Source organism: Polaromonas sp. P1_F1 (assembly GCF_056405795.1).
In genome coordinates, this window is the sequence record NZ_JBFUBJ010000001.1 from 1,125,731 (window position 1) to 1,181,829 (window position 56,099).

General features: G+C 63.7%; 53 protein-coding genes (1 of these 53 cut by a window edge). 23 read left to right on the forward strand and 30 right to left on the reverse strand.

All coding sequences use genetic code 11. The features are described 5' to 3' along the window. Positions 1-42: 42 nt before the first annotated feature. The 6 genes from AC1DZE_RS05400 to AC1DZE_RS05425 form a co-directional block, all read right to left on the reverse strand. The gene (locus tag AC1DZE_RS05400; RefSeq protein ID WP_477668781.1) at positions 43-801 is read right to left on the reverse strand and encodes a 5'-methylthioadenosine/adenosylhomocysteine nucleosidase; all 759 of its coding nucleotides are present in this window, start codon (positions 799-801) and stop codon (positions 43-45) included. Positions 802-911: 110 nt separating this feature from the next. Next, the gene (locus AC1DZE_RS05405; RefSeq protein WP_477668782.1) at positions 912-2,600 is read right to left on the reverse strand and encodes a long-chain-fatty-acid--CoA ligase; all 1,689 of its coding nucleotides are present in this window, start codon (positions 2,598-2,600) and stop codon (positions 912-914) included. Positions 2,601-2,766: 166 nt separating this feature from the next. After that, complete coding sequence (locus AC1DZE_RS05410; RefSeq protein ID WP_477671784.1) at positions 2,767-4,191, reverse strand: NAD(P)(+) transhydrogenase (Re/Si-specific) subunit beta; 1,425 nt, start codon at positions 4,189-4,191, stop codon at positions 2,767-2,769. Further along, positions 4,188-4,514 carry an NAD(P) transhydrogenase subunit alpha part 2 gene (locus AC1DZE_RS05415; protein WP_011485418.1) on the reverse strand — a complete coding sequence of 109 codons (327 nt, stop codon included), beginning with the start codon at positions 4,512-4,514 and terminating at the stop codon, positions 4,188-4,190. The genes AC1DZE_RS05410 and AC1DZE_RS05415 overlap by 4 nt, the downstream gene beginning before the upstream one ends. 81 nt (positions 4,515-4,595) lie before the next feature. Next, entirely contained in the window at positions 4,596-5,711 is a 1,116-nt protein-coding gene (locus tag AC1DZE_RS05420; RefSeq protein ID WP_477671785.1) for a Re/Si-specific NAD(P)(+) transhydrogenase subunit alpha, read from the reverse strand. Positions 5,712-5,965: 254 nt separating this feature from the next. Continuing rightward, positions 5,966-7,501 carry a CoA-acylating methylmalonate-semialdehyde dehydrogenase gene (locus tag AC1DZE_RS05425; RefSeq protein WP_477668785.1) on the reverse strand — a complete coding sequence of 512 codons (1,536 nt, stop codon included), beginning with the start codon at positions 7,499-7,501 and terminating at the stop codon, positions 5,966-5,968. A 139-nt stretch (positions 7,502-7,640) separates the two neighbouring features. Between AC1DZE_RS05425 and AC1DZE_RS05430 the strand changes: the two genes are divergently transcribed. Both AC1DZE_RS05430 and AC1DZE_RS05435 read left to right on the forward strand, forming a co-directional pair. Then, on the forward strand, positions 7,641-8,642 hold the full coding sequence (locus AC1DZE_RS05430; RefSeq protein WP_457281504.1) for a LysR family transcriptional regulator: 1,002 nt from the start codon (positions 7,641-7,643) through the stop codon (positions 8,640-8,642). A gap of 8 nt (positions 8,643-8,650) precedes the next feature. Beyond that, positions 8,651-9,166, forward strand: a complete 516-nt coding sequence (locus AC1DZE_RS05435) for an NUDIX hydrolase (protein ID WP_477668786.1) — start codon at positions 8,651-8,653, stop codon at positions 9,164-9,166. A gap of 73 nt (positions 9,167-9,239) precedes the next feature. Here AC1DZE_RS05435 and AC1DZE_RS05440 read toward each other — a convergent pair whose 3' ends face one another. Further along, the gene (locus AC1DZE_RS05440; RefSeq protein ID WP_477668787.1) at positions 9,240-10,841 is read right to left on the reverse strand and encodes an OpgD/OpgG family glucan biosynthesis protein; all 1,602 of its coding nucleotides are present in this window, start codon (positions 10,839-10,841) and stop codon (positions 9,240-9,242) included. Between the two features lie 110 nt (positions 10,842-10,951). Here AC1DZE_RS05440 and mnmA point away from each other — a divergent pair, with 110 nt between their 5' ends. Then, positions 10,952-12,166 (forward strand): tRNA 2-thiouridine(34) synthase MnmA, encoded by a 1,215-nt coding sequence (gene mnmA / locus AC1DZE_RS05445; protein WP_477671786.1) that lies wholly within the window; start codon positions 10,952-10,954, stop codon positions 12,164-12,166. Positions 12,167-12,237: 71 nt separating this feature from the next. Here the strand turns inward: mnmA and AC1DZE_RS05450 are convergent, their stop codons facing one another. Further along, a complete protein-coding gene (locus tag AC1DZE_RS05450; RefSeq protein ID WP_477699856.1) occupies positions 12,238-13,656 on the reverse strand; it encodes a MipA/OmpV family protein in 1,419 nt (472 codons plus the stop codon). A 230-nt stretch (positions 13,657-13,886) separates the two neighbouring features. Here AC1DZE_RS05450 and AC1DZE_RS05455 point away from each other — a divergent pair, with 230 nt between their 5' ends. Genes AC1DZE_RS05455 through AC1DZE_RS05465 form a run of 3 tightly spaced genes read left to right on the forward strand, consistent with a single transcriptional unit; the run spans position 13,887 to position 16,483 of the window. Next, positions 13,887-14,162, forward strand: a complete 276-nt coding sequence (locus AC1DZE_RS05455; protein ID WP_477671788.1) for a DUF4242 domain-containing protein — start codon at positions 13,887-13,889, stop codon at positions 14,160-14,162. A gap of 8 nt (positions 14,163-14,170) precedes the next feature. After that, a complete protein-coding gene (locus tag AC1DZE_RS05460) occupies positions 14,171-15,997 on the forward strand; it encodes an AfsR/SARP family transcriptional regulator (RefSeq protein WP_477668791.1) in 1,827 nt (608 codons plus the stop codon). A gap of 30 nt (positions 15,998-16,027) precedes the next feature. Next, positions 16,028-16,483, forward strand: a complete 456-nt coding sequence (locus tag AC1DZE_RS05465; RefSeq protein WP_477668792.1) for a DUF2917 domain-containing protein — start codon at positions 16,028-16,030, stop codon at positions 16,481-16,483. Positions 16,484-16,629: 146 nt separating this feature from the next. Here AC1DZE_RS05465 and AC1DZE_RS05470 read toward each other — a convergent pair whose 3' ends face one another. Together AC1DZE_RS05470 and hemN are read right to left on the reverse strand one after the other, a co-directional pair. Continuing rightward, positions 16,630-17,310, reverse strand: a complete 681-nt coding sequence (locus AC1DZE_RS05470) for a sulfite exporter TauE/SafE family protein (protein ID WP_477671789.1) — start codon at positions 17,308-17,310, stop codon at positions 16,630-16,632. Positions 17,311-17,324: 14 nt separating this feature from the next. Further along, a complete protein-coding gene (hemN, locus tag AC1DZE_RS05475) occupies positions 17,325-18,707 on the reverse strand; it encodes an oxygen-independent coproporphyrinogen III oxidase (protein WP_477671790.1) in 1,383 nt (460 codons plus the stop codon). Between the two features lie 206 nt (positions 18,708-18,913). Here hemN and AC1DZE_RS05480 point away from each other — a divergent pair, with 206 nt between their 5' ends. Continuing rightward, positions 18,914-20,002: a fatty acid desaturase gene (locus AC1DZE_RS05480; RefSeq protein ID WP_477699857.1), complete on the forward strand. Its 1,089-nt coding sequence runs from the start codon at positions 18,914-18,916 to the stop codon at positions 20,000-20,002. A gap of 15 nt (positions 20,003-20,017) precedes the next feature. Here AC1DZE_RS05480 and AC1DZE_RS05485 read toward each other — a convergent pair whose 3' ends face one another. The 14 genes from AC1DZE_RS05485 to AC1DZE_RS05550 all read right to left on the reverse strand — a co-directional run bounded on the left by AC1DZE_RS05485 (position 20,018) and on the right by AC1DZE_RS05550 (position 31,952). Beyond that, a complete protein-coding gene (locus tag AC1DZE_RS05485) occupies positions 20,018-20,791 on the reverse strand; it encodes a helix-turn-helix domain-containing protein (protein WP_477668796.1) in 774 nt (257 codons plus the stop codon). Continuing rightward, the gene (locus AC1DZE_RS05490) at positions 20,782-21,216 is read right to left on the reverse strand and encodes a response regulator (protein WP_477668797.1); all 435 of its coding nucleotides are present in this window, start codon (positions 21,214-21,216) and stop codon (positions 20,782-20,784) included. The genes AC1DZE_RS05485 and AC1DZE_RS05490 overlap by 10 nt, the downstream gene beginning before the upstream one ends. A 139-nt stretch (positions 21,217-21,355) precedes the next feature. Then, positions 21,356-22,201: a universal stress protein gene (locus AC1DZE_RS05495; protein ID WP_477671793.1), complete on the reverse strand. Its 846-nt coding sequence runs from the start codon at positions 22,199-22,201 to the stop codon at positions 21,356-21,358. A 108-nt stretch (positions 22,202-22,309) separates the two neighbouring features. Next, positions 22,310-22,954, reverse strand: a complete 645-nt coding sequence (locus AC1DZE_RS05500) for a response regulator (protein WP_477668799.1) — start codon at positions 22,952-22,954, stop codon at positions 22,310-22,312. Next, a complete protein-coding gene (locus AC1DZE_RS05505) occupies positions 22,951-24,225 on the reverse strand; it encodes a PAS domain-containing sensor histidine kinase (RefSeq protein WP_477671794.1) in 1,275 nt (424 codons plus the stop codon). Before AC1DZE_RS05505 ends, AC1DZE_RS05500 begins: the two co-directional genes overlap by 4 nt. Positions 24,226-24,252: 27 nt before the next feature. After that, on the reverse strand, positions 24,253-24,504 hold the full coding sequence (locus AC1DZE_RS05510) for a hypothetical protein (RefSeq protein ID WP_457281521.1): 252 nt from the start codon (positions 24,502-24,504) through the stop codon (positions 24,253-24,255). A gap of 27 nt (positions 24,505-24,531) precedes the next feature. After that, a complete protein-coding gene (locus tag AC1DZE_RS05515) occupies positions 24,532-24,789 on the reverse strand; it encodes a nitrogen fixation protein FixH (protein ID WP_477671795.1) in 258 nt (85 codons plus the stop codon). 10 nt (positions 24,790-24,799) lie between these two features. After that, the gene (gene ccoG, locus AC1DZE_RS05520; RefSeq protein ID WP_477668802.1) at positions 24,800-26,227 is read right to left on the reverse strand and encodes a cytochrome c oxidase accessory protein CcoG; all 1,428 of its coding nucleotides are present in this window, start codon (positions 26,225-26,227) and stop codon (positions 24,800-24,802) included. 7 nt (positions 26,228-26,234) lie between these two features. Continuing rightward, on the reverse strand, positions 26,235-27,152 hold the full coding sequence (ccoP, locus tag AC1DZE_RS05525; RefSeq protein ID WP_477668803.1) for a cytochrome-c oxidase, cbb3-type subunit III: 918 nt from the start codon (positions 27,150-27,152) through the stop codon (positions 26,235-26,237). A gap of 68 nt (positions 27,153-27,220) precedes the next feature. After that, a complete protein-coding gene (locus AC1DZE_RS05530) occupies positions 27,221-27,358 on the reverse strand; it encodes a cbb3-type cytochrome oxidase subunit 3 (RefSeq protein WP_477668804.1) in 138 nt (45 codons plus the stop codon). A gap of 11 nt (positions 27,359-27,369) precedes the next feature. Continuing rightward, positions 27,370-27,999 (reverse strand): cytochrome-c oxidase, cbb3-type subunit II, encoded by a 630-nt coding sequence (ccoO, locus tag AC1DZE_RS05535; RefSeq protein WP_457281526.1) that lies wholly within the window; start codon positions 27,997-27,999, stop codon positions 27,370-27,372. A 21-nt stretch (positions 28,000-28,020) separates the two neighbouring features. Further along, positions 28,021-29,454, reverse strand: coding sequence for a cytochrome-c oxidase, cbb3-type subunit I (gene ccoN, locus AC1DZE_RS05540; protein WP_477668805.1), 1,434 nt, complete (start codon positions 29,452-29,454; stop codon positions 28,021-28,023). A gap of 65 nt (positions 29,455-29,519) precedes the next feature. Beyond that, complete coding sequence (ccoS, locus tag AC1DZE_RS05545) at positions 29,520-29,657, reverse strand: cbb3-type cytochrome oxidase assembly protein CcoS (protein WP_431095040.1); 138 nt, start codon at positions 29,655-29,657, stop codon at positions 29,520-29,522. Next, positions 29,658-31,952 (reverse strand): heavy metal translocating P-type ATPase, encoded by a 2,295-nt coding sequence (locus tag AC1DZE_RS05550; protein WP_477668806.1) that lies wholly within the window; start codon positions 31,950-31,952, stop codon positions 29,658-29,660. 103 nt (positions 31,953-32,055) lie between these two features. Here AC1DZE_RS05550 and AC1DZE_RS05555 point away from each other — a divergent pair, with 103 nt between their 5' ends. The 7 genes from AC1DZE_RS05555 (at position 32,056) to AC1DZE_RS05585 (ending at position 38,269) form a co-directional block, all read left to right on the forward strand. Further along, positions 32,056-32,499, forward strand: coding sequence for a universal stress protein (locus tag AC1DZE_RS05555; RefSeq protein ID WP_477668807.1), 444 nt, complete (start codon positions 32,056-32,058; stop codon positions 32,497-32,499). A gap of 42 nt (positions 32,500-32,541) precedes the next feature. Beyond that, positions 32,542-32,964, forward strand: coding sequence for a universal stress protein (locus AC1DZE_RS05560; protein WP_477668808.1), 423 nt, complete (start codon positions 32,542-32,544; stop codon positions 32,962-32,964). Between the two features lie 27 nt (positions 32,965-32,991). Beyond that, positions 32,992-34,473 carry an arginine-ornithine antiporter gene (arcD, locus tag AC1DZE_RS05565; protein WP_477668809.1) on the forward strand — a complete coding sequence of 494 codons (1,482 nt, stop codon included), beginning with the start codon at positions 32,992-32,994 and terminating at the stop codon, positions 34,471-34,473. Then, positions 34,473-35,681, forward strand: coding sequence for an arginine deiminase (locus AC1DZE_RS05570; protein WP_477668810.1), 1,209 nt, complete (start codon positions 34,473-34,475; stop codon positions 35,679-35,681). Before arcD ends, AC1DZE_RS05570 begins: the two co-directional genes overlap by 1 nt. Positions 35,682-35,722: 41 nt before the next feature. Further along, complete coding sequence (argF, locus tag AC1DZE_RS05575; protein ID WP_477668811.1) at positions 35,723-36,721, forward strand: ornithine carbamoyltransferase; 999 nt, start codon at positions 35,723-35,725, stop codon at positions 36,719-36,721. Beyond that, the gene (gene arcC, locus AC1DZE_RS05580; protein ID WP_477668812.1) at positions 36,718-37,644 is read left to right on the forward strand and encodes a carbamate kinase; all 927 of its coding nucleotides are present in this window, start codon (positions 36,718-36,720) and stop codon (positions 37,642-37,644) included. Before argF ends, arcC begins: the two co-directional genes overlap by 4 nt. A gap of 163 nt (positions 37,645-37,807) precedes the next feature. Beyond that, complete coding sequence (locus AC1DZE_RS05585) at positions 37,808-38,269, forward strand: universal stress protein (RefSeq protein ID WP_477668813.1); 462 nt, start codon at positions 37,808-37,810, stop codon at positions 38,267-38,269. Between the two features lie 109 nt (positions 38,270-38,378). On the opposite strand, the gene AC1DZE_RS05590 is transcribed toward AC1DZE_RS05585, so the two are convergent. Continuing rightward, on the reverse strand, positions 38,379-39,338 hold the full coding sequence (locus tag AC1DZE_RS05590) for a LysR family transcriptional regulator (protein WP_477668814.1): 960 nt from the start codon (positions 39,336-39,338) through the stop codon (positions 38,379-38,381). Between the two features lie 75 nt (positions 39,339-39,413). On the opposite strand from AC1DZE_RS05590, the gene AC1DZE_RS05595 reads away from it, so the two are divergent. The 3 genes from AC1DZE_RS05595 (at position 39,414) to AC1DZE_RS05605 (ending at position 41,409) form a co-directional block, all read left to right on the forward strand. After that, entirely contained in the window at positions 39,414-40,052 is a 639-nt protein-coding gene (locus AC1DZE_RS05595) for a DsbA family protein (protein WP_477668815.1), read from the forward strand. A gap of 63 nt (positions 40,053-40,115) precedes the next feature. Then, a complete protein-coding gene (locus AC1DZE_RS05600) occupies positions 40,116-41,015 on the forward strand; it encodes an MBL fold metallo-hydrolase (protein ID WP_477668816.1) in 900 nt (299 codons plus the stop codon). Positions 41,016-41,019: 4 nt separating this feature from the next. After that, positions 41,020-41,409, forward strand: coding sequence for a nuclear transport factor 2 family protein (locus tag AC1DZE_RS05605; protein WP_477668817.1), 390 nt, complete (start codon positions 41,020-41,022; stop codon positions 41,407-41,409). Positions 41,410-41,485: 76 nt separating this feature from the next. On the opposite strand, the gene ssb is transcribed toward AC1DZE_RS05605, so the two are convergent. Both ssb and AC1DZE_RS05615 read right to left on the reverse strand, forming a co-directional pair. After that, positions 41,486-41,977, reverse strand: coding sequence for a single-stranded DNA-binding protein (gene ssb, locus AC1DZE_RS05610; RefSeq protein WP_477668818.1), 492 nt, complete (start codon positions 41,975-41,977; stop codon positions 41,486-41,488). A 21-nt stretch (positions 41,978-41,998) separates the two neighbouring features. Continuing rightward, positions 41,999-43,234, reverse strand: a complete 1,236-nt coding sequence (locus AC1DZE_RS05615; RefSeq protein ID WP_477674496.1) for an MFS transporter — start codon at positions 43,232-43,234, stop codon at positions 41,999-42,001. A gap of 212 nt (positions 43,235-43,446) precedes the next feature. Between AC1DZE_RS05615 and uvrA the strand changes: the two genes are divergently transcribed. After that, positions 43,447-46,485, forward strand: coding sequence for an excinuclease ABC subunit UvrA (uvrA, locus tag AC1DZE_RS05620; protein ID WP_477668820.1), 3,039 nt, complete (start codon positions 43,447-43,449; stop codon positions 46,483-46,485). A 65-nt stretch (positions 46,486-46,550) separates the two neighbouring features. Continuing rightward, entirely contained in the window at positions 46,551-47,480 is a 930-nt protein-coding gene (locus tag AC1DZE_RS05625) for a DMT family transporter (protein ID WP_477668821.1), read from the forward strand. Here the strand turns inward: AC1DZE_RS05625 and AC1DZE_RS05630 are convergent. Further along, entirely contained in the window at positions 47,470-48,912 is a 1,443-nt protein-coding gene (locus AC1DZE_RS05630; RefSeq protein ID WP_477699858.1) for an MFS transporter, read from the reverse strand. The genes AC1DZE_RS05625 and AC1DZE_RS05630 overlap by 11 nt on opposite strands. A gap of 176 nt (positions 48,913-49,088) precedes the next feature. Here AC1DZE_RS05630 and AC1DZE_RS05635 point away from each other — a divergent pair, with 176 nt between their 5' ends. After that, positions 49,089-49,991 (forward strand): LysR family transcriptional regulator, encoded by a 903-nt coding sequence (locus tag AC1DZE_RS05635; RefSeq protein ID WP_477672379.1) that lies wholly within the window; start codon positions 49,089-49,091, stop codon positions 49,989-49,991. A 193-nt stretch (positions 49,992-50,184) separates the two neighbouring features. Here the strand turns inward: AC1DZE_RS05635 and AC1DZE_RS05640 are convergent, their stop codons facing one another. Continuing rightward, positions 50,185-53,184 carry an L-glutamate gamma-semialdehyde dehydrogenase gene (locus tag AC1DZE_RS05640; protein WP_477672376.1) on the reverse strand — a complete coding sequence of 1,000 codons (3,000 nt, stop codon included), beginning with the start codon at positions 53,182-53,184 and terminating at the stop codon, positions 50,185-50,187. Between the two features lie 109 nt (positions 53,185-53,293). On the opposite strand from AC1DZE_RS05640, the gene AC1DZE_RS05645 reads away from it, so the two are divergent. The 3 genes from AC1DZE_RS05645 to AC1DZE_RS05655 all read left to right on the forward strand — a co-directional run bounded on the left by AC1DZE_RS05645 (position 53,294) and on the right by AC1DZE_RS05655 (position 55,759). After that, positions 53,294-53,773, forward strand: a complete 480-nt coding sequence (locus AC1DZE_RS05645) for an Lrp/AsnC ligand binding domain-containing protein (RefSeq protein WP_457281549.1) — start codon at positions 53,294-53,296, stop codon at positions 53,771-53,773. A 197-nt stretch (positions 53,774-53,970) separates the two neighbouring features. Further along, positions 53,971-55,113, forward strand: coding sequence for an ABC transporter substrate-binding protein (locus AC1DZE_RS05650; protein WP_477668824.1), 1,143 nt, complete (start codon positions 53,971-53,973; stop codon positions 55,111-55,113). 79 nt (positions 55,114-55,192) lie between these two features. Beyond that, positions 55,193-55,759 (forward strand): DUF3617 domain-containing protein, encoded by a 567-nt coding sequence (locus AC1DZE_RS05655; RefSeq protein ID WP_477668825.1) that lies wholly within the window; start codon positions 55,193-55,195, stop codon positions 55,757-55,759. Positions 55,760-55,882: 123 nt separating this feature from the next. Here the strand turns inward: AC1DZE_RS05655 and AC1DZE_RS05660 are convergent, their stop codons facing one another. Continuing rightward, positions 55,883-56,099, reverse strand: the 3' end of a protein-coding gene (locus AC1DZE_RS05660; RefSeq protein WP_477668826.1) for a YggS family pyridoxal phosphate-dependent enzyme. 503 nt of this gene lie beyond the right edge of the window; only the last 217 of its 720 coding nucleotides appear in the window; its start codon lies off the right edge, out of view — the gene reads right to left on this strand; the stop codon is at positions 55,883-55,885.

Genomic DNA, 56,099 nt, shown 5'->3' on the forward strand with positions numbered 1-56,099 from the left:
TACAGACAAGCGCGAGCAGCTATCAAATAGATAGCAAACACTTTAAACGGGAATCGCCGGCAGCAACTTCTCAACAATGGCACGCGCGTAGACGCTGGCCACTTCCGCCACAAATGCCGGAAAGTCCACGTGCGCGGTGTCGTCGGCGCGGTCGGAAATCGTTCTCACCGACGCAAACGCCACGCCGTAGTCATGGCAGACCTGCGCCACGGCCGCACCCTCCATCTCGACCGCCAGCGGCGTGTGGCCTGCTGCAATCAGTGCCGCACGGATACCGGCGGCTTCCTGCGCACCGCAGACAAAGCGGTCGCCGCTGATCATCAGCCCGCGGTGGACACGCGCAGACGGATACGCCGGCACAGTACCGGCAGCCAGCGCCGCCGCGTGCAATAACGCCGTCAAAGCCGCGTTGCTTTCAAAAACCGTCTTGCCATACAGCGGAACCTCATAGCGGGGAAACAGCGGTGAGGCGTCCATGTCATGCTGCACAAAACTGTCGGCCACCACCACATCGCCCACATTCACACTTTCGCCCAGCCCACCGGCCACACCGGTGAATACAATGCGGCCGACCTTGAAGTGCTCGATCAGCGCCACCGCCGTGGTGGTTGCCGCCACTTTTCCGATACGCGCGAGCACCAGCACGACCGGGTGCCCGTGCAGGGCACCAAGCCAGAACTCGCGGCCAGCGTGCTTCACCTGCCGCGCGTTTTCCAGCAGGTCAATCAGGCCGGACTGCTCTTCAGCAAGGGCGCTGAGGATGGCGGTGGGTGCACGGGGGAAGATGTCAACGGAAGTCATGCCCTGATTTTGCCCGCGCTTTCAACACCGGGGGCGCAGAAAAAAGGGCAGCTTGCGCTGCCCTCTAGAAAACCTGCCGCGCATGCGCGGCGAGCTCTGAAACTTGCCGTTTATTTCTTGTCGCGCAGTTCGCGGCGCAGGATCTTGCCAACCGGCGTCTTGGGCAGATCGGTACGGAACTCCACCACTTTCGGTTGTTTGTAGCCTGTGAGATTGGTTTTGCAGTATTCCCGCACCTGTGCTTCCGTGAGCTCGGGATTCTTTTTCACGATCACCAGCTTCACGGCTTCGCCGGACTTTTCATCGGCAACGCCTACGCAGGCACATTCCATCACGCCGTCGAGCTTGGCCACTACATCCTCAATTTCGTTCGGATAGACATTGAAGCCGCTCACAAGGATCATGTCTTTCTTGCGGTCGACGATCTTGAAGAAGCCGTTTTCATCGACCACGCCGATGTCGCCTGATTTGAAGTATCCGTCGGGCGTCATGACCTTGGCGGTCTCGTCGGGGCGCTGCCAGTAGCCGGCCATGACCTGCGGACCCTTGATGGCGATTTCGCCGGGCTGGCCTTGCGGGACTTCATTGCCGTCGTCATCGAGCAGCTTGAAGTAAGTGCCGGGAATCGGCACACCGATGGTGCCGGTGAAGGCCTTGCTGTTGGTCGGGTTGCAGCTGGCCGAGGGTGATGTCTCGGAAAGGCCGTAACCTTCGCAGACCGGGCAGCCGGTTTTCTCGAGCCACAGCTTGGCCACCGCGCCTTGCACAGCCATGCCGCCACCCAGTGAAATCTTCAGGTGCGACCAGTCCACGGTGTTGAAGTCCGGGTGATTCGCCAGGCCATTGAACAGGGTATTGACCGCGGGGAAGCTGTTGATCTTGTGCCTGGAGAGCTCTTTAAGCACGGCCGTCAGGTCACGCGGATTGGGGATCAGGATGTTTTTGCTGCCGGTGCGCATGCCCAGCATCATGTTCACGGTGAACGCGAAGATGTGGTACAGCGGTAGCGCGCAGACATACGTGAGCTGCTCGCCGGCCGGCAGGGCCGCCATGGCCGGGCTGTTCCAGGCTTCGGACTGCAGCACATTGGCGATCACGTTGCGGTGCAGCAGAACGGCGCCCTTGGAGACACCTGTGGTGCCGCCGGTGTATTGCAGCACGGCCACGTCGTCTGGTTTGATGTCGGGCCGCTTGAGCGTCAGGCGCGTGCCCTGCGCCACAGCGTCGTTAAAACGCACGGCGCCGGGCAGGTTGAAGGCCGGCACCATCTTCTTGACGTTGCGCACCACGTAGTTGACGAGCGCACCCTTGAGCATGCCCAGCTGGTCACCCATGGCGCACAACACCACGTGCTTGACGGGCGTGGCGGCAATGCATTGCTCGAGCGTGTTGGCGAAGTTTTCGATGATGACGATCGCCTTGGCGCCCGAATCCTTGAGCTGATGCTCCAGTTCGCGCGGCGTGTACAGCGGGTTCACATTGACCACCACATAGCCGGCGCGCAGGATGGCGGCCACCGCCACCGGGTACTGCGGTACGTTGGGCATCATGATGGCAACGCGGTCGCCCTTAGCCAGGCCCAAGCTCTGCAGGTAGGCGCCGAAGGCGAGCGACAGGCTGTCGGTCTGGCCGAAGGTCACGTCCTTGCCCATGAAGCTGTAGGCGACGCGGCTGCCGTGTTTCTTGAAGCTTTCCTCCATCAATGCGACCAGCGACGGGTACTGGGACGCGTCGATATCGGTAGGAACGCCCGGCGGATAGGCTTTGAGCCATGGGCGGTCAAGGGTCGCTGCATTCATGTTTGTCTTCTCCATTACGTATTGCTTACTGCCATGGATTCTCATGGCGTGCCCTCTTCGTGGCTATTGCGTTTTCCCTAGGAAACCCGGGAAATCAGGAGGGAAGCCTCTCTAAATCGGGGTGCGCCCGCGGCTCGCCGCCGCGGGAAAACCCGGCGGCCAGCGATTACTCGATGGCCTTGCCCATGTCTTCGATCACCTTTTTGGCGTCCCCGAACACCATCATGGTCTTGTCCATGTAGAAGAGTTCGTTGTCCAGGCCTGCGTAGCCGGCCGCCATGGAACGCTTGTTGACGATGACCGTCTTGGCCTTGTAGGCCTCCAGGATGGGCATGCCGTAGATGGCACTGCCCTTGACGTGCGCGGCGGGGTTCACCACGTCGTTGGCACCCAGGATGATGGCGACGTCGGCCTGGCCGAACTCGGCGTTGATGTCTTCCATTTCATGCACCTGGTCGTAAGGCACTTCGGCCTCGGCCAGCAACACGTTCATGTGGCCGGGCATGCGGCCGGCCACCGGGTGGATCGCGTATTTGACGTTGACGCCCTTGTCGATGAGCTTTTGCGCCAGCTCTTTGACCGAGTGCTGGGCGCGCGCCACGGCCAGGCCGTAGCCCGGCACGATGATCACGGTCTCCGCATTGCCCAGGATGAAGGCAGCGTCGTCGGCAGAGCCCGACTTGACGGGGCGCTGCTCTTTGGCGCCTACGGCGGCGGTGCCGGCCTCACCGCCGAAGCCGCCCAGGATCACGTTGAAGAAGGAGCGGTTCATCGCCTTGCACATGATGTACGAGAGGATGGCGCCCGACGAGCCGACCAGCGAGCCGGCAATGATCAGCATGGAGTTGTTGAGCGAAAAACCGATACCGGCCGCGGCCCAGCCCGAGTAGCTGTTGAGCATGGACACCACCACCGGCATGTCGGCGCCGCCGATCGGAATGATGATCAGCACGCCCATGACGAAGCTCATTGCCAGCATCGCGAAGAAGGCGGGCCAGCTGCCCGTGAACATGAACACCAGCCCCAGGCCGATGGTCACCAGGCCCAGCACCAGGTTCAGCTTGTGCTGGCCGGCAAACTGCACAGGTGCGCCCTGGAACAGGCGGAACTTGTAAGTGCCCGACAGTTTGCCGAAGGCGATCACCGAGCCGCTGAAGGTGATGGCGCCAATGGCGGCGCCGAGAAACAGCTCCAGCCGGTTGCCGGTGGGGATGGGGTTGCCTTTGGCGGCGATGCCAAAAGCGTATGGCTCGGCAACGGCGGCCACAGCGATAAAGACCGCAGCCAAACCGATCATGCTGTGAAAGAACGCCACCAGCTCGGGCATCTTGGTCATTTCGACCGTCTTGGCGCGCCAAGCGCCATAGCCTCCGCCGACCACCAGGCCCAACAGAACGTAACCCATGCCGAGGGCCTTGCCCCCCGAGATTTCGACGATCAGTGCTGCGGTGGTCAGCGCGGCAATGGCCATGCCGGCCATGCCGAACAGGTTGCCGCGGATTGAGCTGGTAGGGTGTGACAGGCCCTTGAGCGCCTGAATGAAGCAAACGGAGGCTACCAGGTACAGCAGCGTGACGAGATTCATGCTCATTTGGCGGCTCCTTCAGCGGGCGCGGCGACTTTTTTTTCTTTCTTGCGGAACATCTCCAGCATCCGGCGCGTCACCAGAAAGCCGCCGAAGATGTTGACGGCCGCCAGCGCCACGGCCAGCACGCCCATGGTTTTGCCCAGTGGTGTTTCGGTCAGTGCAGCCGCGAGCATGGCGCCTACGATCACGATGGCCGAAATCGCATTGGTCACCGCCATCAGCGGTGTGTGCAACGCCGGCGTGACGGTCCACACCACGTGGTAACCCACGTAGATGGCCAGCACAAAAATAATCAGGTTGATGATGGTGGGTGACACTGCATCCATGGTCTTCTCCGTGAGGGACTACGCGGGCGTGAGCCCGGCTTGTCCGATTAAATCCAATTGATCCGATGGGTCCCGAAAGGGTTACTTCTTCTTGACCTCGCCGCCCTGCGTCATCAGGCAGGCTGCGACGATGTCGTCTTCCAGGTCGACATTGAGCGTGCCTTCCTTGGTGATGATGAGCTTGAGGAAGTCGAGCAGGTTGCGGGCATAGAGCGCGCTGGCATCCGCCGCGACAAGGGCCGGTACGTTGGTCTGGCCGATCAGCGTCACGCCGTGCTTGACCACGGTCTTGCCGGGTTCGGTCAGCGGGCAGTTGCCGCCTTGCGGTGCGGCCAGGTCGACGATCACGCTGCCGGGCTTCATGGCCTTGACCATGTCTTCGGTGACCAGCACCGGCGCCGGGCGGCCCGGGATCAAGGCTGTGGTGATGACCACGTCGGCTTGCGCCACGCGCTTGGCGACTTCGGCCTTTTGCCGCTCGAGCCAGCTCGGCGGCATGGGCTTGGCATAGCCGCCCACACCGACCGCGGCTTCGCGTTCTTCGTCAGTCTCGTAGGGCACATCGATGAATTTACCGCCCAACGATTCGACCTGCTCTTTGACGCTCGGGCGCACGTCGCTGGCTTCAATGACGGCGCCAAGGCGCTTGGCGGTGGCGATGGCCTGCAGGCCGGCTACGCCGACGCCCAGGATCACCACGCGGGCGGCCTTGACCGTGCCGGCCGCCGTCATGAGCATGGGGAAGAAGCGCTGGTATTCGGCAGCGGCCATCATCACGGCCTTGTAGCCGGCGATGTTGGCTTGCGAAGACAGCACGTCCATGCTTTGCGCGCGGCTGGTGCGCGGCGCGGCCTCCAGCGCGAAGGACGTCAGCTTGGCCGCAGCCAGGCGCTGCAGCCCGGTGGCATCAAAAGGATTGAGCATGCCGACCAGCACACCTCCGGCTTTGGCCAGGCCCATTTCACTGTCCAGCGGGCAGCGGACCTTGAGCACGATATCAGCGCCATAAGCGCCCGCCGCGTCGGTGATCTCTGCGCCGACCGCCGTGTAGGCCTCATCGGGAACGCTGGCAGCCACCCCGGCGCCGGACTGCACACGGACGGTATGCCCTTGTGCCTTGAGCTTTTTGGTCGTTTCGGGCGTGATGGCGACGCGTGTTTCTCCGGCCGTGATTTCGGCGGGTACCCCAATGAGCATGGGTCTCTCCTCAGTACGTTGGTGTTGGTTTGATTGACGTCAGCCCGCAGGCGGGCTTGCGCGCGATCTGTCTCGGTGTCTTTGTCTGCGTATCCGCTTTTGTACCTGTCATGAAGCTTACATGAGATTTCTGCAATTTTTTGTCAGGGCAGTCTACAGTTTTTGACCCGAGTCAAGCCACGCAATAAAAAAAGCCCCGCCTGCCAATACATGGCGGTTGGGGCCGGTTTGCCTTGATGGCTGGCGTGCTATTTCTATTTGGCTGTCGGCATCACGAATTCGGCGCCCTTGCCGATGCTCTCTGGCCAGCGCTGCATGATGGACTTTTGTTTGGTATAGAAACGTACGCCCTCTTCGCCATAGGCGTGCATGTCGCCGAAGAGGCTTTTTTTCCAGCCACCAAAGCCATGCCAGGCCATGGGCACCGGGATCGGCACGTTGATGCCGACCATGCCGACCTGGATGCGGCGGCTGAATTCGCGGGCCACGTGGCCGTCCCGGGTGAAGCAGCTCACGCCGTTGCCGAATTCATGGGCATTGATCAGGTTCACCGCTTCGGCGAAGTCCTTCACGTGCACGCAGCCCAGCACCGGGCCAAAAATCTCTTCTTTATAGATGCGCATGTCGGGCGTGACATGGTCAAACAGCGTGCCACCCATCCAGAAGCCCTTGCCGCAGCCCGGGCCGGCCTTGGCGCCCGTGAAGGTGCGGCCGTCCACCAGCAGCTTGGCGCCTTCTTTCACGCCCGTCTCGATGTAGCCGGTAATGCGCTGGTGCGCGGCCGATGTGACGATGGGGCCCATTTCAGCGTCAAGCTCCACACCGTTTTTGATCACCAGTGTTTTGGCGCGCGCTTCCAGCATGGGAATGAGTTTTTCGGCCACATTGCCCACCAGCACAGCCACAGAGATCGCCATGCAGCGTTCGCCGGCCGAGCCGTAGCCCGCGCCGATCAATGCGTCCACCGCCTGCTCCAGGTCGGCGTCGGGCATGACCACCATGTGGTTCTTCGCGCCGCCCAGTGCCTGCACGCGCTTGCCGTGGCGTGCGCCGGTTTCGTAGATGTAGTTCGCGATCGGTGTGGAGCCAACAAAGGACACGGCCTTCACGTCCGGGTGCACCAGCAGGGCGTCGACCGCCTCTTTATCGCCCTGCACCACGTTGAAGACGCCGTCGGGCAAGCCGGCTTGCTTGAGCAGGTCGGCCATGAAAAGGCTGGGGCTGGGGTCGATGGGACTGGGCTTGAGCACAAAGCAGTTGCCGGCGGCAATCGCCACCGGGAACATCCACATCGGCACCATCACCGGGAAATTGAAGGGCGTGATGCCGGCCACCACACCCAGCGGCTGGCGCAGCGTCCAGTTGTCGATGCCGGTGGAAACCTGGTCGGTGAAGTCGCCCTTGAGCAGCTGCGGAATGCCGCAGGCGAATTCAACAATGTCGATGCCGCGCGAGACCTCGCCTTGGGCGTCGGTGAACACCTTGCCGTGCTCGGCGGTGATCATGTGGGCCAGCTTGTCCTTGTTCAGGTTGAGCAGTTCCAGGAACTTGAACAGCACGCGCGCGCGGCGCAGTGGCGGCGTGTCGGCCCAGGCGGGAAAGGCGGCCTGGGCTGACGCCACGGCCGCATCGACCTCCGTTCCGCTGGCAAGCGCGACATAACCCGACACCGCGCCCGTTGCAGGGTTGAAGACTTCCTGGCTACGCCCGGAAGACGGCGCGGCCACACGGCCATTCAGGTAGTGGCCGATGGTGGCTTGTGAAGCGGAGGCAGCAGGGGATAAAGACATTTTGCAATCCTTGAAAGGTGGCGGCACCGGACTGGCCGTTGGGGGTTCACCGCAGTCTAGGGCTGCGCAGCCGAATTGATAATGCCCCGTTTTGTGATTACATTGTTCATATTTTTGAACAATAGACCTCTCGACCTCCATGTCTTCCGACCAGCTATCGCCCCTTGTCGCCGATCTTCACCTGCTGACCATCCTGGCGGCTACACGCAGCTTTACCGAAGCGGCGCGCCGCCTCGGGATGTCCAAGGCCTCGGCCAGCATGCGCATCAGTGAGCTGGAGCGCGCCGCCGGCGTGACGCTGGTGCGACGCACCACGCGCTCCGTAGGCCTGACGGAGGCTGGCCAGCAATTGGTGAACGACATGCAGCCGGCGTTTAACCGCATCAGCGAGAGCTATTCCGCCGTGAAGGACCTGGTGGAAACCCCGCGCGGGCTGATCCGCGTGACAGCACCTGTCGCGCTCGGGCGTCAGCACCTGGCGCCCTGCGTTGCGGCCTTCCTCAAGCGCTATCCCGAGATCCATATCGAACTGGAACTCACCGACCGCTTTGTCAACCTTGCCAATGAAGGCTTCGACCTGGCGATACGACACACGAATGCGCCGCCCGACACCCATGTGGCCTGGGTGTTGTGCGAAACGCGCTCCATCCTGCTGGCCAGCCCCGACTACCTGGCGCGCCGCGGCGTGCCTGCGCAGCCGTCAGACCTGGCCGCGCACGATTGCCTGCTTTACCTGGGCAACCACAACACCGCCAGCTGGACCTTCGTGCGCAGCGGCAAGCGCAAATCCCGCGAGCAAGTTGGCGTGAACATCACGGGCACACTGAAGGCCAACAACAGCGAAGTGCTGCGCGAAGCGCTGGTGGCGGGCCTGGGCATCGGCCTGCTGCCGGATTTCAGCGCACCTGCGGGTGGCAGCGCGGTGCCATCGCCGTCGCCGCTTGTGCAGGTGCTGCCCGAGTGGCAGGTGCAGGGATTTTTCGGCGAGCGCATTTACGCCCTCAGGCCCTGGTCGCAGCAAGTGCCCAAGGCGGTGCAATGCCTTGTGGCACATTTGCGCGAGAGTTTCGCTGCCGGATTTTCGGCTAGCAAACACACCTGGCCGGCCGGTCAGGACCCCGGTCATCAAGGCCACGGATAATCCGGCGCATGATTAAACGATGGAAACCCAGCGTCACGGTCGCTGCGGTGATTGAAAAAAAGACGGGCGGTGTCTCCAGGTTCCTGCTGGTCGAAGAGGAAACGCGGGACGGCCTGAAGCTCAACAACCCCGCCGGCCACCTGGATCCCGGTGAAAGTCCCTTTGAGGGTTGCGTGCGCGAAACACTGGAAGAAACCGCCTTCCATTTCACGCCCACCGCCATTGTGGGTGTCTATCTCTCCCGCTTTGAGCGGGCCCTCATCGGGCAGGAAGAATCCGAAGACATCACCTACCTGCGCTTTGCGTTCTGCGGCGAACTGGGCGAGCACGTGGCAGGCCAGGCGCTGGATGAGGGCATTGTGCGCACGGTCTGGCTGACGGCCGACGAAATAAGAGCAAGCGCTCACATGCACCGAAGCCCTCTCTTGTTGACCTGCATGGAAGATTACCTGGCAGGCAGGCGCTTCCCGCTTGATCTGGTGACCACGGATGCCAGCGTGCATGCACCGCTGAACCAGAAGTAGGAAGCACCGCTGCCGTGGATGATTTGGCAGCGCCAACGGGACCCCGCTTTCCCGCTGACAGCCAGCGCAATCCTCAATAAAGAATTCGTTGCGCCACCGGCGGCGGCGTCCACTGGTACAACCAGGTCTCCGTCAATGACTGGCCGTCGACCTGCAAATGCATGCGCAGGTTGATGGGTGCCGTGCTGTCGCCATCGGGGCGCAGGTCGAACATGGCACGCCACCCCTTGATGGCGTCCAGCGGCCGGGCCGACGTCAATTCAATCGTGCCGCGCGAAGCGGTGATCACGGCTTTGACCTGGGCCCCGCGGTTCAGCAAGGCAAAGTCGCCGCCCGCAAAATCGACGGCAAAACGCCGCGTGTAGGCGGTGCGCTTTTGCCCGACCACGCCGCCGAGGCCGGTACGTGTGGCCACACAGCGCGCCAGCGGCCCTTGCGCGGCGGGCGGTTCGCCCCCCCAGTGCAGCCGGTAGGAAAACAGCAACTCCTGCCCTGCCTGCGGCTTGTCCCTGGGGTTCCAGAAGGCCACGATGTTGTCAAAGGTTTCGTCCGCGGTCGGAATTTCCACCAGCTGTATCGCGCCCGCACCCCAGCCCGCCTTGGGCTCAACCCACAGGCTCGGGCGTTTTTCATAGAACACGCCGTCGTCCTGGTAGTGGTCAAAGTTGCGATCGCGCTGCATCAGGCCAAAACCGCGCGGGTTCTCGTCCTGGAAGGCGTTGAACTGCAATTGCGCCGGATTGGTCAGTGGACGCCACAGCCATTCGCCCGTGCCGCTGTGCATGGCCAGGCCGTCGGTGTCGTGGATTTCGCCGCGCCAGTCCCAGCCCATGCGTTTGTCGTTTTCGCCGGTCTGGAACATGCTGGTGCACGGCGCGATGCCCATGCGGTCAATGGTTTTGCGCGGATACAGCGCCACGTCCAGGTCCATGACCTGCGTGTCGCCCGGCGTGATCACAAAGCGGTAGGCGCCGCTGACACTCGGCGAGTCCAGCAGGGCGTAGACGGTCAGTGAAGCCGCTTTCGGGTCCGGCTTTTCGAGCCAGTAGCCGATGAAATCCGGAAACTCTTCCGGGAAAGTTTGCGCCGTGTCGATGGCCAGGCCCCGTGCCGACTGGCCATACTGCCATTCGCCTCCCACCGCGCGAAAGTAGCTTGCGCCAAGGAAGGCCGCCACGTCACGCACCGGATCGGTGTGGAAGTTCAGCCGGAAGCCGGCAAAACCGAGATCGACGGGCAATTTGTCGCCCCGCACGCCGCTTTTTCCGTAATCAAACATGGCCGGGTCATAGGCCAGTTCCTGTGCCTGGCCATTGCTCACTTCATGCATGCGCACCGGCGTCTTGAAGAATAGGCCGAGGTGAAAAAATTTGGCCACGAAGCGCAGCTTGTCATCGCCCCACAAGGCATGGTCGTCCCTAAAGCGGATGGCCTGGTGCTGGTCCCAGTTCAAGTCCGAAATACCGGCCGGCAAGGCCGCAGGCCGGGGCCGGTAGGGTTTGGCGGCCAGGTCGCGCGCCTGGCCCTTGAGCATCGCGTAATCGAAGGCTTGGGCCTTGCCCACGGGTTTGAGGCCCGCAGCCTGGGCCAGTGACGAAAGCCATGGCAACCCGGTGGCGATGCCGGCGGCCGTGACGGCCTGCCCGGTGCGGGAAAGAAATTGACGTCGTTGCAAAGTGGCAGCTCCTGCAAGAAAGGGAGTTCCATTGTGCCGCCGGCCGCACGGCCAGCAGGGCCGGAAAGCCTCAGCAGGCGCAAACGCTTTCATCTTTTTACAATAGAGCCATGGGCAACCCGCAAATCAACACACACAGCCACGACGGCAAGCGGCAACGGATCGTTGTTGGCCTGAGCGGAGGCGTGGACTCCGCCGTGACGGCGCACCTGCTCAAGCAGCAGGGGCACGAGGTTATCGGCATCTTCATGAAGAACTGGGAAGATGACGACGACAGCGAGTTCTGCTCGTCCAACATCGATTTTGTCGACGCCGCCGCCGTGGCCGACGTGATCGGCATCGAGATCGAGCACGTCAACTTCGCAGCCGACTACAAGGACCGCGTCTTCGCCGAGTTCCTGCGCGAATACCAGGCTGGCCGTACGCCCAACCCCGACATCCTGTGCAACGCCGAAATCAAGTTCAAGGCATTTCTGGACCATGCCATGCGCCTGGGCGCCGAAAAAATCGCGACCGGCCACTATGCGCGGGTGCGTCGCAATGAAGCCACCGGCCTGCACGAACTGCTCAAGGGCCTGGACCCGGCCAAAGATCAAAGCTATTTTTTGCACCGGCTGAACCAGTCACAGCTCTCCAAAACGCTGTTCCCTGTGGGTGAGCTGCGCAAGACCGAAGTCCGGCGCATTGCCGACGAGATCGGCCTGCCCAACGCGAAGAAAAAAGACTCCACGGGCATCTGCTTTATCGGCGAGCGGCCTTTCCGCGAATTTTTGAATCGCTACATTGCCAAAGAGCCCGGCCCCATCAAGAACGACAAGGGCCGCGTGCTCGGTGAGCATGTGGGCCTGTCTTTCTACACGCTGGGGCAGCGCCAGGGCCTGGGCATAGGCGGCGTGAAGGCCAAAGGGGCCGAGCTCAAGGCCGTGCAGGCACGCGGGTTACGCGGCGTGGGCGAGCACGAACCCTGGTTTGTGGCACGCAAGGACCTTGAAACGAACACGCTGTGGGTGGTTCAGGGCCATGATCACCCCTGGCTGCAATCCACGGTGCTTCAGGCACAGGACTGCAGCTGGGTGGCGGGACATGCACCGACGCCCGGTGTCATGGCGGCCAAAACACGCTACCGGCAGGCCGACGCGCCCTGCGAACTGCGCAGCGCTACCGGCGCGGCCTGCGAACTGGTGTTTGCCGATGCCCAGTGGGCGGTGACGCCGGGCCAGTCGGCTGTGCTCTACCAGGGCGATGTCTGCCTGGGTGGCGGCGTGATTGCCACCAGCAATGTGCAGAACCAGCCGGCTGTGCCGGTCCGGGCAGTCTACGCCTGATTTTCATTCAAATCAGGCCGAAAGCCATTATGGTATTGCGCAAGCAGCTATTAAATCAATAGCAAAACGACTCAAAGCGCGGTTTCAACGTAGGTGTAAATGTAGTTGGAGCCGCCGTTGACGTTGCCCAGCAGGCGCGACGAACCAAAAATGCCCGAGCGGTGCGACACACCAAAGCCTATAAAGGTGTCCTTGAGCGGCCGGTAGCCGATCAGGTCGCCCAGGCTCACGTCAATGGTCGGGTCCAGGTAGTTAAGCATGCGCGAGGCCGACTTGCCGTTTGCCGCCAGGCTGGACGACTCGATGTAAGGCGCCCGCTGCGCCATGGAGACGCCCACGCCCAATCCCAGCCGCGTCTTGACCCGGTCGCTCCACGGGAAGCCCGAGTAAACGGCTTTCATGAACAGGTCCAGTTGCACGCCATTGGCCTGCAGGCCCCGCTCGTTGTGGTGCGTGAGGCCCACGTAGCCGATGAAGTCGAGCGGCCAGCCGTTCACGTTGTTCAGGAAGGGCTTGCCCACCTGAATGCCGGTGATGCGGGTCGAATTGACCTTCGCCGTCGACAGGCACTGCGCCGTGATGATCTTGGCCAGGTGGCAGCCATCTTCGGTTGACTTGCCGTACAGCAGCTTGAAGTAGGTGGGCGAGCCGTCTTCTGCCCACTCGCGCTTGTGGCCGCCAAAGTCATAGGCCGCGCCGATATACACGGCGGGCAGCACGCTCTTTTGCACGATGGGGCTGTTCTTGGTCTTGTTGTCCAGCAAGGTGGCCGACACACCGGCCAGCAGGCGCCAGCGCTCCGTGAGGTCATAAGAGCCGTAAAGGCCAATCGAGGTCTGCACGCCCGAGCCCGGCGCATAAGCAGGCCGCCCGGCCGTTGCCTCACTGGCCTGCACGCCGTAGTAATAGTTGTTGAGCCTGGCGTCGCGCACCCCCACGGTCACACTGGGGCGCAACATCCAGGGGCCCGAGCGCCAGTCGTAGGTGTAGCCCAGACGGAACTCGTTGCCCTTGTAGGTGTTGCTGATGTCATGCACCAGCTCCGCCTGCAACGTGCCCCAGGGCTGGCGCCAGCGGTAGGCCAGGCCCAGGTCCAGGCCCGAGTCGCGCGGCGACATGCCGGCCAGGCTGGCGGGCAGGCGCTCGGTCGGAAAGCCCTCCAGGCGCTGCTCCACAAAAAGGTCCAGGCGCCGCTCGGTGCCGTTGAGCAGCTTGATGCCGCCCCGGTTGGCATGCAGGAAAAGCCGCTCGCCCTCATACAGGTAAAGCGGCAACAGGTCGTAGCGCGTGCCGGCATCCTTGTAGGGCGAACGCTCGATCCGGGTCACGAGGCCCAGCCCGACACTGCCCGGCGAAGAAAGGATGTCGGTGAGCGGCTCAGTGTTGCCGCCGGCAAAGGCCGGCAGGGCCGCGCACAGCCCGGCAGCCGCAATAGCAGCTCCGCGCAGAACTCGGTGTGGCAAAAGGAGCAAAGGGGAGCGATTCATCATGTTTTTTTGAAAGTGGGGGATGTTGCAGCAGCCGGTCAGGGGGCACACACTCCGATGCTATCCACGAACAACGCATCCGCTCCGGCCGATTTGTAAGAAAACGGGTACAAATCGGATAGGCCGACACCGCGCCATTCCCCTTATTGATTCGATCCGGGCGTCTTTCTCACACGCCGGCTCACACGTACACTGCCTATCTTCGGGTCTCCACTAACTTAACGGAGCCTGTTATGCCCAAATTCGTGATCGAACGTGCCATCCCCGGACTCGGGACCCTGAAGCCCGCCGAGCTGCAATCCATCTCCCAGAAATCCTGCGGTGTGCTGCAGGAACTGGGGCCTGATGTGCAGTGGGTGCAAAGCTATGTGACGGGCGGCAAGATGTACTGCATCTACAACGCGGCCAGCGAGGAACTCGTGAAGGAACACGCGCGCAGGGGTGGCTTTCCGGCGGACACCGTCTCGCGAGTCACCACCACCATAGACCCCACCACCGCCGAAGCCTGAGGCCGCCGGTGAACTCGCCAGCCCCGAACGACGCGCCGCCTTTGGGGCTGGCCATCCACCTGCTCGGCCCGCCGCGGGCGGAGCGCGGAGGCCAGCCCGTGCCGGCGCCACGCGGGCACAAAGTCTGGGGCCTGCTCGCCTACCTGGTCCGCAGCGATGCGCCGGTCAGCCGCAAGCACCTGGCGCAGCTGCTGTTCGAGGATGCCGAAGATCCGCTGGCCGCCCTGCGCTGGAACCTTAGCGAGCTGCGGCGCCTGCTCGGCACCGCAGATTTGCGCGGCGATCTGCTGGCGCTTTCACTGGAGCCTGCCACCTACGTCGACCTCAGCGCCGTGCTGTCGGGTAGCTGGGCGCAAGCCCTGTATGTGCCCGGCCTGGATCACGAGTTGCTGGAAGGCATGAATTTTTCCGGCAGCCCGGCCTTCGAGGTCTGGCTTGCCACGGAGCGCCGCCATCTGCAGGCCGCCGCCGAAGCCGTGCTGCGCGAAGCCGCACTGGCTCGCATGGCCGCGGGCGCCATGACAGAAGCAGCCGCGCTGGCCGGCCGACTGGTACGGCACAACCCGCTTGACGAGAACTACCAGGCTTTGCTGGTGCGCAGCCTCGCGGCCGCGGGTGACGGCGTGGGCGCCGCGCGCCAGGCCGCAGCCTGCCGTGAATTGTTCCAGCGCGAACTCGGCGTGCAACCCGGCGCCACGCTGGACGCCGCCCTGCGCACGCTCACCGCAGCGCCCACCGCGCGGCCCGCCACCGGGCGCGCCGCGGCGCTGGCACAGCTGGAAGCCGGGGAGGCGGCGATCAGCGCCGGCGCGCTCGATGCCGGCCTGCAATGCCTGCGCCGCGCGATCGTGGAAGCCGATGCCACCGGCGACGCGGCGCTGCGCGCGCGCACGCGTGTGGCCCTGGGCGGCGCGCTGGTGCATGCCGCCCGCGGACGCGACGAAGAGGGCGCTACGGCGCTTCACGAAGCACTGGAGGTCGGCCACGAGGCTTCGCCGGCACTCGCCGCCGCCGCGTGCCGCGAGCTCGGCTACGTCGAATTCCTGCGCGGCCGCTATGAACGCACGCTGGCCTGGCTGCAACGCGCGACGCCGATGGCAGCCGGCGACCACGCGGAGCAAGCGCGCATTGCCACCGTGCAGGGCGCTGCGCTCAGTGACACTGCGCATTACACAGCCGCCATCAGCCAGCTACGCGAAGCAGAGGTGCTGGCTGCTAGCGTCGGCGACAGCCGGCAACTTGCCTACGCGCTGTCCATGCTGGGCCGCGCGCTGCTGCTGCACGGTGAACCCGAGGCCGCCGCCGACGCCCTGGACCGCTCGGTGGCACTGGCCCGGCAAGGCTGGACCGCCTTTGTGCCGTGGCCGCAATCGCTGCGGGCCGAGATCGACCTGCTGCGCGGCGACGTGGATGCGGCCGCGAACCGCTACGAGCATGCCTTCGCGCTCGGCTGCCAGCTCAGCGACCCATGCTGGGAAGGCATTGCCGGCCGAGGCCTGGGGCGCGTGGCGATGGCGCGCGGGGAACCGCAGCGCGCCGTCGAAATACTCGCTGACGCATTGACGCGCTGCATACGCCTTCCTGATGCCTACCTGTGGGCCAAGGCATATGCCCTCGACGCGCTGTGTGATGTCGCTGTGGCACAAGCCATGCCCCAGGCCTCGGCCTGGATCAACGAAATGCAGGACCTCGCTGCGCGCAGCGGCATGCGCGAACTGACGGTGCGCGCCTGCCTGCACCGCGCGGCGCTCGGCGACGGTGCGAGCGCGGCGGCGGCGAAGCTGCTTGCCGGCCAGATCGACAACCCCGCGCTGCACGCCCTTGCCGGGCTATGACTGCGGTTGCCACATCCAAAGAGGCTGATGATGAATGCGAAATCAAACGACGCCGTATCGCTCAGCGGCATCCGGCGCCTGGTGCCCGGCCAAGCGCTGCGTTTGCCGCGGCGCGGCGGCGAACTGACGGTGCTGCACGGCCGGCTCTGGCTGACGCTCCACAACGATCCCGGGGATCATTTCATCGAAGCCGGCCAGCGCGTGCGCCTTGGCACCAACAAGAACGCAGTGGTTGAATCCGCAGGAACCGCGCAGGGCGTGAGTCTGCACTGGGAGCCTTGTCGCCCGGGCTTCGTCAGTGCCTTGCTCGCCCGGCCCCTGAGCGGCACGGCCTTCCTGGCCTTTTTGGCGGCCCGCGGCTTCGCGGCGCTGGCCCTCAGCGCCGCGGCAGGCGCAAGACGCGCGCGTGGCCATCATGCGGTCAGCGACCGCCACGTGTTCATCACGCTGGAAGGCGGCGGGGCGCGAGGGTCAGGCCACCCTTGAGGAAAAAAGCCATCAACCCTTATCGGATGAGCGCAAACAGCTATTAAATTGATAGCAAACACGCCGTGACGCTCTTTTTTAGCGCTGCATGCCATCGCCACCGCGGCGGATGCCACCGGTGAACACAGGCCGGGCGCCGCATGGCCTCAGCCGAGCCCGCACCACTGCGCGATGCGGTGCATCATGTCGCCCCACAAACCGAGCACGGCGGCAAGCACCAACACCCCGCCAGCCAGGCGCACGCCAAGTTGCCCGCCCAGCCTATTGCCAGCGCGCCGAAGCCCAGCCAGTAGTTGCGGCGCCAGCAACAGGGAGACGCCGCTACCTACCGCAAAAGCCGCCATAGCCAGCGCACCTTGCAGCGGTCCGCCGCTGAGCGACGCCACCAGCAGCGCCGAATAAAGCAGGCTGCAGGGCATAAAGGCCCACAACGCGCCCACCGAGAACATGCCGCCGCGCGATGCGGCCACGGCACCCACCCTGGACCACGCGGAGCGGCCCGCGCGGTCGGCCCAGGCCGGCTGGCTGGCCTTCACCACCAGCATCAGGCCCCAGCCCAGCACGGCCAGGTGAAACAGCACCCAGAGCGGCTTGACCACGGCGGCCTGCTCCGTAATCCAGGCAAAACTTTGCACCGCCACGGCTGCCGTCGCGCCCGCGGTGGAATAGCCTACAAGCCGCCCGGCCTGAAAGACCAGCGGTGAATGTGCCTGCCGCTGCGGGCCCACGCGCCGGAGACCGCCACAGGCAGCGCCGCACATCACGGCGCAATGCGGTCCGCCGGCCAGCCCCATCAGCAAGGCCGTCATGGCGAGTGCGTAAGACATGGGCGGCGCCGCAATCAAATAATGCGCGAAAACCGGCTGCGGTTGAGGTCGGACTGCAGGTAGCGGTCGAACACCATGGCCACCGCGCGCAGCACGAAGCGCCCCTCGGGCGTCACTTCGATGCCGGTGTCAGACAGCACGACCAGGCCGGCGTGCTCCAGTTCGCGCAGGCGTTCGAGCTCGGGCGCGAAGTAGGCCTTGAAGTCCAGCATCCAGGCGAGTTCTATCGACTCGAACCAGACCCGGCCTTGGCACATGATGGCCATGATCACCGCGCGGCGCGCCAGGTCGTCCCGGCTTAGCGCCAGGCCGCGCGTAACCGGGAAGCGCCCCTGATCCAGCAGGTCGCAGTATTCCTCCAGGTCCTTGGCATTCTGGCTGTAGGTGGCGCCGACCGCGCCTATGGCCGACACGCCCAGACCCACCAGGTCGCGGTCGGGCTGGGTGCTATAGCCCTGGAAGTTGCGGTGCAACCGGCCCTCGCGGCTGGCCACGGCCAGCGCGTCGTTCTCAAGCGCGAAGTGGTCCATGCCGATGTAGCGGTAACCCGCGCCCTGCAAACGCTGCATGGCCTCGGCCAGCATGGCGGCCTTGTCCTCGGCCGCGGGCAGCAGCGCCGTTGGGATGTGCCGCTGCGGCTTGAAGCGCTCCGGCAAATGGGCATAGGCATAGAGGGCAATGCGGTCCGGCCTGAGCTCCTCGACCCGGCGTATGGTGCGCGCGAAGGACGTCTGTGTCTGCCGCGGCAAGCCGTAGATCAGGTCCACATTGATGGATTCAAACCCGAGCGCGCGCGCCTGCGCGACCAGCGCGAACACCTGTTCGGCGGGCTGGACGCGGTGCACGGCTTTTTGCACATCGGGGTCAAAATCCTGGACGCCGAAGCTCAGTCGGTTAAAGCCCAGGGCGGCCAGCGCGGCCAGGCGCGTGTTGTCCACAGTGCGTGGGTCTACCTCGATGGCCATTTCCGCACTGGCCGCGATGTCGAAGTTGCCTCTGAGCATGTCCATGAGCCGTGCGAGTTCCGCGTCGGACAAAAAAGTCGGCGTGCCCCCGCCCAGATGCAGCTGGCTAACGGGCTGCCCCTGCCCCAGTCGCGCCGTGTACAGGGCCACTTCGCGCTCAAGATAGCCCAGGTAGGCGGTGGCGCGGCTGTGCTGCTTGGTGATGATCTTGTTGCAGGCGCAGTAGTAGCACAGCGATTCGCAAAACGGGATGTGCACATACAGCGACAGCGGCGCCGCCGATGTCTCGGCCCGCACGCGTCTGTCGTCCAGCGCGTGGCTATGGTCGACGGCGGTAAAGGCCTCGACAAAACGGTCCGCTGTGGGAAAGGAGGTGTAGCGCGGCCCGGTGATGTCGAACCGTCGAAGGGCCTGGGGTAATACAGCGGGCATGGAATGTTTAGGGAATGTGAGGCCTCCACTGTGCCGCCCCTCCGCCCCGGCTGCGTTGATGTGGATCAACGAGGGCGCAAGGTGGGGCCGCCGGACGCGTTTGCCCTGTTCTTGACCTGCGTCAAATCGCCGCGAAGGGCACGCCGTAAGCTGGCGGCTTCCCCATTGCCCTGGGTGGACGGCCCCGGCTGCCAACCCTTCATCTCATGTCCCTGTCACAAGCAATCCAAGTAACCCAAGCTACTGTTCTTCCGCACCGAAAAGTCCTGCGTTCCTGGCTTCTTCCCGTCTCGACCAAAAACACCGGCCTTGCATTGGCGCTGGCCCTGATGGACCTTGCCCTGTTCGCTGCATGCATGGCCGGGGCGGTGCTCGCGGACCACCCCGCCCTCCAGGTGCTCATGGCCCTGCTGGCGGGGTTCATGATCGCCAGGCTGTTTATCCTCGGCCACGATGCGTGCCACCAGAGCTTCACCTCACACCGCAAACTCAACCGCTGGCTGGGCCGCCTGCTTTTTCTGCCCTCGCTCACACCCTACAGCCTGTGGGACGTCGGGCACAACATCGTGCATCACGGCTACACCAACCTCAGCGGCTTTGATTTCGTCTGGCAGCCCGCAACTCTTGAGGCCTATGAACGCCTGCCCGCCTGGAAGCGATGGCTGGAGCGCGTCTACCGCAGCGGCTGGGCGCCCTGGCTCTATTACCTCGTGGAAATCTGGTGGAAGCGGCTTTACTTCCCGTCCAAAGCCGTGATGCCCACACGGCGCGGCATTTTTGTCGCGGACAGCTTGCTGGTCACCGCCGCTGCCGCTGCCTGGGTCGCGGGCCTTGTGGTCACGGCATGGTCTACCGGCCAGTCGGCGCTCTGGCTTTTGGCTGTCGGCTTTTTCCTGCCGCTGCTGGTGTGGAACGGCCTTATAGGCTTTGTGGTCTACGTGCACCACACGCACACCCAGATCGCCTGGTACGACAACAAAAAGAGCTGGTCCGACGCAAACCCCTTTGTCTCCACCACCGTGCACCTGACCTTCAACTCGTTTTTCGGCGCGGCGCTGCACCACATCATGGAGCACACCGCCCACCACGTCGACATGGGCGTGCCGCTGTACCGCCTCAAGCAGGCCCAGGCCGTCCTGGAGGCCAGGCTACCCGGCCACATCGTTGTACAGCCCTTTTCATGGCACTGGTACTTCGACACGGCGCGCCGCTGCAAGCTTTACGACTTCGAGGGGCGGCAATGGACGGATTTTTCCGGCAATCCGACCTCGCAAGGGATGGCCGGGCCCGTTTAAGCCGTAAACAGGTTGTCAGTGGACGCGCGTGTCGAAGACCTGTTTGAGGGCCGCATGGTCAAGGATGCGGATGTGGCGCTTGTCGACTTCAAGGATGCCCTGTTGCTGGAAAGCGGAAAAGGTGCGGCTCACGGTCTCCAGTTTCATGCCCAGGTAGCTGCCGATTTCGGCACGCGACATGCGCAGGTGAAACTCGCTGGCCGAGTAGCCGCGTAACTTGAGCCGCTGCGACAGGTTAAGCAGGAAGGCGGCCAGCCGCTCTTCGGCGTTCATGCTGCCCAGCAGCATCATCAGGCTGTGTTCCTTGACGATCTCCCGGCTCATCAGCCGGCCGACGGCCTGCTGCATGTCGGCACTGGTCGCGGCCAGGCCGCTGATCTGGTCGTAGGGAATGGTGCAGACTTCAGTGTCTTCGAGCGCGGTGGAGTTGCTGGCATACGCGCCGTTGGCAATACCGTCCAGGCCCATCAGCTCACCGGCCATCTGGAAGCCGCTGACCTGCTCACGGCCGTCCGCGAGCGTGAGGCTGGATTTGAAGGTGCCGATGCGCACCGCATAAATGTTGCGGAAAGCCTGGCCCTCATGGTAGAGCGTCTGCCCCGCCTTGACCTTGATCCGGCTGAAGTGGAGATCGTCCAGTCCCCCCACATCGGCGGGCTTCATGCCGCAGGGCAGGCAAAGGTCGCGCAGATTGCAGTTCGAGCAGGGAGTCTTCAGCGGCAGGATGGCGGCGGAAGAAATGCCGCCGACGGATGAAGTGCCGCTGGTGGATGAACAGGCTACAGGCATGATGACTCCTTGGATTGGGAGGAAGAAACGGATTGATCCACACGCCGCGGCTGCGCAAGCATTGCCACGGTGTCCCCGAGTTGGTAAAACTCGGCGTGTTTATCGAGGAAGCAGGCAGCACCCGCAGCCAGGTAGCGCGCACGGTAGGCGGCCTCGGCATGGTTGCTGAGGATGATGAAAGGAATGTCTTGCGTGGTTTTGAGGATGGACTGCAGCACCTGCATGCCCGTGCCCTTCTCGAATTGCACGTCAAGCACCACCACATCGGGCTGCGTCGCCAGGATGCCCGAGACCGCAGACTCCGGCGTATCGGCCTGGCCCGCGACCACCACGCCCCGGGCGGTAAGCATTTCGGCAACGCTGCGGCGGCTCAGCGCGGAATCGTCGGCCAGAAAGACCCGGGTGGGTGAAGCGGTGTGTTGCATGCCTCTACTGTCGCGCAGGCGGCGCGGCAGGGACATCGTCTTTTGCTGAAAGGCCGGCTCGGATAAGGCTGGTTCGCCGGCACCGGCGCTCCGATCCAGACTCGGAAATTTCCGAGCCTGTACCGACCAGCGCGCCCGCTTAATGCGCCATCAAAACCGGCAGCGTCATGCTTTTGAGGACGGTCCGGGATGCGCCGCCCAATACCCATTCATAGGCGCGGGCGCGGCCATAGCAGCCCATCACCAGCAAGTCCGCCTGCAGATCGAACGCGCGCGACAGCAGCAGGTCGCCCAGGTTCCCGGGTTCCGCGCCTTCCACATTTTCCCGGTGCCAGCTGGCCTGGACACCTTGGATCTTCAGGTAAGAGACGATATTCGGACCTGCGCCCGTAGCCGCCACGGCATCAACGCCCCAGCTCAGGATATGCACCGAGTTTGCGTTGCGCAGGATGGGCAGGGCCGCGGTCACCGCGCGTGCGGCTCCGCGGGTGGGCTTCCAGGCGATCACCACATTGCCCGGCAAACCCGGTTTTGCCGACGTGTAGGGCAGCACCAGTGCCGGCCGCCCGCTCAGGGCGATCACGGCCTCCGGAAAATCCGCCGGCATCAGTGTGGACCAGCCCTCGCCCGGGCCGTGCTGGCCCAGCACCAGCAAGTCGGCATAAAGCGCCTGTTCGGCAAAGGCCGACACCAGCGGGAATTCATGAACTTCAGCCCAGGTGGCCGACAACCCCGCGGGCCTGAGCTGCTCGAACACCGAACGTGCCCGCGCCAGTTCGGTGTCCTGCACGTTCTCCCGCCTCACGGCCAGGCCGACGCCGATGCCGGAGGCGACGGGAAGCGCCTCCGAGGCCGAAGGCGATGCATACAGCGCCGTGATGCCGGCGCCATGCTGCGCGGCAAGCCGGCAGGCAAATTCAAGGCGTTGCGCGAATTGCGGCGAGGCATCGGCGTGGACCAGCAGCTGTTTCAGTTCATTGCCCATGGAACACCTCCCGGTGCAGAGTTTGGATACCCTGACTGTAGGCAGATGCACCCAAGGCCGTATTGACCCTCGTCAACACCATGCACTTTGCGCGGCCGCTTTCAGCGTTCAGCTGTCCAGCGGTTCGGCCAGCCCGTGCTTGATGGCGTAGCGGATCAGTTCGCTCTGGTTTTGCAGCCCCATTTTTTGCATGAGGTTGGTCTTGTGGGTGCTGACGGTCTTGACCGACAGGTTCAGCCGCGTGCCAATGTCCGTGAGAGAGACGCCGGCCACCAGCAGCTGCAGCACCTCGAACTCGCGGTTGGAAAGGCTCTCGTGCGGAACCGCCTGGCTACCGGGCATCGCGCCCAACGCAAGCTGTTCCGCCACCTCGGCGCTGATGAAGGCGCCGCCCGAAGCGACCTTGCGTATGGCCTGCTCCAGCTGGTCCGGTGCGCTCTCTTTGGTCAGGTAGCCGCTGGCGCCGTTCTTGATCGCGCGCACGGCGTACTGCAGCTCCTGGTGCATGCTCAGGACCAGGATGCGCAGCTGCGGTTTTTCGCCGCGAATCAGCTTGATGAGCTCCATGCCGCTGCGCCCCGGCATGGAGAGGTCCAGCACCAGCACGTCGAAGGCCAGCTCGCGCACGCGCTGCATGACTTCCGTTCCGTTGCCGGCCTCGCCGGCGACCTCCATGTCCTCGATGGAGGACACGATGCGCTTGAGCCCCTCCCGCACGATTGAATGGTCGTCGGCAATCACAATCCTGATCACGTAATGTCTCCTGTTTCGGGCACCGGGATGCTAACCCGTATGCGGGTGCCCTGGCCCGGCGCGGTGTCTATGTCCACCGTTCCCTGCAGCAAGCGGGCCCGCTCGTGCAGGCCCATCAGGCCCAGCGAACTGGGCTTGCGCGGCGCGTCCAGGGCGAATCCGGCACCGTCGTCGACCACTTCGAGAACCACGGCCGCGTCAGTCCTCGCGATGCGCACCTCGACTTGCGACGCACCCGCGTGCTTGGCCACGTTTACAAGCGACTCCTGCACGATGCGGAATACCGCCGTGGCATACGGTTCGGCCAGTTCAACGTCCTCGTCCAGCGACAGTTTGCATGCCACGGCATGGCGCTGGGTGAAGTTGTGGGTGAGCCATTGGATGGCCGGCACCAGGCCCAGGTCGTCCAGCAGCAGCGGCCGCAAATCCGACGCGATGCGGCGCGTGGCGGCCACCGTGGTGTCCAGCAAGCCAAGCATGTCGTCGAGTTTGGCCCGCACGGCACCCGCATCCGGGGACAAGGCTTCCCGAATCCAGGTGGCGTCCATTTTGATCGCTGTCAGTGACTGCGCGAGTTCGTCATGCAGCTCGCGCGCGATCCGTGTTTTCTCGCTCTCGCGGATGGCGTGGGCCGCCGAGGCGAAGGCGCTCAGTTCCTCGCTGGCGCGCACGCGCTCGGTCACGTCGCGCAGGATCACGGTGTAAAGCTTGCCGTGCGTGGTATCGAGCTGCGAGATCGAGGCTTCCAGGGGAAACTCTTCGCCGCTGGCCCTGAGCCCGTAAAGCACCGTGCCGTCTCCCATGCGCCGCGAGGTCGTGCCGGTCTGGCCGAAACGCCTTAGCTGCTCGCCGTGCGCGCCCTGGTGCCGCTGCGGGATCAGGCGCGTGAGCTGCTGGCCCAACATCTCTCGCGTGGGCCAGCCGAATATTTTCTCGGCGGCCTTGTTGTAGAGGATCACGTGCTGTTCTTTGTCCACAGTGATGATGGCGTCCATGGCCGAATCCAGCAGGCCGGCCAGCCTCGCGTCCGCGCCCTCCAGCGCTTGCTTGCCGATACGGTCTCGCGCCGCGTCGCGCCCGGCCAGCAGCCAGGCGATGCCGCAAGTGGCGGCGGCCAGCGCCGTAACCAGCGGCAGGCCCGGCAGCGACTGCGGGCTGGATGCCAGATGGACGGCGGCCAGCAGCGTAAGGGTTGCCATCACGGCCAGCGCGATGGCCATGGAACGCCGGCGCTTCGGCACTGCGTCACCTATGTGGGGGAACAAGGACATGGGCAGCTTCGGGAGTGGAACCCGATCTTACCGCCCGGCCCTTTCTGCGGAAGCCGGCACAGGCCCCATCAGCAGCACCGTCAAGGCGCTGGAGGCCGCGCAAGCAAGCCAGAATACAAAAAAGGCGGCGGTCTGCAGCGCCAGCCGGGACAGCCCCGCGGGTTGCCCGTAACGCAGCATTTCCTCAGGGTCGAACAGTCCGAAGAGCAGCAGTTCCAGCAGGCAGGCCGACAGAAAGGCCGGCCAGGCGATGCCCAGTATCTTGTTGGCTGAAATCATGGCGTCTCCTCTTTGTGTTGCAGGCGATCAGGGGCGAGCCGTTTTGTCGGGTGTGGCCGCGTGGTTGCGCCCCTCCAGGGCAGGCGCCAGCGCCCTGGGTTGATGCAGCGCATTGGTTCGCGAGGCCCGCGCCGGCTCCTGTCCGCCTATCACGGCATCCGGATACTTGACGGCCAGAAAGGCTGTCACCACGCCTGCCACGACCACGGCGGCGGGCCCGGAAATCACCAGCCAGACATGGCCGTGCTTCCACCAGGGGGAGGCTTGGGTGGGAATGGTATTCATGAAAGGCCTTTCATCGCGGAACCAGGAACACGGACTTTTCTTCGACGTGGGCGCGCCCGCTCTCATCGCCGACACGGAACACGATGGCGTGCGAGCCGGCCGGCGCCGAGCCGTAGGGAATCTGCAGCCGCACCGCGACCCAGCGGGATTCGGTGGGTCCCACGCTGACCTCGGCCTCGGAGGCGACCGTCAGGCCCTCCAGTCCGGCAGCCGCAATCGTGTAGCGCTGCGGCTGCTCGGTGGCGTTCATGATCTGCAGGCGGTACACGTTTTCCAGCCGCCCACCGGCAACGATGCGCGACAGCGCCGCGCGGTCGCGCACCACGTCAACCTTCAGCGGCATGCGCGCCACCAGGCTCCACAGCAGCGCCAGGCACAGCACGCCCAGAAGCGTGGTGTAGACCAGCACGCGCGGCCGCAGCACCCGGCGCAGCATGCGCGAAGCGCTCCATTTCCCGGCCAGCGCGTTCTGGGTCGTGAAGCGGATCAGGCCTCGTGCATAACCCATCTTGTCCATCACGCCGTCACACACGTCCACGCAGGCGGCGCAGCCTATGCACTCATACTGCAGGCCCTCGCGAATGTCTATGCCCGTTGGACAGACCTGCACGCACAGGGTGCAATCGACACATGCGCCCAGAGACAATGCCGAGGCGTCGGCGTGGCGCGACCTGGCGCCGCGCGGTTCACCCCGCGCGGGGTCGTAACTCACGATCAGCGTGTCCTTGTCGAACATCGCGCTCTGAAAACGCGCATAGGGGCACATGTATTTGCACACCTGCTCGCGCAGGAAACCGGCATTGCCGTAAGTGGCGAAACCGTAAAACAAGACCCAGAAGATTTCCCAGCCACCCATTTTGGTCTGCAGGAACTGCAGGATCAGCTCGCGGGCCGGCACGAAATAAGCGACAAAGGTAAAGCCGGTCCACATCGCCACACCTATCCAGAGGATGTGCTTGAACCACTTCTTGACCAGTTTTTCCAGGGAGAAAGGGGCGCCGTCCAGCCGCAACCTGGCCGTGCGGTCGCCCTCCACCTTGCGCTCTATCCAGAGGAAGATTTCGGTATAGACCGTCTGCGGGCAGGCAAAGCCGCACCACAGGCGGCCCGCCACTGCCGTGAACAGGAACAGCGACAAAGCGCTGGCGACCAGCAGGCCGGTCAGGTAGATGAAGTCCTGCGGGTACAGCACATAACCGAATAGATAAAAGCGCCGCGCCTCCAGGTCGAACAGCACCGCCTGGCGCTGCCCCCACTGTAGCCACGGCAAGCCATAGAAAAACAGCTGGGTCAAGATGACGAATGCCCAGCGCCAGCGCGCGAAAAGCCCGCTCACGGAGCGCGGGTAGATTTTCTTTTGCGCCTCGTACAGCGACTCCCCTGCCGGCTCCGCCGCCGGCACGATGGGAATGATTTTTCGCAGTGGCAGCTGGGTCACTGTCGCCTCAAAGTTTTGCCGCAGCGGCTTTGTTGGAGAGTCCCCAGATGTAAGCTGTCAACACATGGATCTGCGCTTCCGTGAGCTTGCCGGCCTGCGCAGGCATCTCGTTGGTTTTGCCTTTGTTAACAATGTCAACGATGGCCTGCTCTCCCCAGCCGTGCAGCCAGATGTCGTCGGCAAGGTTGGGCGCGCCTATCGCGGTATTGCCCTTGCCGTCCATGCCGTGGCAGGCCGCGCAGGCGGTGAATTTGGATTTGCCGAGCTGCGCGCGCAGTGAATCGTGGGGACCACCGGAAAGGCTCAGCACATAATTCGCCACGTTCTTGACATCATCAGGCGTTCCTACAGCGGCCGCCATGGGCGGCATCTGACCCTTGCGACCCAAGGTCAAGGTTTCCCTGATTTTTTCGGTTGAGCCGCCGTGCAGCCAATCGTTGTCAGCGAGGTTGGGAAAACCCTTGCTGCCGCGTGCGTCCGAGCCGTGGCACTGGGCGCAGTTGTTCATGAAGAGGCGCTCGCCCACCGCCATGGCATTGGCATCACCCGCGAGTTCGTCCGCGCCTTTGGCAGTGAAGCCGGCATACAGCGGCGCAAGTTCCTTGTTTGCGTTTTCCATCGCGGTGTTGTATTCGCCACGCGTGCTCCAGCCCATTTCGCCCGGGTAAGCACCAAGGCCCGGGTAGGCGACCAGGTAGAGCAAGGAATAGATCACGCTGATCACGAACAGCCACATCCACCAGCGCGGCATCGGGTTGTTGGACTCGCGCAAGTCTTCATCCCAGACGTGACCCGTCGTGTTGTCGCTGCGCTCGGGCATCTTTTTGCGGGCCGTGGCCCACAGCAGGACCAAGGCGCCGAGGATGCCGACCAGGGTCAGCGCGGCCACATACCAGGACCAGAAGTTGTCAGTGAAATCGCTCATACGTCACACCTGATGAGTTGTGCGGTAAAGAAAAAACCGGTGAAGAGGGTTTGCATGGCGCGGTTCCCCTAGTCCTGCAGGAAGGGGATCTTTGCGTCCTCTTCAAAGCGTTTGTGGTTGCGGCTGGAATAGGCCCACACCAGCAAGCCGACGAAGGTGGCAAAACACAGCAGGGTTGCGATGATGCGCAGCGTGTTGACGTCCATGGTGCTCTCCTTTACTTCAGGGCCTTGCCCATAACTTGCAGATAGGCCACCAGGGCATCCATTTCCGTCTTGCCCTTCACCACACCGGCGGCCTCGGCGATTTCGGCGTCGGTATAAGGCACCCCCACCCTGCGCAGTGCTGTCATGCGGGGCGCCATGTCGGCGGGGTCGACGGGTTTCTTCTCCAGCCAGCTATAGGCCGGCATGTTGGATTCAGGGACCAGGTCGCGCGGATTGTTCAGGTGGATACGGTGCCATTCGTCGGTGTACTTGCCGCCCACGCGGTGCAGGTCGGGCCCGGTGCGCTTGCTGCCCCACTGGAAGGGATGGTCGTAGACAAATTCCCCGGCCACCGAATAGTGACCATAGCGCAGCGTCTCTGCGCGAAACGGGCGAATCATCTGCGAGTGGCAGTTATAGCAACCTTCCCTCAGGTAGATGTCGCGGCCGGCTAGTTGCAACGCTCCATAGGGCTTGACGCCTTCGAGCGGCGCGGTGGTCGACTTCTGGAAGAACAGCGGCACGATTTCCACCAGGCCGCCGACGGCGATCACCAGCAGGATCAGGATGATCATCAGGAAGTTGTTGGTTTCGATCTTCTCGTGCGAGAAGCCGGCCGCAGAGGGAGTTTCGTCTTTCATGGGATGTACTTTCTTCTCTTGTTATGCGTGGGCCAGTGCGGGCACCAGCACCCGGACGGGGCGACCCTTGGCCACCGTCATGCAGACGTTCCAGGCCATCAGCAGCATGCCGCCCAGGTACAGCAGCCCGCCGAAGAAGCGCACCACATAGAAGGGATAGGTGGCCTTGACCGCTTCGACAAAGGTGTAGGTCAGGGTTCCGTCGGCGTTGACGGCGCGCCACATCAGGCCCTGCATCACGCCGGCGATCCACATGGCGGCGATGTACAGCACGATGCCCACGGTGGCGGTCCAGAAATGCACCTCGATGGCGCGCATCGAATACATCTGCTTTTGCCCGAACAGGCGGGGGATCAGGTAATACAGCGTGCCCATGGAAATCAGCCCCACCCAGCCGAGCGCGCCCGAATGCACGTGGCCCACGGTCCAGTCCGTGTAGTGCGAGAGCGCATTGACGGTCTTGATGGACATCAGCGGGCCCTCGAAGGTACTCATGCCGTAGAAGGACAGCGACACGATCAGGAAGCGCAGGATGGGGTCGTCGCGCAGCTTGTGCCAGGCGCCGGACAGCGTCATCACGCCGTTGATCATCCCGCCCCAGCTGGGCGCCAGCAGGATCAGCGAGAACACCATGCCCACCGATTGCGTCCAGTCAGGCAAGGCCGTGTAGTGCAGGTGATGCGGGCCCGCCCACATATAGGTGAAGATCAGCGCCCAGAAGTGGACGATGGACAGGCGGTAGCTGTAGACCGGCCGCTCCGCCTGCTTGGGGATGAAGTAATACATCATGCCCAGGAAGCCCGCGGTGAGGAAGAAACCCACTGCGTTGTGGCCGTACCACCACTGCACCATCGCGTCCTGCACGCCTGCATAAGCGGAATAGGATTTCATCCAGCCGGCCGGAATCTCCGCGCTATTGACCACATGCAGTACCGCTACCGCCAGAATGAAGGCGCCGTAAAACCAGTTGGCCACGTAGATGTGCCGGACCTTGCGGATTCCCAGCGTGCCGAAAAAGACGATGGCATAGGACACCCAGACCAGGGTGATGAGGATGTCGATGGGCCATTCGAGTTCGGCGTATTCCTTGCCGGTGGTGTAGCCCAGCGGCAGGCTGATCGCGGCGCCCAGGATGACCAGCTGCCAGCCCCAGAAAGTAAAGGCGGCCAGCCGCGGTGCAAACAGCGGCACGCTGCTGGTGCGCTGGACCACGTAGTAGCTGCTGCCGATCAATGCGCAGCCGCCGAAGGCGAAGATGACGGCATTGGTGTGCAGCGGCCTGAGCCGGCCATAGCTGAGCCAGGGAACGCCGAAATTCAGTTCAGGCCATGCCAGTTGGGCGGCGATGAACAGGCCCACCCCCATGCCCACCACGCCCCAGAGCACCGCCGCCAGTGAAAACTGGCGAACCACCGTGTCGTGATAGGCGATCCCTCGTGTCGTTTCTTCGTTCATGAAGCACCTTTTGTCTTGATGCTTCAAAGTGTCGATGCGGCGTGGGTCGCGCCATTTGATGCAAGTCAATCAGTGTGAAGAATGCGCTCGGCTTCCTGCTCAAGCGCCTCGAATTGACCTCGCCATACCGCCCAGCCCAGCGCTCCGATGATGAGCAACGCCAGTACTACAGACAGCGGAATCAGTAAAAACAGGATGTCCATTCAGTGTTCCGACACGCCGCGCGCCAGCCTCGCGGAATTGACGACCACCAGCAAGGAGCTCGCCGCCATGCCGAAGCCGGCCAGCCAGATCGGCATATAGCCCAAGATCGCCAACGGTACGCAGACCGCGTTGTAAACCGCTGCCCACAACAGGTTCTGCCGCACTACCGCCCGGGTGCGCCGCGCCTGCGCGACAAGGGCTGGCACCGTGAGCAGCCGGTTGCCGGTCATGATGAAATCCGACCTGGCCTGGGCCACCGGCACGGCCTGGCCCATGGCGACGGACACATCAGCCACGGCCAGCACCGGCCCGTCGTTCATGCCGTCGCCCACCATCATGACGCGATGGCCCTCGCGCTGAAGGCGGCGCACATGTTCCAGTTTGACCTCCGGCGTGCATTCGCCAAAGCACCATTCGATGCCGGCCCGGCGCGCAAGGTGAGCCACTGCCTGGCCAGTATCGCCCGAAAGCAGCTGCACGCGGACACCGAGTTTGAGCAAGTCGCCCACGGCCTGGGCCGCGTCGGGCCGCATCGCTTCGTCAAGCTCGAAACCCGCGAGGTAATGGTCACCGTCGGACAGATGGGCCTGCAGCACCGGCACATCACGCCCCGGTACAGGCACGCGGCAAAAAAAGGCCGACCCCAGGTAGAGGTAGTGTGGCTCGCTGCCATCCAACCGGGCGACCTTGCCGCGCAGGCCGCGACCTGTGATCTCCTCCACTTCACTGGCCACCCAATCCGTCGCGGGAAAACGGGCAGCGATGGCGCGTGAGACCGGATGCAACGAATGCCTGGCCAGCGCACCCGCCCAGTCACAGGCCTCGTCGCGATTCCCACCGGCAGGCACATGGACCATGACGACCTGCATGCGGTCTTCCGTCAGTGTGCCGGTTTTGTCGAAGATCACGGTGTCGATGGCCGCGCAGCTTTCCAGCGCCTGCAGCTTGCGCACCAGCACGCCACGCCGTGCCAACGCGCCCGCACCGGCCAGCATGGCCGCCGGCGTGGCCAGCGACAGGGCACAAGGGCAGGTCACGATGAGCACCGCAACCGCGACCGCCATCGCATGCGCCTGACCAAAAGGCCACCACCACACGGCTGCGACGGCGCTCGCCATCAGCACAGCCACCAGAAAAGGGCTGGCGATGCGGTCCACCAACTGCACCAGGCCGGGTTTTTCGACCGAGGCCTGCTCCATCAGGGCGACGATTTCGGCGTAACGGGTTTGCGGCCCAACCCGCTCAACGCGCACCAGCAACACCCCCGTGAGATTATGGCTGCCGGCGATGACGCCGTTGCCCACCCGCCGCAGCAAGGGTTTGGATTCGCCCGTCAGCAGCGACTGGTCAACGCGGCTCTCGCCACCCTCCACCGCCCCATCCGCGGGAAAGGCCTGCCCCGGCAGCACGCGAACCAGGTCGCCCGGCACGAGGCGGCGGACGGCCACCGCGCGGAAACTGCCGTCGGCTTCCTGTCGGTCCACGCTGTCCGGCAGCCGCCGCATGAGCGCGTCCAGCGCACCGGCGGTGCGGTCCCGCAGGCGCTGCTCCAGCAGCCGGCCCGAGAGCAGGAAAAACACAAACATGGGCACCGAGTCATAGGAGGCATGCTCGCCCCAGGCGCTGGCCGGGTCAAAGGTCGCGGCCGTGCTGGCCCCGAAGGCAATCAGCACGCCCAGCGCCACCGGTACGTCCATGCCTATGCGCAGGTTCCGCAGGTCGCGCAGCGCCGCCGAGAAAAAAGGCCAGCAGGAAAACAGCAACACCGGCAAGGTCAGCACCCAGGAGGCCCATCCCAGAAGCGCCTGGATGTCGGGCGTGATCTCACCGGCCGGCGCAAGGTAGGCCGGCGCGGCATACATCATGACCTGCATCATGCAAAAGCCCGCCACCAGCCAGCGCCACAGCATCACGCGCTGGGCCTGTACCCTGCGGCCGGCCAGCAGCAGGTCGCCCGCCGGCAAGGCGCCGTAGCCAGCTTGGCGCAATGCCGCCATCCAGAGAGACGGGCGTGTGGCTTGCGGCCGCCATTGAAGCCGCGCCGTGGCATTAACACCGTTGACTTCGACCGTATCCACGCCGGGCAGCCTGCGGAGCACCTCCTCGATCGTGAGCGCGCAGGCCGCGCAGTGCATGCCCTCGATCACCAGGCAGGACTCCCACCAACCTTCACGCCCCGGCACCGGCCGGCTGAAGCCTTCCCATTCGGCCGGCTCGTCCAGCGCGCTCCACGCGGCGGCGTCAGGCATGGCGGGCTGCGCCGGGCCGGCGGTCAGGAAGGGTGCGGCTTGCATGACGACAGCTTAGCCAGCGCAGAGTGCCGCGCCCTTGATATGGATCAATCCAGGGTCGCAGCGGCGCTCCTAGACTGCGGCACATCAACACAGGAGAACCACCATGTACAAGCGCATTCTTGTTGCCACCGACGGCTCCACGCTTTCCAAAAAAGCGGTCAGGGACGCCATCGAACTTGCCGCGTCCCTGGGCGCCGGCCTTGTGGCGCTCAACGTCGTGCCGCGTTATCCCATGAGCTACTTCGAAGGCGGCGCCACCATCTCGCCACAGGAAGTCGGCCGCATCGAAAAGGAATGGGCCGACAAGGGTCAGGCCGTCGCCGACGCGGTGCAGAAGTCTGCGGAGGCCGCAGGTGTCAAGGCCAAGGCCGTGATCGCCAAATCCGACCTCGTCGCCACCGCCATCCTGGCCGCGGCCAGAAAGAACAAGTGCGACCTCATCGTCATGGCATCACACGGCCGTAAAGGTCTCTCGCGCATCCTGCTCGGAAGCGAGACCCAGCAGGTACTCACGCACAGCACCATTCCCGTGCTCGTCCTGCGTTGAATCGGCGCCGAATCCCCGCTGAAAAAGCACTTGGAGAACACCATGAAAGTCCTTCTGGCCGTTGACGGCAGCAAGTTCACAAAAAAGGCCCTCGCCTTTCTGGTCACTCACGAAACCCTGATGGGGCCCGAGGCAGAGTTGATTGTGCTCAATGTACAGATCGCTGTTCCTCCTCGCGTCAAGTCCATGGTGGGCGCCGCCACGGTACATGCCTACCACCGCGATGAAGCCCAGAAAGTGCTGGAGCCCATAGAACGCTTTCTCAAACGCCACGGCATTACTTTCCGGGCCTCCTGGGTCACCGGTACGCCGGCCACACAAATCGCGCAGGCGGTGAAGCGTGAAAAGGTGCACATGCTGGTCATGGGCACGCACGGCCACGGGTTGCTGGGCCGCGCCCTGCTCGGCAGCGTCGCCCAACGCGTGGTGGCAGACGTCGACGTGCCGGTGCTGCTGGTCAAGTAACCACTCATCTTTTACGGAAGGCATGCCATGAACACACTGTCAAATACCCGCTCCCCCGTGTCGCCGCCGCGGGCCATTCCCACCACACGGCAGGCGCAAGGCGGTTTGGGCCTGGGGCTGCTGGTCGCGCTGGTGACGGGCTCCATCATCGGCAGCGGCATTTTCGGTCTGCCGCAAAACATGGCGGCTGGCGCTGGCGCTGGCGCCATCCTGATAGGCTGGCTGGTCACGGGCGCGGGCATGCTGGTGCTGGCGCGTGTCTACCAGATGCTGGCCCTGCGAAAGCCAGAGCTGGACAACGGTGTCTACGCCTATGCGCGCGCGCTGTCGGGTGACTACATCGGCTTTAACTCGGCCTGGGGTTACTGGATCAGCGCGTGGATCGGCAATGTCGGTTACCTGGTGGCCGCCTTCGGCGCGCTCGGATATTTCTTTCCGGCTTTTGGCGAGGGCAACACGCCCGCAGCCGTGGCCGGAGCATCGATAGTCCTGTGGGTCGTGCATGCGCTGGTGCTGCGCGGCATCAACACCGCCGCCTGGGTCAACGCAATTGTCACAGTCGCCAAGGTCATTCCCTTGCTGCTGTTCATCGTGCTGGCTGCCGCCGCTTTCCAGGCACCCACCTTCAGCCTGGACTTCTGGGGCGGCGCCAAACTCGGCTCGGTGCTCGACCAGGTCAAGAGCACCATGCTGGTGACGGTGTGGGTGTTCATCGGGATTGAAGGCGCCAGCGTCTATTCGGCGCGCGCGCGGCAGCGCAAGGACGTCGGCAAGGCCACGGTGATTGGTTTTCTGATCTGCCTGGCACTGTTGATGGCCGTCTCGTTGCTGTCCCTGGGCATCTTCACGCAGCCCGAACTTGCCGGATTGAAGAATCCCTCCATGGCCAGCGTGCTTGAGAAAGCCGTGGGCACCTGGGGCGCTGTGCTGATTTATGTCGGCCTCATCGTTTCCGTCGGCGGTGGCTTCCTGGCCTGGACATTGCTCGCCGCGGAGTCGCTCTTCACACCGGCCAACAGCGGCGTGATGCCCGAATGGCTAGGCCGCCAAAGCGGCAAGGGCGTTCCGGCCAATGCCTTGTGGCTGAGCAGTGCCATGGTTCAGATCTTCCTTATTGTCACGCTGGTTTCCAAGGCTTCCTACCTGGCCCTGATCTCGCTGTCGACCGCGATGATTTTGCTGCCCTACCTCTTCAGCGCGCTTTACGGCCTGAAGGTGCTGCTGCGCGGTGAGGGCCCAACGAGGGAAGCCAACGCCGGCGGGTCCCTGGACCTGCCGGTGGCCGCGCTCGCGTCGGTGTACTGCCTGTGGCTGCTGTATGCCGCCGGCGCCAAATACCTGTTACTGAGCGCCCTGCTCTATGCCCCCGGCGCGGCCCTGTACTTCATCGCCAAACGGCAGAGCAACAAACAGCCCTTTACCGCTGGCGAGAAAGCCATGCTCGCAGCCGTGCTCGCGCTCGCAGTGGTGGCCGGCTGGATGCTCGCCACCGGTCAGTTGAGTCTGTGATGGCCGGCGTTCATTCAGAAACGGGCCGGCTGCGCAAGGTGCTGGTCTGCAGGCCGGGCCTGGCGCACATGCGGTTGACACCCGCGAACTGCCGGGACATGCTGTTTGACGACGTGATGTGGGTCGCCCAGGCCAAAAACGATCACTTTGCGTTCACCAGCGCCATGACAGAGCAAGGCGTGCAAGTGCTGGAACTGCATGACCTGTTGGCGGTCACGCTCGGCAACCCCTTGGCGCGCGATCGGCTGCTGGACCGCGAACTTGCCGGCACTGACTTTGAAGCTGCGGGGGTGCTGCGGCCCTGGCTGCAGGAACTACCACCGGCTCGCCTGGCCGAGTTCCTGATCGGCGGGCTGACGCCGGCGGACCTGCCTTTCAAGCTGCCCGGCCTCACGGCCGCCTGCGCCAGCCCATCGGACCTGCTGCTCCCCGCCCTTCCCAACACCCTTTTCACTCGCGACAGCAGTTGCTGGATTGGCGACGGTGTGGCGCTGGGATCCATGTACTGGCCCGCTCGCCGTCAGGAAAGCCTGCTCATGGCGGCGATCTTCCGCTTCCACCCTGCGTACGCCGGCAAGGTGACTGAATGGTGGGGCGACCCGGAGCAGCCGCATCCGCAGGCCACGCTGGAGGGAGGCGATGTGATGACCTTGGGCCAGGGCCTGGTGCTGATCGGCATGGGCGAGCGGACCTCGCCGCAGGCCGTGACCCAGCTCGCGCGCAACCTGTTTGCCCGCGGCGCCGCAACCCGCGTGCTGGCTGCCCAGTTGCCCAAATCACGCGGCGCGATGCACCTGGACACGGTGCTGACCTTTTGCGACCGGGATCTGGTGACTGTGTTCCCGGATATTGTGCAGGCCGTACGTGTGTTCAGCCTCAGACCCGGCGATGAACCAGGCTCACTCGACGTCAGGGCGGAAGCCGAACCATTTCTCGACGTCCTCGCACAAGCCCTGGGCCTGCCGAAGTTGCGGGTCGTCGCCACCGGCGGCAACGCCTACGAGGCGGAACGCGAACAGTGGGACGACGGCAATAACGTGCTGGCGCTGTCGCCCGGTGTGGTCATGGCCTACAACCGCAACACCCACACCAACACCTTGCTGCGCAAGGCCGGCGTCGAAGTCATCACCATCCCCAGCGGTGAGCTGGGGCGTGGCCGCGGCGGCAGCCACTGCATGTCCTGCCCGATTGAGCGCGACGCCGCCTGATCCTTTCCCGCCATTGAGGCATCCACGAAAGACGGCCATTCATGAGCTTCAATCTTCACAACCGCAGCCTGCTGGACCTCAAGGATTTCTCCCCGCGGGACATCCGTTTCCTGCTGGACCTGGCCGCCGAGCTCAAGCGCTCCAAATATGCAGGAAACGAGCTCGCCCGCCTCAAGGGCAAAAACATCGCGCTGATTTTCGAGAAAGCCTCCACCCGCACGCGCTGCGCCTTCGAAGTCGCAGTGCACGACCAGGGTGGCCATGTGACCTACATCGACCCGGTCAGTTCGCAGCTGGGGCACAAGGAGTCTCTCAAGGACACTGCCCGGGTGTTGGGCAGGCTATATGACGGCATCGAGTACCGCGGCTTTCACCAGACGGTGGTGGAAGAAATCGCGCGCTTCTCGCACGTCCCGGTCTGGAACGGGCTCACGGATGAGTCGCACCCGACCCAGGTGCTGGCAGACCTGCTGACGATGCAGGAGTTCGGCGAAAAGCCGCTGCACGAACTGTCCTTTTGCTACCTGGGCGACGCCCGCTTCAACATGGGCTGTTCGCTGCTGGTGGGCGGCACGCAGATGGGCATGGACGTGCGCATCGCCGCTCCCGCGGCACTGATGCCACCGCCCGAACTGGTGAGCGAAATGCGAGAACTGGCCAGGACAACAGGCGCGCGCATCACCCTCAGCAACGATCCAACCGAAGCGGTCAAGGGCGCGGACTTTCTCTACACCGACGTCTGGGTGTCCATGGGTGAGCCCGACGACACCTGGAAACTGCGCATCGAGCAACTACTGCCCTTCCAGGTCAACAGCGCCCTGATGAAGGCCACCGGCAAGCCGAGGACCCGCTTCATGCATTGCCTGCCGGCCTTTCACAACCTGGATACTGAAGTGGGACGTCAGATCCACGAGCGCTACGGCCTCAGCGAAATCGAGGTGACCGATGAGGTCTTTGAGTCCGATGCGTCCGTTGTGTTTACGCAGGCGGAAAACCGCATGCACACCATCAAGGCCGTACTCGTGGCCACCCTCGCATGAAGCTGGTCGTGGCGCTGGGCGGCAATGCCTTGCTGCGCCGGGGCCAGTCACTCAGCGCGCAGCACCTGCTGGAAAACATCCAGGGCGTGGCGGCCCAATTGGCCCGCGTCGCACTGCAGCATGAATTGGTGGTGACGCATGGCAACGGGCCGCAAATAGGCCTGCTGGCCCTGCAGAACTCGGCCTACGCGGCAGTGGCGCCCTATCCACTCGATATCCTGGGCGCGCAAACCGAAGGCATGATCGGCTACCTGCTGGAGCAGGAACTCGCCAACCATCTTCCACCCGGGCGCCCCGTGGTCACCCTGCTCACGCGCGTGGAAGTCGATCCAGCCGACCCGGCTTTCGGGAAACCCACCAAACCTATAGGGCCTGTCTATACGGAAGAAGAAGCAGGACGGCTTGCGCAAGCCATGCACTGGCATGTTGCGCCGGACGGGGCAGGCTTCAGGCGCGTCGTGGCTTCGCCTCTCCCAACATGTGTGCTGGGCATGGACCCGATCCGCTGGCTGCTGCAGCATGAGGCGGTGGTGATCGCCGCGGGTGGTGGCGGCATCCCGGTGGTGCGCGCTGCCGGCGGGCGTTCTCTTCAAGGCATCGACGCCGTGATCGACAAGGACCTGACAGGCGCCCTGCTCGCGCACGAACTGGGGGCCGACTGCCTGGTGATTGCCACTGACGTGGATGCGGTCTATCTTGACTGGGGAACGCCGTCGCAGCGCGCCGTTGGCAAGGTGAGGCCGCAGGAACTGCTAGACCATAGCTTCCCTGCAGGCTCCATGGGCCCCAAAGTGCAGGCCGCCACCGGTTTTGTGTCCAAGTCCGGCAAGAAGGCGCTCATAGGCTCACTGACCCAAATCGAGGAGATGCTGGCGGGCCGGGCCGGTACCGAGGTCAGCCCCCACGGAGACACCGCGGACTAAGACCCGGTTATTACAGCCAATGCGTGGAGCGCAGCAAATCGATTGGCCTGCGCCTGGAAGCCCCACCGTCCGTCGCGAATCCATCCACATTGACCCGCATCAACATGCGGCTCCCAAAAATCGCCACCATGGATGACGTTTCAACTCACATGAGGCATTCACCATGTTCAAGCGAATCCTGATTCCTGTGGATGGCAGCGACACTTCCAACAAGGCCCTTGTCGCCGGCCTGGCGATGGCGCGCGAGACCAGTGCCAGCGTACGGCTGCTGCACGCCTTCAATGAGGCAGCTTATCTGGGCGGAGTCGACCCCTATGGCACCTGGTCGGCTGATCTGGTTGGCATGATGCGCGAGAGCGGCGCCAAGGTCCTGACGGATGCCACGGCCATCGCCGAATCGGCCGGGGTCACGGCAAGCCAGGTGCTTTGTGATGAACCGGGCAAGCGCCTGGGAGAGTCGGTGGCAGAGGCGGCCAGGCTCTGGGGCGCCGATCTCATCGTGGTCGGCTCCCACGGCCGACGCGGCCTGGGGCGGGTGCTGCTGGGCAGTGGCGCCGAGCAGATCCTGAGGCTGGCGCCGGTGCCTGTTCTGGTCGTCCGCGATTCACCGTCAGCGCAGGCTTAAACGAAAAATAGCTGCAAGGCATGAAAAACGTGCGCGAATAGCTATCAAAACAATAGCACTCCTCGGAGCGGAATATCGTCGCCATGTCGACCACGCGCCAGGCCGGGCGTCAGCTTTCATTTGACGCGCTGGCGGCCTGCCGTTGTTGTTCTCTGTCTGCCAGCAAGTCGACAAAGGCACGGACCTTCGCGGGACGAAAGCGCGCGGCCGGAAACACGGCATGGATGCCGCCAGAAGGCAGGCGCCATTGCGGCAGGACCTGTATGAGACGGCCGGCCGCAAGATCACCCGCTACCGCATAGTCCGGCAGCACCGAAAGCCCCGCGCCGTGGAACACGGCTTCGCGCACGGCAAGCGTGGCGTCGAGAAAAATCGAGGCCTGCACGCTAACGGCCTGGCGCTCACCCTCGTTGAGCGAGAAATTCCATGTCAGGTGGTCGCGAAGAGCGGTGTTGGCGATGAAGGGAAGGCCGGCGATCTCTTGCGGGGCGGTCAGCCGCGCCAATTGCGGCTTCATGGCCGGCGACGCCACGAGCAGTTGCCGGAAAGAACCAATTTTTCGCGCCTGCAGGCTGGTTTCAGCAAGCCAGCCGACACGTATCGCCAGTTCGATGTTGCCCGACATGAGGTCCAGCGTCTGGTCGGTGAGGACGGCATCGACCTTGCACGCGGAGTAGCGCCGGGTAAAGGCGGCGATGGCAGGCACCACCACGCCGACACCATAGTCGAAAGGCGCGGTGAGCCGCAGCATGCCGGACGGCTCCGCCGAGGTTTCGGCCAGGTCGTCGAAGGCGTCCCCGGCCTCGCGCAGAATCAGTGCGCAACGCAGGTAGAAGGCTTGCCCCAGTTCGGTGGGCTGCACCTTGCGTGTGGTGCGGACGAGCAGCGATGTCCGGAATTCACGCTCCAGCCGCGCAACCTGCTGGCTGACCACGGCCTTGGTGATCCCCAGGCGATCCGCAGCCGCGGTGAAGGAGCCGGTTTCCACCACCGCCGCAAAGTAGGCCAGGCGCCTCAGGTTTCCCAGTCCGCCGAGGCCGCCCTCGTCTTGATTGTTTGCTTTAAACATACATTGTGTTTATCAGAGATGTATTTAACAGTCAATGGATAGTGCCTACGATCACAGCCAGTGAGCAAAAAACCCATGACCAAAACCCTCCATTACCTGTTCGACCCGCTGTGCGGCTGGTGCTACGGCGCCATGCCGGCGCTCTCCGCATTGGCTGAAACTCCCGCTGTCCGCATCGAACTGCTGCCGACCGGGCTGTTCGCGGGCGAGGGCGCACGGCCCATGAACAGTGACTTCGCCGCCTATGCCTGGTCCAACGACCAGCGCATCGAGCGCCTGACGGGGCAAGGCTTCAGCGAGCAGTATCGCGAGCGGGTTCTCGGTGACCACCAACGGCTGTTTGACAGCGGCCCCGCCACGCTGGCGCTCACGGCCGTGTCATTGACGGCACCGGCTCGGGAACTGGAAGCCCTCAAGGCGATCCAGACTGCACGCTATGTGGATGGCCAGGACACGACCTCGCTGGAAACGCTGGCCGCCCTTCTGCAAGGGCTGGGGCTTGAGCAGGCCGCCGCAATGGTGGACAAGCCTGATGAAGATCTTCTCTCGGCCAACCGGGCCCGCATGGATCGCGCCCAGGCCTTGATGCGGGAGTTCGGCGCACACGGCGTGCCTACGCTGGTAGCCGAATCCGGCGCGCAGCGCTGGGTCTTGAATAACGCCGATTTTTATTCCAACCCGAGCGCGCTGGCAGGCGAGCTCGAGGCTGCTTGAGCCCGGCACCGCCTCCACCCCCACAACCCATTTCAGTTAACTGTTCAAGAAGAAGGAAAAACCATGACAACACGAAGAGAAGCAATCAAAACTGTAGCCGGCGCGGCTGTCGCGACGGCCATCTTAGGAGTGAAAAGCGCTATGGCTGCAAATACCAACCTGACCTGGAAACACTTTCCCGCCGGCGAACACGGATTCTTCCGTGCCCCGGTGCTGATCTCCGGCGAACGCGAGGCTGTCCTCATCGACGGGGGCTTTACGCTTCCCGACGGCAAGGCATTGGCCGAGGCCATCAAGGCCACCGGCAAAAAGCTCACGACCATCTACATCAGCCAGAGCGATCCCGACTACTACTTCAGCCTGGCGCCCATCAAGGCGGCGTTTCCCGACGCCAAGGTGATTGCGGCACCGGCCACGATCACGGCCATCAAGGGCAACGTGGAAAAGAAACTGGCAACCTGGGGCCCCCAGCTCAAGGAGAACGGCCCACAGGCGCTGGCGGACATCGTGATGCCCGAAGCCTTCGACGGCCGGTCGCTCACGCTGGAAGGCCAGACCCTCGAAATCGCCGATGCCGATGGCTTGGCCAACCGCCGCTACATCTGGGTGCCTTCGCTGAACGCCATCTTCGGCGGCGTGCTGCTGTTCTCCGGTGTTCACGTGTGGACCGCCGACACGCAGGGCGCCGAGGGCCGTGCCACATGGGTGAAGGCGCTTGACGCCATGGCCGCGCGCAAACCCGCGGTGGTGGTCCCCGGCCACATGGCGGTCACGGCGGCGGTGGACGCAAGCGCGATCAAATACACGCGCGACTACCTCGTGGCTTTCGAGGAAGAGCTGGCCAAGGCCGCGGACAGCGCCGCCCTCATCGCGGCGATGACCAAGCGTTATCCGAACGCCGGCATGGGCGTGGCCCTGCAGATCGGCGCCAAAGTCGCCAAGGGCGAGATGAAGTGGGGTTGAGGCCATGATGTCGAATATCGACATCGTCCGTGCCCACTACGCGGCGTCGGCCCAGGGAAACATCCAGGAGATGATGGCCCATGTCTCGCCCCAGGTACGCTGGACCGAGATGGCAGGCTTCCCCTGCGCGGGCACCTGGGTCGGGCCTCAAGCGGTTGTCGACAACGTCTTTGCCGTGCTGGGCAGGGACTGGATCGGCTATCGCTTCGAACTGCAAAGCCTCATCGACGGTGGTGACCACATCCTCGGGGTGGGGACCTACCACGGCACTTACCGCGCCACGGGAAAGGACATGCAGGCCCGTGTGGCCCATGTCTGGCACCTGCGGGACGGGAAGGTCGTGGCCTTTGAGCAGTTCACGGACACGCTGCTAGTCCGTCAGGCGATGAGCTGATCATCCGGACGCCTGCAAACGAAAAGCCCACTCTCCTCTCGAAGAGTGGGCCTCCATCGACAAAGACTGTTCGTATTTAGAACGGGATATCGTCGTCCATGTCGTCAAAGCCGCTGGCGGCCTTGGCTGCCGGGGCGGGCCGCGGTGCGGCGGCCTGTGGACGTGCCGCAGGTGCGGACTGGCGCGGCGCTTCATAACCGCCGCCGTCATCACCGCCGGGGCCGCCCATGCCCTGACGGCTGCCCAGCATCTGCATCTGGTCGGCACGGATTTCGGTGGTGTACTTTTCCTGGCCGTCCTTGTCGGTCCACTTGCGCGTGCGCAGGCTGCCTTCGACATAGACCTGCGAGCCTTTGCGCAGGTACTGGCCAACGATTTCAGCCAGACGGCCGTTGAACACCACGCGGTGCCATTCGGTGGCCTCCTTCATTTCACCCGTCTGCTTGTCCTTCCACTTGTCAGTGGTGGCAATGGTGACGTTGGCGACCTGGTCACCGCTGGGGAAGCTGCGCATTTCGGGGTCCCGGCCCAGATTGCCGACGACGATAACTTTATTGACGGATGCCATGGGGTGTTCTCCTGATCTAACTTAGAGTTTAACTGGCTGGCCCGGTGCGGCGCCGTGGCCGCCTGTAACAGCGGCGGGCCCGTGCCGGCCAGGCGCTGTCATGGGCCAGGCGACCAATAGCCATAGCAGCATCAGGCCGCCGCACACCGCAAAAAGCCCCTCAGCCCCCTGCGTTTTTGTGATCCAGCCGCCGACGGCCCCGCCGGCAAAAAACCCCAGCGACTGCAAGGTGTTGTAAACCCCGAGCGCAGCGCCGCGGGCATGGGCTGGCGCCACCCGGGAGGCCAGGCTGGGCTGGGTGGCTTCGAGGACGTTGAAACCGCAAAAAAACAGGAACAGCAGCACGGCCAGAATGCCCAGACTGGCCGGCGCCGAGGTAAACGATGCCACCCAAAGCAAGCCCAGCTGAACCAGCAGGACCAGGCCGACAGCCCCCAGGAACACGGCACGCAGATAGCCCCGTTTTTCCAGCGGAAACAGCGTAGCTCCCATCACCCCAAAAGAGGCCAGCACCGCCGGCAGGTAGACCTGCCAATGCGCGGCCTTGTCGAGCCCGGCATTCACCAGCAAAGCCGGGATCGCCACCCACATGGCCAGCTGCACGGCATGCAGCACGAACACGCCGAAATTCAGCCGCAGCAGCGCGGTGTCCTTCAGCACCTCCGCCACGCTGCCGCGCGGCCGGTTGACGTGCTCTACCGGTTCGGGTGGCACCCACCAGACGACCACGGCAATGCCGCCCAGTGCCAGCGCGCCAGTCAGGGCAAACAGCCCGTGCAGGCCGATAGCGCCGGCGAGCAGGGGTGCGGCCAGCAGCGAAAGCGCAAACATCAGGGCAATGCTGCCGCCCACCAGCGCCATGGCCTTGGTACGCACTTCGTCGCGGGTGGAATCGGCCAGCAGCGCCGTAACGGCAGCCGAAATGGCCCCCGCCCCCTGCAACGACCGGCCGGCGATCAGCCAGTTCAGGTCGGGCGCCCAGGCGGCGATCAGGCTGCCAAGCGCAAAAATGACCAGGCCGGAAACAATGACACGCTTGCGCCCCCACCAGTCCGAAGCGATCCCAAAGGGAATTTGCAGGATGCCCTGCGTCAGGCCATAAATACCCATGGCCAGGCCAATCCGGGCCGGGTCATCGCCCCCCGGGTATTTGGCCGCCTCCAGCGCAAACACCGGCAGCACCAAAAAGAGGCCGAGCATGCGAAGCGCAAAGATCGACGCCAGCGAAACGCTGGCGCGCCGCTCGGTAGCGGTCATGGGAAACGACATGGGGGCTGTAGGCGCAGTCAAGGGGATTAAAAGGGCAAAAGCGGCCAAAAAATAGCTAGAAAAGCTCCAAAACAGGGCAATAACCCGGGATTGACCGACTGGGAGCGGCAAGCCCACGGCAGCCCGTGGCTTGCCCAGCCGGCTATTGTGCTTGAAACGGTGCTTCGGTCTATGATGGAGAGTTTTGCGGCTGCCACATCTTGAACTCTCCTGACGACAGCAAATACCTTGCCAAAGTGCTCGCGGCCCAGCGGATCAGCATCCGCGGCGCGCGCACGCACAACCTTAAAAATATCGATCTCGATATTCCGCGCAACCAGCTGGTGGTGATTACCGGCTTGAGCGGTTCGGGCAAGTCGTCTCTCGCCTTTGACACGCTGTACGCCGAAGGCCAGCGCCGCTACGTTGAGAGCCTCTCCACCTATGCGCGGCAGTTCCTGCAGCTCATGGACAAGCCCGACGTGGACATGATCGAAGGCCTGTCGCCTGCGATCTCCATCGAACAGAAGGCCACCTCGCACAACCCGCGCTCCACCGTGGGTACGGTCACTGAAATCCACGATTACCTGCGCCTGCTGTTTGCGCGGGCCGGCACGCCATATTGCCCAAACCACGACCTGCCGCTGCAGGCCCAAAGCGTCAGCGAAATGGTCGACACGGTGCTGGCCCTGCCCGAAGACACCAAGCTGATGATCCTGGCGCCGGTGGCGCGCGACCGCAAGGGCGAATTCGTGGACGTGTTTGCCGAGATGCAGTCGCAAGGCTATGTGCGCTTTCGCGTCGACGGCACGGCCTATGAGTTTGACGACCTGCCCAAGCTCAAAAAAACCGAGAAGCACAACATCGATGTGGTGATTGACCGCATCAAGGTTCGCGCGGACCTGCAGCAACGCCTGGCCGAAAGCTTTGAGGCCGCGCTTCGCCTGGCCGACGGCAAAGCGATTGCCATGGAAATGGACACCGCCAAAGAGCACCTCTTCAGCGCGAAGTTTTCCTGCCCGGTGTGCGACTACTCGCTAAGCGAAATGGAGCCACGGCTCTTCTCTTTCAACTCACCCGTCGGCGCCTGCCCCACCTGTGACGGCCTGGGCCATATGGAATTTTTCGACCCGGCGCGCGTGGTGGCCTTTCCGTCGCTGAGCCTGGCCAGCGGCGCCGTCAAGGGCTGGGACCGGCGCAATGGCTACTACTTCTCGATGCTTGAGAGCCTGGCAAAGCACTACAAATTCGACATCGACGCTGCCTTTGAGAACCTGCCCGACAACGTGCGGCAGGTTGTTCTGTACGGCTCGGGCGAGGAAGAAATCAAGTTCAGCTACGTGATGGATTCGGGCAACTTTGCCGGCAAGAAGATCGCAAAGAAGCATCCTTTCGAAGGCGTCATCACCAACTTCGAGCGGCGCTACCGCGAAACCGACTCTGCCGCCGTGCGCGAAGAACTGTCCCGCTATCGCAGTGTGCAGCCCTGCCCTGACTGCGAAGGGACGCGCCTGCGCACCGAGGCACGCCACGTGTACCTGGTGAGCGCGCCTGAAGACGGCGTTGACGCATCGGTGACCGATGGCACCAAGCCTGGGCGCAAGGCGATCTATGAAATCAGCCACTCAACGTTACGCGAGAGTTTCGGGTATTTCAACACGCTGAAAATGCAGGGCGCCAAGGCCGAAATTGCAGCCAAGGTAGTGCGCGAGATCGGCCTGCGCCTGAAGTTCCTCAACGACGTGGGCCTCAACTACCTCAGCCTGGATCGCAGCGCGGAGACACTGTCGGGTGGCGAGTCCCAGCGCATCCGCCTGGCCTCGCAGATCGGTTCGGGCCTGACCGGCGTGATGTACGTGCTCGACGAACCCAGCATCGGCCTGCACCAGCGCGACAACGACCGCCTGATCGGCACGCTCAAGCATTTGCGCGACATCGGCAACAGCGTGCTGGTGGTCGAGCACGACGAAGACATGATCCGCGCGGCCGACCATGTGATCGACATGGGACCGGGTGCCGGCATCCACGGCGGGCGCGTGATGGCGCAAGGCACATTTGACGAAGTCAAGAACAACCCCGACTCGCTCACGGGCCAGTACCTGGCGCAAACACTGAAGATCGCCGTACCCAAACGCCGCACGCCCTGGCTGCCGACGGTCAAGGCGGTGGAAGCGGCGGAGAAAAAGAAAGCCTCGCGCTTTCCGCAAAGCCCGGCGGCCGAGCGCCGCGCCGCGCGCGAAGCGATCCACCAGGCCACGCTGGGCGACATGCAGGCCTTGCGCGTCGTCAACGCCACCGGCCATAACCTCAAAGGCGTGAGCGTCGAATTCCCGGTGGGCCTGTTGACCTGCGTAACCGGTGTCTCCGGCTCTGGGAAGTCCACACTGGTCAACGACACGTTGTATGCGGCCGTGGCGCGCACGCTGTACCGCGCCCATGAAGAGCCTGCGCCGCACGAAGCGATAGAAGGCATCGAGCATTTCGACAAGGTCATCAACGTTGACCAGTCGCCCATCGGCCGCACGCCGCGCAGCAACCCGGCCACCTACACCGGCCTCTTCACACCGATCCGCGAGCTGATGGCCGAAATGAATACCGCGCGCGAGCGCGGCTACGGCGCCGGGCGATTCAGCTTCAACGTGGCCGGCGGCCGCTGCGAAGCCTGCCAGGGCGACGGCGTGGTCAAGGTCGAAATGCACTTCCTGCCCGACGTGTACGTGCCCTGCGATGTCTGCAAGGGCATGCGCTACAACCGCGAAACACTGGAAGTGCAATACAAGGGCAAGAACATCGCGCAGATCCTGGACCTGACCGTCGAGGTGGCCGCCGAGTTCTTCAAGGCGGTGCCGACGATTGCGCGCAAGCTGCACACCCTGCTCGACGTGGGCCTTTCCTACATCAAGCTGGGCCAGGCCGCGACCACGCTCTCGGGCGGCGAGGCACAGCGCGTCAAGCTTGCGCTGGAATTGAGCAAACGCGACACCGGCCGCACGCTGTACATCCTCGATGAACCGACGACCGGCCTGCACTTTGCCGACATCGATTTGCTGCTCAAGGTATTGCACCAGCTGCGCGACGCGGGCAACACGATTGTGGTGATCGAGCACAACCTGGATGTCATCAAGACGGCCGACTGGCTGATCGACATGGGCCCCGAGGGTGGCGCCGGCGGTGGCACGGTGGTGGGCGTGGGTACGCCGGAAGACATCGCTGCCAATTCGGCCAGCCATACCGGGCGGTACCTGGCGCGCCTGCTCTGAGTTTCCCTGCCACGTCCAGGTGCCTGCCGCGCCCGGACGCGGCCTTCTTTTCACGGAATCCCGGTTTGAACAGCTCCACCTTCTTCACCCAGCGCAAGGTCGTTTTTCTGCTGGCCTCCTTGTGCTGCCTGCTCTGGGGCAGCGCCTATCCGGCCATCAAGAACGGCTATGCGCTGTTTCATATTGCGGCCGACGACATTCCCTCCAAGCTGGTGTTTGCGGGCTGGCGCTTTATTTTTGCCGGCCTGGTGCTGCTGGTGTTTGCGGTCATCAGCAAGAAGCCGGTGTTCCAGCTGGACCGCCGCACCTTCGGCCAGGTGACGCTGGTGGGCCTCACGCAGACGAGCCTGCAGTATGTGTTCTTCTACATCGGCCTGGCGTACGCCACCGGCGTGAAGAGCTCGATCATGAATGCAACGGGCACCTTCTTCAGCGTGCTGCTGGCGCATTACATCTACAAGAATGACCGGCTCAGCTTCAACAAGGTGCTGGGCTGCATGGTGGGCTTTGCCGGCGTGATGGTGGTGAACTTCAGCGAAGGCCTATTGACCTTCGACTTCACGCTGCTGGGCGAAGGCTTTGTGGTGATCGCCGCTTTTGTGCTGTCGGCCGCCAGTATTTACGGCAAGAAGGTGTCGCAGCGCGTGGATTCGGTGGTACTGACAGGCTGGCAATTGGCCATAGGCGGCCTGGCGCTGCTGCTGATCGGTGTTGCTACCGGCGGAACATTGAGGGGTTTCACGCTTCAGTCCACCCTGTTGATGGTTTACCTCGTGGTGCTGTCGTCCGCGGCGTTCTCGCTGTGGACGATTTTGCTGAAGTACAACCGCGTGAGCATGATCACGGTGTTCAATTTCATGGTGCCGATTTTTGGGACACTGCTGTCGGCGGTGTTTCTGGATGAGCGCTTCCTGGAGTGGAAAAACGGCCTGGCCTTGTTGCTGGTTTGTTATGGGATCTGGCTGGTGACGAAAGAAGAGAAAGTTAGCGGCTGAGCCTGGGTTTTGCGCGCATGCGGCCCCCGGCAGCGATGGCGATTGCGATGACAACCAGCACCGCCGCAACCGCGAACGTGACCTGCATGCCGGTGGCAACAGCCCCGGCACCCGCGGTCGTGATGTCCGCCGCTGAGGCAAACGCGAACACGGCCCCCATCGCGGAGGCCCCGGTCATGAGCCCCAGATTGCGCGACAGGTTGAGCATGCCGGAAATGACACCCCGCTGGTCCGAAGGAATATCCGTCATGACAGCGGTGTTGTTGGCGGCCTGGAACAGCTGATATCCCGGGGTCAGGATGAAGATGGCGGCCACGTAGCCCGCAACACCGAACATCGCTGGAAGCGCGGCCAGCGCCGCCGCGCCGGTGGCCACGGCGATGAGCCCGGCGACGGCCATGAACGGCGCACCCAGGCGGTCCACCATGCGGCCGGCCGGGACGCCGCTCAATGCTGAAATGACGGGGCCGACCGACATGACGATACCGACCAGCGCGGCGTTGAGCCCGAGACCACGGGACAGATAAAACGGCCCGACCACAAGCGTCGCCATCATCACGGTCGCAACGAGCGTGTTCATGGCGAGGCTTGCGCTCAAGCCTGGAGCGCGGAACGTCGCGAGCCGGACCAGAGGGGATTTCGCTCTCGATTCGACGAGCACGAAAAAGCTGGCGCCGATAACGGCCGTCAGCAGCAGCGCCATGTTGATCGGACCGAAATGGCCGCGCCCCGTTGTCATGGCCAAGGCGTAGGCCGCGAGTGTCAAGGCCAGCAGCAGTGTGCCCAGGCGATCAAAGCGGGGACGATCTGCCTTCCGCTCCTTGCGATCAACGGGCAAGTAGCGATGCACCAGGAAAAAAGTCAGGATTCCCAGCGGTACGTTGACGAAGAACAGGGCCTGCCAGCCCGATACAGCAATCAGGACACCGCCCAGCGATGGCCCCAGCGCGGTGCCGACCGCAGACATGGTGCCGAGCAGCCCCATGGCACTGCCGGTTCTGGCCTTCGGAACCGCCTCGCCGACAAACGCCATGGTGAGCGCCATCATCACGGCCGCCCCCAGGCCTTGCACAGCCCGGGCGGCAACCAGCAGCCAGAGCGTCGGCGCGATGCCGCACAGGACCGAGGCCACCGAGAACAGGAAGATGCCAGCCAGCAGCAACCGCCGGCGCCCCATCAGGTCCCCCAGCCGTCCGGCACTGACGATCAGGGCGGTGATGGACAGCAGGTAAGCCAGGACCACCCACTGCACTTCCTGAAAAGAGGCGTTGAACGCCTGGGCCAGCGCCGGCAAACCCACGTTGGCGATGCTGGTGCCGAGCGAGGACAGCAGCATGGACAGTGAAAGGCTGGCCAGCACCCATCGGACCGGCGGCGCCGGTTCCGCGTTGGCGTTTGTTGATGGAACAGTGGGTGCAATGGGAGTGGTCAAGATAGTCCAGTGGGCAAAGTGGGCAAGCGGGTAAACAGGTAGAGGGGGTCGTGGTTCCCCGAAATGGAGCTCTCTGGGAGCGTAGTTCTTTACCTGGCATGGCGGAAGACGCACCATTTGCACTTTATGAGTGCGTTTAACGCCATCTCATGGCCAAATTGCGCTATGGTCGATGCATGGCTGCGCCCGATTTCAACCTTCTTGTCACCCTGGATGTGCTGCTCGCGGAAGGCAGCGTGGCGGGCGCAGCCCGGCGCCTGCGGCTGAGCCCGTCAGCGATGAGCCGGGCGCTGGCCCGATTGCGCGAAACGACCGGCGACCCGCTGCTGGTCAGGGCTGGACGCGGCCTTGTTCCCACACCGCGGGCCGTCGAACTCCGTGAGCGCGTCAGTCAGCTTGTGCAAGACGCAGAAGCGGTGCTGCGCCCCGCCAAAAAGCTCAAGCTCAAACAGCTGGTCCGCACGTTCACGCTGCGCACGCGCGAAGGTTTTGTGGAGAACTTCGGGCCAGAGCTTATTGCACGCGTTGCGAATGAAGCACCCGGCGTACGGCTGTGCTTCGTACAGAAGCTTGACAAGGACAGCACGCCGCTTCGCGACGGGACCGTCGACCTTGAAACCGGCGTGGTGGGAAAGACGGCGGCACCGGAGCTGCGGGTGCAGGCCTTGTTCCGGGACCGGTTCGTCGGCGTCGTGCGAATGGGACACCCGCTGGGCGAGGGAGAGATCACGCCCGCCCGCTACGCCGCCGGCAGGCATATCGACGTCTCGCGGCGGGGCCAGGGCAAGGGGCCGGTGGATGAAGCCTTGCACCCATTCGGGCTCGAAAGGGAGATCGCCACCATCGTCGGCGGCTTTGCGGCGGCACTGGCACTGGCCCGGTCTTCCGACCTGATCGCCACGGTTCCCGAACGGCATACCGGGAACCTGCGCGCCGGAATGCACAGTTTTGCGCTGCCGGTCTCCACGCCGGAGATCACGGTGTCATTGCTCTGGCATCCGCGGCTGGATGCGGATCCGGCGCATCGATGGCTACGGGGGTGTGTTCGGGAGGTTTGTGTGAGGCGGCCCCTCGCCTGATCGAGCGGTTGGTGATGTTGTGGCCGAGCTCTTTGCTGAGTCTTGCTGGCCGGGGGTTGCCCGGCATGCAACTCACTTTCTTTTGCTTACTTTGCTTTTGGCGAAGCAAAAGAAAAGTGAGTAGCTGCCGGGCTACCCCGGCCAGCAGCTCTCAGCAAAGAGCACCCCGTCGGAACGGGAGCCGACCGCCCCGTCAAGCCCCTCCAGCAAGCAACGCCGCATTCCCCCCCGCAGCCGTCGTATTCACAGTGACAGTCTGCTCAGCACAAAAGCGATACAGGTAATGCGGCCCACCCGCCTTGGGGCCCGTGCCGGACAGGCCTTCTCCGCCGAAAGGTTGCACCCCCACCACCGCACCGATCATGTTGCGGTTCACATAAATATTGCCTACGTGGGCGCTGGCCGCGAGTGCCTGCGCGCGCGAGTCGATGCGGGTCTGGATACCGAGCGTGAGGCCGTAGCCCAGTGCGTTGATCTGCGCGATCACGGCCTCCGGCGTGGCCAGCTCGCCGCTGCCCCAGCGCACGATCTGCAGCACGGGGCCAAAGATTTCGTCTTTCACTTCGGCCAGGCTGCGTACTTCAAAGGCTGCGGGGGGGATGGCATTTGCTATCGAATCAGGAGCTGCTTGCGCTCGTCCTGCATGGCTTACAAGCACTTTTGACGTTGAATTCAGGCGCTGAAGATGCTTCTGGATGTTGTCAAAGGCTTCGCGGTCGATCACCGGGCCGACATCCGTCGCCAGGTCGGCCGTCTCGCCCACGACCAGCTCCCGCGCGGCACCCTTGATCATCTCGATCACGTGCTCAGCGATGCCCTCGTGCACACACAGCAGGCGCAGCGCCGAGCAGCGCTGGCCGGCGGAGCGGAACGCGCTCTGCACCACCGCGTCGGCCACCTGCTCGGGCAAGGCCGTGCTGTCCACCAGCATGGCGTTGATGCCGCCGGTCTCGGCGATCAGCGGGACGATGGGGCCGTCTTTGGCGGCCAGCGCGCGGTTGATGATCTTGGCGACCTGGGTGGAGCCGGTAAACACCACGCCGGCGACTTGCGGCGCTGCCACCAGCGCGGCGCCCACGGTTTCACCGGCGCCATGCGCCAGTTGCAGCGCGCCTTCGGGCACGCCGGCCTGGTGCAGCAACTTCACAGACTCCCAAGCCACGCCGGGGGTTTGCTCGGCGGGCTTGGCCATTACAGCGTTGCCGGTGGCCAGCGCCGCCGCGACCTGGCCGGTGAAGATGGCCAGCGGGAAATTCCAGGGGCTGATGCAGACCCAGACGCCGCGCGCCGACAGGCGCAGCTCGTTGGTCTCGCCTGTGGGGCCGGGCAGCGCGACCGGCTGCATGATGCGCTCGGCCTCATTGGCGTAGTAGCGCAGGAAGTCGACCGCCTCGCGCACTTCAGATACGGCATCGCCCCAGGTCTTGAAAGCCTCTTTCACCAGCAATGCGCAGAACTTCGGCATCTGCTGCTCCATCGCGGCGGCGGCCCGGCGCAGGATCGCGGCACGCTCGGCAACAGGTACTTTGCTCCACTTTTGATAGCTGCCTGCGCCCGTCACTATTGCCTTGGCGGCCGATTTGGCATCAAACTCAGGCACAACAGGCACCGGGATAGCAGCCAGCGCGGCCAGCAGCGGTGCGCGCATGCTTTCGACCGTGAGGTCCAGCCCCAGGCTGTTGGGCCGGCCGGGACCATACAGGGCCGGCGGCAGTGGCAAAGACGATTCGGGCTCCAGGCGCATCGGTGAGGTCAGCAGCTCGCCCATGCCGACCGACTCGTCGGCCAGCTGGTGCACAAAGGACGAGTTGGCGCCGTTCTCAAGCAGGCGGCGTACCAGGTAAGCAAGCAGGTCGCGGTGGGCGCCCACGGGCGCGTACACGCGGCAGCTGATCAGCGGGTTCTTCAGCACCTCGCGGAAAACGCCCTCGCCCATGCCGTGCAGGCGCTGCAGCTCGAAGGGAACTGCGTTGCGCGACGCCATCTGCAAAATCGCGGCAATGGTGGCGGCGTTGTGGCCGGCAAACTGCGGGTAAATGGCGTCGGGCGCGGCCAGCAAAGCCTGCGCACAGGCCAGGTACGACACATCGGTGTGGTGCTTGTGCGTGAACACCGGGTAGTGCGGCAAGCCCATCTCTTGTGCGCGCTTGATTTCCGAATCCCAGTACGCACCCTTGACCAGGCGGCACATCAGGCGCAGCCTGTATTTGCGGGCGACGGTGGCGATGTGCTCAATCAACTCCAGCGCGCGGGTCTGGTAGGCCTGCATGGCCAAGCCAAAGCCCTGCCACTGCGGGTGGTGCTTTGCCACCAGCGCAGCCAGGGCTTCAAACACATCCAGCGAGAGCTCGAGCCTGTCGACCTCTTCGGCGTCGATGGTGAGGTTGATATTGGCCCGGGCCGACAGCTCGCACAGCCCCCAGACGCGCGGTACCAGCTCGGCCATCACGCGTTCGCGCTGGGCGTCTTCGTAGCGCGGGTGCAGCGCGCTGAGCTTGATGGATATACCGTCGTTTTGCTCGGTAGCACCCATTGGACGAGCGCCAGCAGCTATTGATTTGATAGCGTTTGTGTAACTGGCGAGATAGCGCAGCGCGTCGGCATCGGTACGCGCACCCTCGCCCAGCATGTCGTAGCTGAAACGCAGGTTGGGGATTTTTTTGCGGCTGTCATCGGCCTCGGCCATCGCATCGGCAATGGTTTGCCCGAGCACAAACTGCCGGCCGAGCAGCTGCACGGCACGCAAGGTCGCCGCCACCACCGTGCGCGCGCCCAGCTTGCTCATGATGTGGGCCTGGCCGCCTTCCGGCAGGAATTTCTTGGACATGGCGATGGCCGAGGCCGACAGGCGAGCCATTACACCGTCGCCAGCGCTGTCGAAATCGGCGCGGCCGAGCTGGTCAGCCGTCAGGGCAATCGCGGTTTCGGCGTCCGGCACACGCAACAAGGCTTCGGCCAGCCGCATCAGGGCCAAGCCCTCCGCGCTGGAGATCGGGTATTCCTTGAGCAGGCTTTCCATCGCCCAGAACGGCGGCGGGTTGTCACGCACGGCCTGCACCCAGGGCTGGGCGGAGTGCGCCGCCGCCGCCCAGTCGAGAGCCCCGGCGAGGCGCTGCAGGTGCGCGGCCACGATGTCGGCTTCGGGGCGGTACGGGAAGGGCAGGCGCGGAGATGCAGGCTTCAAGTGATTCATGGAGGTTTTCACGGTAAATGGCGGTTATTCAGTCAATACGATGATGTTCTGTTGAATTCAGCAGAATTTCCCGCTAAATTTGTGCAATTCACCGAATAATTCACTATCCATGTTTGAAGCCTCACCCGAAATTGACCGCATTGACCTGAAAATCCTGAATGTCCTGCAGCAGGACGGCCGGATTTCCAACCTCAAGCTCGCCGAGAGCGTGGCTCTGTCGCCCACGGCCGTGCTGGCCCGCGTGCAGCGTTTGAGCCGGGACGGCTACATCCTGGGTTATGAAGCCCTGCTCAATCCCCTCAAGCTGGGCGCCGGAATGATGGTGTTTGTCGAAGTGCTGCTGGACCGCACCACGCCCAACGTGTTTGAAGCCTTCAAGGCGGCCGTACAGGTCCACCCGGAAATCTCCGAATGCCACATGGTGGCCGGCGGCTTTGACTATCTGCTCAAAACCCGCATGGCCGACATGGTGGCCTACCGCTCTTTTGCCGGCACCGTGCTCTGGCAGCTGCCGGGTGTGCGCGAAACCCGCACTTACGCCGTAATGGAAGAGGTGAAAAATACCACCCGGCTGGCGCTGGGGGTCTAGGCCGGGCATCTGCTGCCCGCCTGAAAAGGCCGCGTTAGCGGCACTTTTCTCACGGATTCCCGCTCAAATCCAGTCGCACCCGGACTAACCGCGTTGCCAAGCCGTGCGCATTGGACTACCTTGCAGTGCACATATGCAAGAAGTTGCATATGCAGATGGTGAAAAAACCATCACCACGAAAAAAACGGAGGCCCCTGATGAAAAACAAGCCATGGTGGCGTTTGGCCGTGTTGGTGGGAGTGCTTGTCGCCGCGGCGGCGCAGTCGGCGGAAATCGGCGTGACGGATACCGAAATACGCGTCGGGCAATTCGCCGCCCAGACCGGCCCCGCCGCCGAGCTGGGCAAGCGCATGCAACTGGGCATATTGGCGCACTTCAATGCCGTCAACGCCGCCGGCGGCATCAACGGCCGCACCCTCAAGCTGGTTTCGCGGGACGACGGTTATGAACCTGAAAAGGCTGCTGCCGCGGTCAAGGCCCTGATCGAAGAAGACAGGGTGTTCGCGCTGATCGGTTCGGTCGGCACACCCACCACCCTGGCCGCGGTGCCGGCCATCAACGCGGCAGGCATACCGCTGATTGGCCCGTTCACAGGCGCGCAGGGCCTGCGCGAGCCTTTCAACCGAAACCTGTTCCACGTGCGCGCCAGTTACTTTGACGAGACCGAGCGCATCGTGCAGCACCTGAGCACCGTCGGCATCACCAAAATCGCCGTCTTCTACCAGAACGATTCTTACGGCAAGGCCGGGCTGGAAGGCGTGATGCGGGCGCTGACCCGGCGCAACCTCAAGCCGGCTGCCAGCGTCACGGTCGAGCGCAACAGCGTGGATGTTGCCGCACCGCTGGCAGAAATACTCAAGGTCACGCCTGAGGCTGTGATCCAGATCAGTGCCTACAAATCCTGCGCCGCGCTGATCAGGCAGGCACGGGCCAAGGCCTACGGTGGCCAGTTTTTCAATGTGAGCTTTGTCGGCTCGAAGGCGCTCGCTGAAGAGTTGGGCGACACCGGGGCGGGCGTGACGATTTCGCAGGTGATGCCCTTCCCTTACACACCCTCATCGGCCATCGTGCGTGAATACCAGCAACGCATGGCTGAGGGCGGCCACAAGGACTTTGACTTCTCCAGCATGGAAGGCTTTCTGGTGGCCAAGGTCTTTACCGAAGGCCTGCGCCGGGCTGCGGGGAAGAACCTGACCCGTGAGAGCCTGGTGACGGCGCTGGAGTCCATGCGCGACTACAACATGGGCGGCTTCACGGTGAACTACAGCCCCCAAAGTCACGAGGGCTCCCGCTTCACCGATCTCACCATCATCGGGCGCGGCGGAAAATTCATGCGCTGACGGCATCGAAACTTGCAAAACGGCCCATGCTGGCAATAATGCGGGCTCATCCCCTGTTTGCCATTCACCAGGAACACCCATGAAGCTTTCTACCCCCTTTCCAGCCGCCCTTGCCGCTTTCACGCTGGCCCTGTCCGCCGGGGTTTCTGCACAGACCACCAAACCGGGCCTGTGGGAAATGACGAGCAAAATGCAGTCAAGCTCCGGCGAGATGGAAAAAGCCATGGCCAACATGGAAAAGCAGCTGGCCAGCATGTCGCCCGAGCAGCGCAAGCAGATGCAGGACATGATGGGCAAACAGGGCATGTCCATGGGGCCCGGCGCCGGCGGTGGCATGACCATGAAGGTGTGCGTTACCAAGGAAATGGCCGAGCGCAACGAGCTGCCGCAGCAACAACAGGGCGACTGCAAGAGCACCCAGTCGCCGCGCAGCGGCAACACCATGAAGTTTGCCTACACCTGCACGCAGCCACCGTCCAGCGGCGAAGGCGTAATGACCTTCAACGGCGACACCGCCTACACGATGAAGATGAACACCACGACCACCGTCAAAGGCAAGCCCGAGAAGATGACCATGGATGCTGCAGGCAAATGGCTGTCGGCTGATTGCGGCAATATCAAACCCATCGCTCCTCCCAAGAAATAGAAACGCCCCCCGAAGCAGGGCATGTCTTCACCAGCAGGGGCCGCGGAACCGGCTTTGCCGGGCCGCAGGCGCAGCGGCCCCCTCGGGGGGCAGGAAGCTACACGGAGTGAGCGACCGTGGGGGCTATCTCCCCCCAAAAATCGCGGTGCCTACGCGCACCATGGTGCTGCCCGAATGGATCGCCGCCTCCAGGTCAGCGGTCATGCCCATTGACAAGGTATCCATGGGTGCAAGCAACGCACCTGACGCGTTGATTTCGTCAAAAATGGCTTTTGTCCGCGCGTGGACAGCGCAAGCAGCTACAAAATCGATAGCAGGCTCCGGTATCGCCATCAAGCCG

Excerpts from the sequence above, each read along its gene's own strand:
- AC1DZE_RS05400 (WP_477668781.1), bottom strand. The coding sequence starts at position 801 with ATGACTTCCGTTGACATCTTCCCCCGTGCACCCACCGCCATCCTCAGC.
- AC1DZE_RS05405 (WP_477668782.1), bottom strand. The coding sequence starts at position 2,600 with ATGAATGCAGCGACCCTTGACCGCCCATGGCTCAAAGCCTATCCGCCG.
- AC1DZE_RS05410 (WP_477671784.1), bottom strand. The coding sequence starts at position 4,191 with ATGAGCATGAATCTCGTCACGCTGCTGTACCTGGTAGCCTCCGTTTGC.
- AC1DZE_RS05415 (WP_011485418.1), bottom strand. The coding sequence starts at position 4,514 with ATGGATGCAGTGTCACCCACCATCATCAACCTGATTATTTTTGTGCTG.
- AC1DZE_RS05420 (WP_477671785.1), bottom strand. The coding sequence starts at position 5,711 with ATGCTCATTGGGGTACCCGCCGAAATCACGGCCGGAGAAACACGCGTC.
- AC1DZE_RS05425 (WP_477668785.1), bottom strand. The coding sequence starts at position 7,501 with ATGTCTTTATCCCCTGCTGCCTCCGCTTCACAAGCCACCATCGGCCAC.
- AC1DZE_RS05430 (WP_457281504.1), top strand. The coding sequence starts at position 7,641 with ATGTCTTCCGACCAGCTATCGCCCCTTGTCGCCGATCTTCACCTGCTG.
- AC1DZE_RS05435 (WP_477668786.1), top strand. The coding sequence starts at position 8,651 with ATGATTAAACGATGGAAACCCAGCGTCACGGTCGCTGCGGTGATTGAA.
- mnmA (WP_477671786.1), top strand. The coding sequence starts at position 10,952 with ATGGGCAACCCGCAAATCAACACACACAGCCACGACGGCAAGCGGCAA.
- AC1DZE_RS05450 (WP_477699856.1), bottom strand. The coding sequence starts at position 13,656 with ATGATGAATCGCTCCCCTTTGCTCCTTTTGCCACACCGAGTTCTGCGC.
- AC1DZE_RS05455 (WP_477671788.1), top strand. The coding sequence starts at position 13,887 with ATGCCCAAATTCGTGATCGAACGTGCCATCCCCGGACTCGGGACCCTG.
- AC1DZE_RS05465 (WP_477668792.1), top strand. The coding sequence starts at position 16,028 with ATGAATGCGAAATCAAACGACGCCGTATCGCTCAGCGGCATCCGGCGC.
- AC1DZE_RS05470 (WP_477671789.1), bottom strand. The coding sequence starts at position 17,310 with ATGTCTTACGCACTCGCCATGACGGCCTTGCTGATGGGGCTGGCCGGC.
- hemN (WP_477671790.1), bottom strand. The coding sequence starts at position 18,707 with ATGCCCGCTGTATTACCCCAGGCCCTTCGACGGTTCGACATCACCGGG.
- AC1DZE_RS05480 (WP_477699857.1), top strand. The coding sequence starts at position 18,914 with ATGTCCCTGTCACAAGCAATCCAAGTAACCCAAGCTACTGTTCTTCCG.
- AC1DZE_RS05485 (WP_477668796.1), bottom strand. The coding sequence starts at position 20,791 with ATGCCTGTAGCCTGTTCATCCACCAGCGGCACTTCATCCGTCGGCGGC.
- AC1DZE_RS05490 (WP_477668797.1), bottom strand. The coding sequence starts at position 21,216 with ATGCAACACACCGCTTCACCCACCCGGGTCTTTCTGGCCGACGATTCC.
- AC1DZE_RS05495 (WP_477671793.1), bottom strand. The coding sequence starts at position 22,201 with ATGGGCAATGAACTGAAACAGCTGCTGGTCCACGCCGATGCCTCGCCG.
- AC1DZE_RS05505 (WP_477671794.1), bottom strand. The coding sequence starts at position 24,225 with ATGTCCTTGTTCCCCCACATAGGTGACGCAGTGCCGAAGCGCCGGCGT.
- AC1DZE_RS05510 (WP_457281521.1), bottom strand. The coding sequence starts at position 24,504 with ATGATTTCAGCCAACAAGATACTGGGCATCGCCTGGCCGGCCTTTCTG.
- AC1DZE_RS05515 (WP_477671795.1), bottom strand. The coding sequence starts at position 24,789 with ATGAATACCATTCCCACCCAAGCCTCCCCCTGGTGGAAGCACGGCCAT.
- ccoP (WP_477668803.1), bottom strand. The coding sequence starts at position 27,152 with ATGAGCGATTTCACTGACAACTTCTGGTCCTGGTATGTGGCCGCGCTG.
- AC1DZE_RS05530 (WP_477668804.1), bottom strand. The coding sequence starts at position 27,358 with ATGGACGTCAACACGCTGCGCATCATCGCAACCCTGCTGTGTTTTGCC.
- ccoO (WP_457281526.1), bottom strand. The coding sequence starts at position 27,999 with ATGAAAGACGAAACTCCCTCTGCGGCCGGCTTCTCGCACGAGAAGATC.
- ccoN (WP_477668805.1), bottom strand. The coding sequence starts at position 29,454 with ATGAACGAAGAAACGACACGAGGGATCGCCTATCACGACACGGTGGTT.
- ccoS (WP_431095040.1), bottom strand. The coding sequence starts at position 29,657 with ATGGACATCCTGTTTTTACTGATTCCGCTGTCTGTAGTACTGGCGTTG.
- AC1DZE_RS05550 (WP_477668806.1), bottom strand. The coding sequence starts at position 31,952 with ATGCAAGCCGCACCCTTCCTGACCGCCGGCCCGGCGCAGCCCGCCATG.
- AC1DZE_RS05555 (WP_477668807.1), top strand. The coding sequence starts at position 32,056 with ATGTACAAGCGCATTCTTGTTGCCACCGACGGCTCCACGCTTTCCAAA.
- AC1DZE_RS05560 (WP_477668808.1), top strand. The coding sequence starts at position 32,542 with ATGAAAGTCCTTCTGGCCGTTGACGGCAGCAAGTTCACAAAAAAGGCC.
- arcD (WP_477668809.1), top strand. The coding sequence starts at position 32,992 with ATGAACACACTGTCAAATACCCGCTCCCCCGTGTCGCCGCCGCGGGCC.
- AC1DZE_RS05570 (WP_477668810.1), top strand. The coding sequence starts at position 34,473 with ATGGCCGGCGTTCATTCAGAAACGGGCCGGCTGCGCAAGGTGCTGGTC.
- argF (WP_477668811.1), top strand. The coding sequence starts at position 35,723 with ATGAGCTTCAATCTTCACAACCGCAGCCTGCTGGACCTCAAGGATTTC.
- arcC (WP_477668812.1), top strand. The coding sequence starts at position 36,718 with ATGAAGCTGGTCGTGGCGCTGGGCGGCAATGCCTTGCTGCGCCGGGGC.
- AC1DZE_RS05585 (WP_477668813.1), top strand. The coding sequence starts at position 37,808 with ATGTTCAAGCGAATCCTGATTCCTGTGGATGGCAGCGACACTTCCAAC.
- AC1DZE_RS05590 (WP_477668814.1), bottom strand. The coding sequence starts at position 39,338 with ATGTTTAAAGCAAACAATCAAGACGAGGGCGGCCTCGGCGGACTGGGA.
- AC1DZE_RS05595 (WP_477668815.1), top strand. The coding sequence starts at position 39,414 with ATGACCAAAACCCTCCATTACCTGTTCGACCCGCTGTGCGGCTGGTGC.
- AC1DZE_RS05600 (WP_477668816.1), top strand. The coding sequence starts at position 40,116 with ATGACAACACGAAGAGAAGCAATCAAAACTGTAGCCGGCGCGGCTGTC.
- AC1DZE_RS05605 (WP_477668817.1), top strand. The coding sequence starts at position 41,020 with ATGATGTCGAATATCGACATCGTCCGTGCCCACTACGCGGCGTCGGCC.
- ssb (WP_477668818.1), bottom strand. The coding sequence starts at position 41,977 with ATGGCATCCGTCAATAAAGTTATCGTCGTCGGCAATCTGGGCCGGGAC.
- AC1DZE_RS05615 (WP_477674496.1), bottom strand. The coding sequence starts at position 43,234 with ATGACCGCTACCGAGCGGCGCGCCAGCGTTTCGCTGGCGTCGATCTTT.
- AC1DZE_RS05635 (WP_477672379.1), top strand. The coding sequence starts at position 49,089 with ATGGCTGCGCCCGATTTCAACCTTCTTGTCACCCTGGATGTGCTGCTC.
- AC1DZE_RS05640 (WP_477672376.1), bottom strand. The coding sequence starts at position 53,184 with ATGAATCACTTGAAGCCTGCATCTCCGCGCCTGCCCTTCCCGTACCGC.
- AC1DZE_RS05645 (WP_457281549.1), top strand. The coding sequence starts at position 53,294 with ATGTTTGAAGCCTCACCCGAAATTGACCGCATTGACCTGAAAATCCTG.
- AC1DZE_RS05650 (WP_477668824.1), top strand. The coding sequence starts at position 53,971 with ATGAAAAACAAGCCATGGTGGCGTTTGGCCGTGTTGGTGGGAGTGCTT.
- AC1DZE_RS05655 (WP_477668825.1), top strand. The coding sequence starts at position 55,193 with ATGAAGCTTTCTACCCCCTTTCCAGCCGCCCTTGCCGCTTTCACGCTG.